This window comes from Paenisporosarcina sp. P4_D4 (genome assembly GCF_056401835.1).
In genome coordinates, this window is sequence record NZ_JBFUIO010000012.1 from 1 (window position 1) to 57,671 (window position 57,671).

55 protein-coding genes, 1 pseudogene and 1 riboswitch are annotated in these 57,671 nt (G+C 38.9%); of the genes and pseudogenes, 18 read left to right on the forward strand and 38 right to left on the reverse strand.

Going from position 1 to position 57,671, the window contains the following annotated elements; genetic code table 11:
- The 9 genes from AC1DSL_RS05280 to AC1DSL_RS05320 all read left to right on the forward strand — a co-directional run.
- Window positions 1-511, forward strand: a 511-nt coding sequence (locus tag AC1DSL_RS05280) for a M28 family peptidase (protein WP_477531425.1), incomplete at its 5' end; no start/stop codon positions are given.
- Between the two features lie 438 nt (window positions 512-949).
- Window positions 950-1,225, forward strand: a complete 276-nt coding sequence (locus tag AC1DSL_RS05285; RefSeq protein WP_016428780.1) for a hypothetical protein — start codon at window positions 950-952, stop codon at window positions 1,223-1,225.
- Between the two features lie 517 nt (window positions 1,226-1,742).
- Window positions 1,743-2,204, forward strand: coding sequence for a hypothetical protein (locus tag AC1DSL_RS05290; protein WP_477531426.1), 462 nt, complete (start codon window positions 1,743-1,745; stop codon window positions 2,202-2,204).
- A gap of 320 nt (window positions 2,205-2,524) precedes the next feature.
- Window positions 2,525-3,760, forward strand: coding sequence for an IS110 family RNA-guided transposase (locus AC1DSL_RS05295; RefSeq protein WP_477531471.1), 1,236 nt, complete (start codon window positions 2,525-2,527; stop codon window positions 3,758-3,760).
- Between the two features lie 1,073 nt (window positions 3,761-4,833).
- Entirely contained in the window at window positions 4,834-5,295 is a 462-nt protein-coding gene (locus AC1DSL_RS05300; RefSeq protein WP_477531427.1) for a hypothetical protein, read from the forward strand.
- A complete protein-coding gene (locus AC1DSL_RS05305; RefSeq protein WP_477531428.1) occupies window positions 5,273-5,455 on the forward strand; it encodes a hypothetical protein in 183 nt (60 codons plus the stop codon). Before AC1DSL_RS05300 ends, AC1DSL_RS05305 begins: the two co-directional genes overlap by 23 nt.
- A gap of 703 nt (window positions 5,456-6,158) precedes the next feature.
- Window positions 6,159-6,515 (forward strand): sigma factor-like helix-turn-helix DNA-binding protein, encoded by a 357-nt coding sequence (locus AC1DSL_RS05310; protein WP_477531429.1) that lies wholly within the window; start codon window positions 6,159-6,161, stop codon window positions 6,513-6,515.
- Window positions 6,505-6,666 carry a YvrJ family protein gene (locus tag AC1DSL_RS05315; protein ID WP_016428784.1) on the forward strand — a complete coding sequence of 54 codons (162 nt, stop codon included), beginning with the start codon at window positions 6,505-6,507 and terminating at the stop codon, window positions 6,664-6,666. The genes AC1DSL_RS05310 and AC1DSL_RS05315 overlap by 11 nt, the downstream gene beginning before the upstream one ends.
- Window positions 6,666-6,905, forward strand: coding sequence for a hypothetical protein (locus AC1DSL_RS05320; RefSeq protein ID WP_477531430.1), 240 nt, complete (start codon window positions 6,666-6,668; stop codon window positions 6,903-6,905). Before AC1DSL_RS05315 ends, AC1DSL_RS05320 begins: the two co-directional genes overlap by 1 nt.
- Window positions 6,906-7,098: 193 nt before the next feature.
- Here the strand turns inward: AC1DSL_RS05320 and AC1DSL_RS05325 are convergent, their stop codons facing one another.
- The 6 genes from AC1DSL_RS05325 to AC1DSL_RS05350 all read right to left on the reverse strand — a co-directional run bounded on the left by AC1DSL_RS05325 (window position 7,099) and on the right by AC1DSL_RS05350 (window position 16,004).
- Window positions 7,099-7,872: an HAD-IIB family hydrolase gene (locus AC1DSL_RS05325; RefSeq protein WP_477531431.1), complete on the reverse strand. Its 774-nt coding sequence runs from the start codon at window positions 7,870-7,872 to the stop codon at window positions 7,099-7,101.
- Window positions 7,873-7,957: 85 nt separating this feature from the next.
- Window positions 7,958-8,443 (reverse strand): hypothetical protein, encoded by a 486-nt coding sequence (locus AC1DSL_RS05330; RefSeq protein ID WP_477531432.1) that lies wholly within the window; start codon window positions 8,441-8,443, stop codon window positions 7,958-7,960.
- A 116-nt stretch (window positions 8,444-8,559) separates the two neighbouring features.
- On the reverse strand, window positions 8,560-8,925 hold the full coding sequence (locus AC1DSL_RS05335) for a hypothetical protein (protein ID WP_016428790.1): 366 nt from the start codon (window positions 8,923-8,925) through the stop codon (window positions 8,560-8,562).
- 998 nt (window positions 8,926-9,923) lie between these two features.
- Window positions 9,924-11,120, reverse strand: coding sequence for an FAD-dependent monooxygenase (locus AC1DSL_RS05340; RefSeq protein WP_477531433.1), 1,197 nt, complete (start codon window positions 11,118-11,120; stop codon window positions 9,924-9,926).
- Window positions 11,121-11,527: 407 nt separating this feature from the next.
- Window positions 11,528-12,613, reverse strand: a complete 1,086-nt coding sequence (locus AC1DSL_RS05345; protein WP_477531434.1) for a HupE/UreJ family protein — start codon at window positions 12,611-12,613, stop codon at window positions 11,528-11,530.
- A gap of 226 nt (window positions 12,614-12,839) precedes the next feature.
- Window positions 12,840-16,004 carry a discoidin domain-containing protein gene (locus AC1DSL_RS05350; RefSeq protein WP_477531435.1) on the reverse strand — a complete coding sequence of 1,055 codons (3,165 nt, stop codon included), beginning with the start codon at window positions 16,002-16,004 and terminating at the stop codon, window positions 12,840-12,842.
- Window positions 16,005-16,825: 821 nt separating this feature from the next.
- On the opposite strand from AC1DSL_RS05350, the gene AC1DSL_RS05355 reads away from it, so the two are divergent.
- Window positions 16,826-17,248, forward strand: coding sequence for a hypothetical protein (locus tag AC1DSL_RS05355; protein ID WP_477531436.1), 423 nt, complete (start codon window positions 16,826-16,828; stop codon window positions 17,246-17,248).
- Window positions 17,249-17,266: 18 nt separating this feature from the next.
- Here the strand turns inward: AC1DSL_RS05355 and AC1DSL_RS05360 are convergent, their stop codons facing one another.
- Window positions 17,267-17,737, reverse strand: coding sequence for a helix-turn-helix domain-containing protein (locus tag AC1DSL_RS05360; protein ID WP_477531437.1), 471 nt, complete (start codon window positions 17,735-17,737; stop codon window positions 17,267-17,269).
- A gap of 467 nt (window positions 17,738-18,204) precedes the next feature.
- Between AC1DSL_RS05360 and AC1DSL_RS05365 the strand changes: the two genes are divergently transcribed.
- On the forward strand, window positions 18,205-21,714 hold the full coding sequence (locus AC1DSL_RS05365) for a S8 family serine peptidase (protein WP_477531438.1): 3,510 nt from the start codon (window positions 18,205-18,207) through the stop codon (window positions 21,712-21,714).
- Window positions 21,715-21,803: 89 nt separating this feature from the next.
- A pseudogene (locus tag AC1DSL_RS05370) lies at window positions 21,804-22,037 on the forward strand (cupin domain-containing protein); the annotation flags it as partial.
- Between the two features lie 285 nt (window positions 22,038-22,322).
- Here the strand turns inward: AC1DSL_RS05370 and AC1DSL_RS05375 are convergent.
- The 7 genes from AC1DSL_RS05375 to adh all read right to left on the reverse strand — a co-directional run bounded on the left by AC1DSL_RS05375 (window position 22,323) and on the right by adh (window position 27,884).
- A complete protein-coding gene (locus AC1DSL_RS05375) occupies window positions 22,323-23,126 on the reverse strand; it encodes a PhzF family phenazine biosynthesis protein (RefSeq protein WP_369758005.1) in 804 nt (267 codons plus the stop codon).
- Between the two features lie 101 nt (window positions 23,127-23,227).
- Window positions 23,228-23,893 (reverse strand): hydrolase, encoded by a 666-nt coding sequence (locus AC1DSL_RS05380; RefSeq protein WP_477531439.1) that lies wholly within the window; start codon window positions 23,891-23,893, stop codon window positions 23,228-23,230.
- A gap of 432 nt (window positions 23,894-24,325) precedes the next feature.
- A complete protein-coding gene (gene fosB / locus AC1DSL_RS05385; RefSeq protein WP_477531440.1) occupies window positions 24,326-24,739 on the reverse strand; it encodes a metallothiol transferase FosB in 414 nt (137 codons plus the stop codon).
- Window positions 24,736-25,503 (reverse strand): NUDIX domain-containing protein, encoded by a 768-nt coding sequence (locus AC1DSL_RS05390; RefSeq protein WP_477531441.1) that lies wholly within the window; start codon window positions 25,501-25,503, stop codon window positions 24,736-24,738. The genes fosB and AC1DSL_RS05390 overlap by 4 nt, the downstream gene beginning before the upstream one ends.
- Before the next feature lie 24 nt (window positions 25,504-25,527).
- Window positions 25,528-25,734 carry a hypothetical protein gene (locus AC1DSL_RS05395; RefSeq protein WP_477531442.1) on the reverse strand — a complete coding sequence of 69 codons (207 nt, stop codon included), beginning with the start codon at window positions 25,732-25,734 and terminating at the stop codon, window positions 25,528-25,530.
- Between the two features lie 245 nt (window positions 25,735-25,979).
- On the reverse strand, window positions 25,980-26,345 hold the full coding sequence (locus tag AC1DSL_RS05400; protein WP_477531443.1) for a DUF779 domain-containing protein: 366 nt from the start codon (window positions 26,343-26,345) through the stop codon (window positions 25,980-25,982).
- Between the two features lie 18 nt (window positions 26,346-26,363).
- A complete protein-coding gene (adh, locus tag AC1DSL_RS05405) occupies window positions 26,364-27,884 on the reverse strand; it encodes an aldehyde dehydrogenase (RefSeq protein ID WP_477531444.1) in 1,521 nt (506 codons plus the stop codon).
- Window positions 27,885-28,303: 419 nt separating this feature from the next.
- Here adh and AC1DSL_RS05410 point away from each other — a divergent pair, with 419 nt between their 5' ends.
- Window positions 28,304-31,519: a hypothetical protein gene (locus AC1DSL_RS05410; RefSeq protein WP_477531445.1), complete on the forward strand. Its 3,216-nt coding sequence runs from the start codon at window positions 28,304-28,306 to the stop codon at window positions 31,517-31,519.
- Window positions 31,520-31,976: 457 nt separating this feature from the next.
- On the opposite strand, the gene AC1DSL_RS05415 is transcribed toward AC1DSL_RS05410, so the two are convergent.
- Genes AC1DSL_RS05415 through AC1DSL_RS05435 form a run of 5 tightly spaced genes read right to left on the reverse strand, consistent with a single transcriptional unit; the run spans window position 31,977 to window position 35,231 of the window.
- On the reverse strand, window positions 31,977-33,629 hold the full coding sequence (locus AC1DSL_RS05415; protein ID WP_477531446.1) for a b(o/a)3-type cytochrome-c oxidase subunit 1: 1,653 nt from the start codon (window positions 33,627-33,629) through the stop codon (window positions 31,977-31,979).
- A 1-nt stretch (window position 33,630) separates the two neighbouring features.
- Window positions 33,631-34,098, reverse strand: a complete 468-nt coding sequence (locus tag AC1DSL_RS05420; protein ID WP_342542520.1) for a cytochrome c oxidase subunit II — start codon at window positions 34,096-34,098, stop codon at window positions 33,631-33,633.
- Between the two features lie 16 nt (window positions 34,099-34,114).
- Window positions 34,115-34,237 carry a cytochrome C oxidase subunit II gene (locus AC1DSL_RS05425; RefSeq protein WP_231391084.1) on the reverse strand — a complete coding sequence of 41 codons (123 nt, stop codon included), beginning with the start codon at window positions 34,235-34,237 and terminating at the stop codon, window positions 34,115-34,117.
- Between the two features lie 49 nt (window positions 34,238-34,286).
- A complete protein-coding gene (locus AC1DSL_RS05430; protein ID WP_477531447.1) occupies window positions 34,287-34,496 on the reverse strand; it encodes a hypothetical protein in 210 nt (69 codons plus the stop codon).
- A gap of 51 nt (window positions 34,497-34,547) precedes the next feature.
- A complete protein-coding gene (locus tag AC1DSL_RS05435) occupies window positions 34,548-35,231 on the reverse strand; it encodes a Crp/Fnr family transcriptional regulator (protein ID WP_477531472.1) in 684 nt (227 codons plus the stop codon).
- A 168-nt stretch (window positions 35,232-35,399) separates the two neighbouring features.
- Here AC1DSL_RS05435 and rluF point away from each other — a divergent pair, with 168 nt between their 5' ends.
- Complete coding sequence (gene rluF / locus AC1DSL_RS05440; RefSeq protein ID WP_477531448.1) at window positions 35,400-36,104, forward strand: 23S rRNA pseudouridine(2604) synthase RluF; 705 nt, start codon at window positions 35,400-35,402, stop codon at window positions 36,102-36,104.
- A gap of 462 nt (window positions 36,105-36,566) precedes the next feature.
- On the opposite strand, the gene AC1DSL_RS05445 is transcribed toward rluF, so the two are convergent.
- From AC1DSL_RS05445 to AC1DSL_RS05460, 4 genes are all read right to left on the reverse strand, one after another.
- Entirely contained in the window at window positions 36,567-37,088 is a 522-nt protein-coding gene (locus tag AC1DSL_RS05445) for a cupin domain-containing protein (RefSeq protein WP_477531449.1), read from the reverse strand.
- Between the two features lie 115 nt (window positions 37,089-37,203).
- Window positions 37,204-37,473: an RNA polymerase sigma factor gene (locus tag AC1DSL_RS05450; protein ID WP_477531450.1), complete on the reverse strand. Its 270-nt coding sequence runs from the start codon at window positions 37,471-37,473 to the stop codon at window positions 37,204-37,206.
- Between the two features lie 131 nt (window positions 37,474-37,604).
- The gene (locus AC1DSL_RS05455; protein WP_477531451.1) at window positions 37,605-38,396 is read right to left on the reverse strand and encodes an MFS transporter; all 792 of its coding nucleotides are present in this window, start codon (window positions 38,394-38,396) and stop codon (window positions 37,605-37,607) included.
- A gap of 3 nt (window positions 38,397-38,399) precedes the next feature.
- Entirely contained in the window at window positions 38,400-38,780 is a 381-nt protein-coding gene (locus AC1DSL_RS05460) for a hypothetical protein (RefSeq protein ID WP_477531452.1), read from the reverse strand.
- Between the two features lie 198 nt (window positions 38,781-38,978).
- On the opposite strand from AC1DSL_RS05460, the gene AC1DSL_RS05465 reads away from it, so the two are divergent.
- A complete protein-coding gene (locus AC1DSL_RS05465) occupies window positions 38,979-39,377 on the forward strand; it encodes a hypothetical protein (RefSeq protein ID WP_477531453.1) in 399 nt (132 codons plus the stop codon).
- Between the two features lie 141 nt (window positions 39,378-39,518).
- Here AC1DSL_RS05465 and AC1DSL_RS05470 read toward each other — a convergent pair whose 3' ends face one another.
- The 4 genes from AC1DSL_RS05470 to AC1DSL_RS05485 all read right to left on the reverse strand — a co-directional run bounded on the left by AC1DSL_RS05470 (window position 39,519) and on the right by AC1DSL_RS05485 (window position 42,227).
- The gene (locus AC1DSL_RS05470) at window positions 39,519-40,241 is read right to left on the reverse strand and encodes an amino acid ABC transporter ATP-binding protein (RefSeq protein ID WP_477531454.1); all 723 of its coding nucleotides are present in this window, start codon (window positions 40,239-40,241) and stop codon (window positions 39,519-39,521) included.
- A gap of 68 nt (window positions 40,242-40,309) precedes the next feature.
- Window positions 40,310-40,489, reverse strand: a complete 180-nt coding sequence (locus AC1DSL_RS05475) for a hypothetical protein (RefSeq protein ID WP_477531455.1) — start codon at window positions 40,487-40,489, stop codon at window positions 40,310-40,312.
- Window positions 40,490-40,534: 45 nt separating this feature from the next.
- A complete protein-coding gene (locus AC1DSL_RS05480; RefSeq protein ID WP_477531456.1) occupies window positions 40,535-41,092 on the reverse strand; it encodes a 3D domain-containing protein in 558 nt (185 codons plus the stop codon).
- A gap of 199 nt (window positions 41,093-41,291) precedes the next feature.
- Complete coding sequence (locus tag AC1DSL_RS05485) at window positions 41,292-42,227, reverse strand: NAD(P)/FAD-dependent oxidoreductase (RefSeq protein ID WP_477531457.1); 936 nt, start codon at window positions 42,225-42,227, stop codon at window positions 41,292-41,294.
- A gap of 164 nt (window positions 42,228-42,391) precedes the next feature.
- Here AC1DSL_RS05485 and AC1DSL_RS05490 point away from each other — a divergent pair, with 164 nt between their 5' ends.
- Entirely contained in the window at window positions 42,392-42,898 is a 507-nt protein-coding gene (locus AC1DSL_RS05490; RefSeq protein WP_477531458.1) for a cupin domain-containing protein, read from the forward strand.
- An 83-nt stretch (window positions 42,899-42,981) separates the two neighbouring features.
- On the opposite strand, the gene AC1DSL_RS05495 is transcribed toward AC1DSL_RS05490, so the two are convergent.
- From AC1DSL_RS05495 to AC1DSL_RS05505, 3 genes are all read right to left on the reverse strand, one after another.
- Complete coding sequence (locus AC1DSL_RS05495) at window positions 42,982-44,808, reverse strand: APC family permease (protein WP_477531459.1); 1,827 nt, start codon at window positions 44,806-44,808, stop codon at window positions 42,982-42,984.
- A 138-nt stretch (window positions 44,809-44,946) separates the two neighbouring features.
- Window positions 44,947-45,095, reverse strand: a riboswitch (cyclic di-AMP (ydaO/yuaA leader).
- Window positions 45,096-45,368: 273 nt separating this feature from the next.
- The gene (locus AC1DSL_RS05500; protein WP_016428826.1) at window positions 45,369-45,995 is read right to left on the reverse strand and encodes a spore coat protein; all 627 of its coding nucleotides are present in this window, start codon (window positions 45,993-45,995) and stop codon (window positions 45,369-45,371) included.
- A gap of 177 nt (window positions 45,996-46,172) precedes the next feature.
- A complete protein-coding gene (locus AC1DSL_RS05505) occupies window positions 46,173-49,241 on the reverse strand; it encodes an efflux RND transporter permease subunit (protein WP_477531460.1) in 3,069 nt (1,022 codons plus the stop codon).
- 133 nt (window positions 49,242-49,374) lie between these two features.
- Here AC1DSL_RS05505 and AC1DSL_RS05510 point away from each other — a divergent pair, with 133 nt between their 5' ends.
- Window positions 49,375-50,238 carry a TetR/AcrR family transcriptional regulator gene (locus tag AC1DSL_RS05510; RefSeq protein WP_477531461.1) on the forward strand — a complete coding sequence of 288 codons (864 nt, stop codon included), beginning with the start codon at window positions 49,375-49,377 and terminating at the stop codon, window positions 50,236-50,238.
- Window positions 50,239-50,363: 125 nt separating this feature from the next.
- On the opposite strand, the gene AC1DSL_RS05515 is transcribed toward AC1DSL_RS05510, so the two are convergent.
- From AC1DSL_RS05515 to AC1DSL_RS05540, 6 genes are all read right to left on the reverse strand, one after another.
- A complete protein-coding gene (locus AC1DSL_RS05515; RefSeq protein WP_477531462.1) occupies window positions 50,364-51,269 on the reverse strand; it encodes an HD-GYP domain-containing protein in 906 nt (301 codons plus the stop codon).
- Window positions 51,270-51,390: 121 nt separating this feature from the next.
- Window positions 51,391-51,819, reverse strand: coding sequence for a hypothetical protein (locus AC1DSL_RS05520; protein ID WP_477531463.1), 429 nt, complete (start codon window positions 51,817-51,819; stop codon window positions 51,391-51,393).
- Window positions 51,820-52,013: 194 nt separating this feature from the next.
- Window positions 52,014-52,415, reverse strand: a complete 402-nt coding sequence (locus AC1DSL_RS05525; RefSeq protein ID WP_477531464.1) for a DUF1761 domain-containing protein — start codon at window positions 52,413-52,415, stop codon at window positions 52,014-52,016.
- A gap of 412 nt (window positions 52,416-52,827) precedes the next feature.
- Window positions 52,828-52,911 (reverse strand): DUF3492 domain-containing protein, encoded by an 84-nt coding sequence (locus tag AC1DSL_RS05530; RefSeq protein ID WP_477531473.1) that lies wholly within the window; start codon window positions 52,909-52,911, stop codon window positions 52,828-52,830.
- A 29-nt stretch (window positions 52,912-52,940) separates the two neighbouring features.
- Window positions 52,941-53,864 carry an NAD-dependent epimerase/dehydratase family protein gene (locus AC1DSL_RS05535; RefSeq protein ID WP_477531465.1) on the reverse strand — a complete coding sequence of 308 codons (924 nt, stop codon included), beginning with the start codon at window positions 53,862-53,864 and terminating at the stop codon, window positions 52,941-52,943.
- An 889-nt stretch (window positions 53,865-54,753) separates the two neighbouring features.
- Entirely contained in the window at window positions 54,754-55,707 is a 954-nt protein-coding gene (locus tag AC1DSL_RS05540) for a TRM11 family SAM-dependent methyltransferase (protein ID WP_477531466.1), read from the reverse strand.
- A 265-nt stretch (window positions 55,708-55,972) separates the two neighbouring features.
- Here AC1DSL_RS05540 and AC1DSL_RS05545 point away from each other — a divergent pair, with 265 nt between their 5' ends.
- Window positions 55,973-56,176 carry a YfhD family protein gene (locus AC1DSL_RS05545; RefSeq protein ID WP_477531467.1) on the forward strand — a complete coding sequence of 68 codons (204 nt, stop codon included), beginning with the start codon at window positions 55,973-55,975 and terminating at the stop codon, window positions 56,174-56,176.
- A gap of 86 nt (window positions 56,177-56,262) precedes the next feature.
- Here AC1DSL_RS05545 and AC1DSL_RS05550 read toward each other — a convergent pair whose 3' ends face one another.
- A complete protein-coding gene (locus AC1DSL_RS05550) occupies window positions 56,263-56,928 on the reverse strand; it encodes a DUF2642 domain-containing protein (RefSeq protein ID WP_477531468.1) in 666 nt (221 codons plus the stop codon).
- A 433-nt stretch (window positions 56,929-57,361) separates the two neighbouring features.
- Window positions 57,362-57,634: an ArsB/NhaD family transporter gene (locus AC1DSL_RS05555; protein ID WP_477531469.1), complete on the reverse strand. Its 273-nt coding sequence runs from the start codon at window positions 57,632-57,634 to the stop codon at window positions 57,362-57,364.
- Window positions 57,635-57,671 lie beyond the last annotated feature (37 nt).

The window sequence follows — 57,671 nt, forward strand, 5'->3', positions numbered from 1 at the left end:
TGACGATGCATCAGGAACTGCCATGACGCTTGAACTTGCACGTGTCTTGAAAACCATTCCAACCGACACAGAAATTCGTTTTATCACGTTCGGTGCGGAAGAGCTTGGATTACTTGGATCCAATCATTATGTCGAACAGTTACCGAAAAATGAAATCAGCCGAATCGTGGCAAATTTCAATTTGGACATGGTCGGAAGCAAAGATGCCGGGGAACTAGTCTTGCAAACGGTCGATAATAAGCCTAACCTTGTTACTGAACTCGCCCAGGATGCCAGCACACAGCTAAACGGGGCACCAACACCTTACAATCAAGGTGATAGCAGCGACCATGTACCCTTTTCAAAGGCAGGCATTCCCGCTGCCCTTTTCATCCACAATCCCGCTGAGCCTTGGTACCACAAGCCACAAGATACTATAGATAAAATCAGCAAAGAAAAACTACAAGACGTTTCGGAAATCGTCAGTATAGCTGTGTGGAATCAAATCAAAATCGATCGCCAAGTCAAATAGTGTAAACCTTAAACCCCACGTCACTGGATCGGATGATCTCGTTACGTGGGGTTTTTACGTAACGTCTACTATACTTTCACAGAGCCTCCAAAAGGATTACTACGGCCGGGTGAGGAAGGACGATGAACTATGGATAGCACTCGTGGAAGATTAATCCTACTCAGTCGTTGCACTAGCCAATCCTCCTATACTTTTTACTCTAGGGAGGATTTTTGATTATCTGACAGATTAGATTAATAATAAATCTTACAAGGCTCAGCCTTTTTTTAAAAAGTGTTTTCTGGGTCTACTTTAATTTGCTTTTTTTTGATTTTAATTTTCATGGGAGTTTAAGTACATTACTTCACAATGTTTAGTTTTTGATAGTCCAGTTAAATAATCCTTTTACTTCTTTTCAACATATAATATTTAGACCCTAAATTAAAGGAGTGAAATAACATGGGATTTTTCCAGCCCGAGGGAACAATGGCACCAACTTCCCCTCCCCCACCTCTCATACCAACAAAACCTTCTGTATCCTATATAATTGACTGTGTATATCAAAACACTTATGTATGGCTTATAAATGGGGACCAATTCTGGTTTTACCCAACTCGCGTGGAATATGGTGAAGTATCTGGATATAGATGGAACGGTTCCTTCTGGCAATTCTACGGAATTGACCCAAGATTTATAGATGCTGTTGCCTGTTATCCTACTCCTACCCTTTACTAAAATCCAAAAAGCCTTTTGGTAATTAAAAACCCAAGGCTTTTTCTTTTGTAATAGGCTTTAAAGTGAATACATATTTTCGCGACAGTATCCATTCAAAGTAGTATTATTTCACTAACCCCGTTAGTTGTACTTATTTGTTCTTCCTCGAAATAAGCCTTCATCACAAATACCATCTTTCCAATGAATAGTCCCATCTCTATTATATGCTCCGATTTTAAGCTGGTTTGGCTTGCCATTGTCGGATTGTTCTTAAATATCGAATGAGTAACCAGATTCTTTGCGTTTGATAACTCCCGACTTTACTTCTTTCCCTAAATGGTTTTGTTCTGCTGTACGCAAACATGAAACTCTCCTTTAAACATGGACTGAAAGTAATTAAAAGCAGATAAAAAAATGATTAATAACGCGGACAACCCGATCCAATATTTGTAACGATGAATGTGTAACCTAAAAAAGAAATACGACTTATTATTGAAGTATTCTGAAAACCAAGTAAAAAATAAAGGGGGATAGGGAATTGAGAAAAGCAATGGGGATAATGTTGATTGGTGGCTTGCTGCTAACAGGGTGTACAGAAAAGGTTAAGTCCAGTGAAAATGAAAAATCAGAACCAATCACAGAACAGGAGTATGTGGGTAAGTTTGAAAACAACTATGATTTAATACATGAGAATTTAAATAAAATATCTGCAGCATCAGCATCATCCTCACTAGACGATATGGAGGAATTATGTAAGGCTTTTTCACATACAACCAATATTAATTTGCAGGTAATGAGTGAGGTAACACCTCCAAAGGAATACCAAGAAGCGAATGAGATGCTAATAGTGGCTCTTGAGAACTATATTGATTGGGGCTGGGCTATGGTGGAACTTTTGGATGATCCCAGTGATGAAGTAGGAGCAAAAGTGGATCACCACTTAGGTATAGCCTCTGAGAACTTGGAAAAGGCTCATGCTGAAGTAGAAAGCCTTAAATAACCTAACCTATTCTGTGAACCTGCTCCGTTAATAGAAAAAGACATTACTCCTTCTTGAAGTAAAGCACCCGTTCGTATTATAAGGTCAGCCAGATATTTCTGGTTGACCTTTTTTTATATCGATATATGATGACGGTAGCCGGGGTAGAACGTAAGCACCCGTGGGGCAAATGATCCCGTCAACTAAACAGTTCGCCCCCTACTTGTAGAAACATGATTGAGGCTGGTTGGGACTATGATCTCGTATAACAAGCGAAGCTATGATACTACATGAAGGTTTAGGGGTTACCGGTTAATTGTATGAGAAGGAGGAGAAAGATGATGAATCCAGTCATTGGTCTGGATGTGGCAAAAGGTGAAAGTCAGGTTCAAGCATTCTTGGATAAAAAGCAACCGTACAAAAAGAGCTTTAAAGTAGCACATACACTTGAGGGGCTGACAAGCCTTTTAGAATTTATTAGGGAAATAGAAGATGTATCTGGAAAACGGCCACCCATTGTGTTGGAATCCACAGGACATTATCATATACCAGTTGTCCAATATTTCGAGGACAAAGGATTCTTATTGATAATGGTAAATCCACTCGTTTCATATCGAGCAAAGAGTTCTAGTTTACGTAAGGTAAAGACTGATCTCATTGACGCTCGGCATCTCTGCGAGATGTTCTATAAAGAAGAACTAGAGCCTTATAAACAACGAGGAATCCAACTCTTAAACCTACGAAACCTTACAAGGCAACACGAGAACATTACAGGTATGTATGTACAAACCAAACTGCAATTCCAATCCGTTCTTGACCAGGTATTTCCTGAATATTGTGGGGTTTTTGGTGACCTATATTCAATTGTTTCTTTATTAACATTACAAAAATTCCCTACTTCAGAGGAAGTTTTGGCCGTTGACGAAGAAACAATCGCGAAGAAAATAAAAGAATTATGTAAAAGCCGGTCTCAGCTATGGGCAAACAATCAGGCAAAAAAATTAAGAGCTGCAGCAAATCGCAATCCGTTTCAAAAAACCTTATACAATAGCCTTACCTTGAGTATTGATATGTATATAAATATGCTTCTTGAATACAAAAAAACTCTATCCAACCTTGTAGAAGAGATAGATGTTTTAGCAAAAAGTATTGAAGAATATGAGATTCTCCAATCCATCCCCGGTATCGGCGAGAAAATCGCTGCAACGATTATTTCTGAGATTGGGGAAATTGATCGGTTTAATCACCCTAAAAAACTAGTTGCATTTGCAGGAATTGATCCAAGTGTTTTTGAATCTGGTACATTCAAAGGTACTTTGAATCGGATTACCAAAAGAGGTTCTAGTAGACTACGACACGCCTTATATATGGCCGTTAAATGTGCCATTCGTGATTGTCGCAAGAAGAAAACGACAGAGGAACTCATTCCTCGAAATAAGAAGTTACGAGAGTTTTATGATAAGAAACGCGAAGAAGGAAAGCCCTTTAAGGTAGCTGTGATAGCATGTGCCAATAAACTTTTACATTGGATTTATGCACTATTAACAAGAAAATCTACTTTCCAAGATATAGCCTAGTTTAAAATCACAACTAAATAATCCAGTACTTTCCAAACGTTCATTTGGAAGGTTATTTGGTATGCACAAATTTAGTATAGCATGAACTATTTTTAGTTTTCATTAATAAATATTGACAAACTATTGGCTGGTTTAGTTGAAGAAGGTTATTTAAAATTATCAATATTAAAGTGGAACCAACTTTTATACTTTCAATCCACGCACTCACATGGTCCTCTCCAAATCTTCAAATTCCATTAGTTTCTTTCATGCAGTTTATTGGATGCAATCAATTCAAAATTATAATGATGTATCCTACGGTCTGAATATTCGTTGGCAATTTAATTCCCTTGATCCACCTTAGTCTTAAGTGCTCGCATCATTTCAATAGGAGTAAAAAATAGAATCCCACTTATTCCACCAACTAATAAGCTATTTGGAAGGATGAGTTTGAGAAACAAGCCTGGATGCTCCGATAATCTAAAATACAACAAAATAAATAGAAAGGTTCCAATTAATGTAGCCCAGAAATATCGTTTGCATCTAGCGTGCGTTCGCTTCGTACTCAGTACCATTCGCTGGAGCGACTTTTGTGTTCCAGATTAAAGATTTTTGTTCCTGTGTGAATGTGATTTCTTTTGTTGTCATTTTGACAACCTCCTCTAATTTTTTTGGATTGGTATTGCTATATAAAAAAAAGCTCTCTAAACGTAGGTTTAAAGGGCTTTTAGATATCGGACTTATCAAGTTTTTGGAAACAAAAAAACGCCTGTACGCAGATGTCATAAAGACATAGGTATACAGACGTTTGGATTATAAACTAATTAATATTTTTTCATTTCCGTTAATTCTGCTAGTCAAAAGACGGGAATTGTTTTGGAAAACACAGACGCACACCTAGCTTTTTTCTGCTCATCTTAACGATGGGAAAATACAAAGGTTTTCGAAATAAAATAACTACTATTAGTATAGCGAATTATTAAATAGGTTTTCCATCTTTATAGATATATTCAATTAATTTTTCATTTTTTGTTGTAATTTTTATTCTGAATCCTCCTYTTAGTAAATGTAAGACAAAAAAAGGAGATGGTAAAATGGCAATTCATAATGGAAATCACGATTTTTACTTGTCAGTTCTTCAAAGTGCAACACGACAACTTAAGATTAGTTTCAAAACACCTGCTAATGCGACCTCAGTGAGTTTGATTGTTCAACGTCCGGGGGATTCGGGAATTGTAAAAACACAAACTATTTCTTCAAGCCCTGGTCAAAATCACACTGTATATGTAGAAGTTCCATATTACGGAGAATACTACGTCAAAGTTGATGCAGTTAGAGGTGCAATTTACGATTATTTTATTAGACCAGTAAAACTGCTTGGCACACATACTCAAAAGAAAACCTTTACTCAAGCTGATGTCGATCAATTTAAGACTAGTAAACTTGTTGCTCTTTTCGTAGGAACAGCAATAGGGCTTACAGCAACTGGAGTTATAGCGAAATATGTAACACTTTTTTACTGCTGCCTTTACTATGGCAGAAATTGGTGCTTTTGACACTGAAGACGAAGATTGGCCAGACCCACGCGTTGGTTGGGGGCTACGAACAACTATGTACGATAATGGAAGTGCCATTCAAATTAAATGGGAAGCACTTGATCAGTACGGTAATGTACAAAGGACTCAAAACGGTCAAATTAACTATATAAAATGGTAATATTTAAAAAAAAATAAAAAAGGACGATAGCTACTAAGCTTCGTCCTTTTTATTTGTTTTGATTATATCAAGTATAAGAGTAATGTGAATAATAATGAATATAACTATCAATAAATAGGTATTAAATTGGTTTATGAAAAATAATCGATATTGATCCGACAAGTAATAGGTAATTAAATTAAAAAGTAGAAGAATTCCAATGTTGACTACTGTTATATAAGCATTAATCTTCTTAAATCTTTCTTTTTTCTCTTTTAAAAAGATTCGAACTAGTATTAAACCAAATAAAATCAATGAGAAATAGTGAAACTCTATTGGCATGAACCTCTCCCCCAATGCTTTGACTATCAAAATATATATGATTTTTTATGAAAATCATGTAAAATTAACCTAATAAAAAGATTTTTTAGCATAAACTGGTTGTTATATTTATACTATATATCCCTTTAATAATAAAGGACATGATTTTATTCATGTTCTATATTTTTTACTCAAAAAGCGAACATACATTCGTGTAAATGGGAGGTGGAAGTTTGAAATAAATAAAAATCGACTACTTGCAGAGTTTTTTCAAGATGATAGGAATCGAAAGCTATATCAAGAGTATCTTAGGAATCCAACAGGCATTAACCAAAAAATTTTAGATGAAAGATTTAAGGAGTTTTATTTTAGAATCCGTTCGATTGCTTATATACTAAAAAGTTTGCACTTTGAAAGTCAAAAATTAGATAGAAAAAATCGACTGTATAAGCAACGTTATCAATCAATTTTAGATAGACCAAACGAAGATAATTCTACGTTACTAGATTTAATTGAAGTACCACCTCCCAGAGAAGAAACTCATTCAAACAAGTTAGAGGATTATATAACAGATTTTAAATTGCATTCTTCGATAAAAAAATTAACCAATAAACAAAGAGAAATTTTATTTTATGTATTTGTAATGGAGTTAAAAGATGTTGAGATAGCGAAAACTTTAGCTGTCTCACAGCAGTTTGTTACTAATACGAAGAATGTAGCATTGAAGAAACTAAGGGGGGAAATGAACGATGTTAGATGAAGCGAGTATGATCCAATTAGTAGGCAACTTTGGTTTTCCGATTGTCATGACCATTTATTTATTGCATCGCTTTGAAAGAAAGATTGAATCTCTCGATAACACAATACAAAACTTAGCAAAAGTTGTTGGAAACAAAGGAGTGAATTCATAATGAATATTATTGAGGAAAAAGAAATAAGAGCAATAATAGATTTAATTCAGCCTAAAATTAAAAGGTCACTCTTTCAGACATCTCTTGAAAATAGAGAAGATTTGGAACAAGAATTAATGTTATATATACTAAAAGTAATTAACAATAAGATAAGTAGAAACGTACCAGGTTTCTTTACCACTTTTGGACAATCATTCAACATAACAGAAAACGAATCATTGTCCTTTGAACTATCTTAGTGTAACCATTGAAAAAAATTTTAATTAAAATTTAGCGAGCATAATCAATTTCTAGGTAAAAAACAAACCTCGTATTTTGAAAATACGAGGTTTCACCTGTTTATTGCTATTCATTTTTATAAAAAAGWTTGATTATTTCAGAAATCGAATCTTCAACTAAAGCMCCCGTTAGTTGAAKAAGAATAGACATTACTTAAATTTGTATTCGACTATACTCCATTGATAGTGAATGTAATTTATTCACTATTTCCTGTTCGTAATCTTCATCTAGTGGAATGGTCTCTTTTGCAAGAGGAGATAATCGTTCGTGATTGCCAATCATAACTGTATGTAATGCATTTTCAAACATTGATATATCATTTGCATCGTTTCCAAATGCAATATATGTTTTTTCTTTAATTCCTAACGCCTTCAAAGCACTCCATTTATTTATCCCACTTGGACTAATATCAAGGACATTCTCGTTACTATGCTTATTGACGTATACGTCAAGGCTTGAAAGTTTTTCTGCTAATTCTTCCATATTATTTGCAGTTAGCAACAGCACTTTGACTATTGAATCAAGAGACTCTAAACTAACCGATTTCGCTAACCTAGCTGGGTCTAAGTTTTGTAATATAGGGTGTGTATCAGGACCAGTATAAGCATAGTCCCATTCACCATCTATTAAGAAAGTGGCATTATGTTGCTCAATAAGATTTTTTACTTCGTTAATTTCATTAGGTGAGAATGCAGTAGATAGTACTACTTTTCCTTCTTTTGAGATAAGAGAGCCATTACCTCCAATCATTGTATAATGATGAAAAGCTTCATCTATCACGGGTAACATATCCCTTATAGGTCTCGCAGATGCAAAAATAACTTCGTGACCCTCTTGAGTTAAATTCGATAGTGAAAGAAGAATCTTCTTGGATATTGGCTGCCCCTTAAAACAAATTGTTCCGTCTAAGTCAAAAACGAATTTCATAATAAATCGCACTCACTTTCGTAGTTTATATATATCATTATATTGCAAAGTCCTAATCCTAATTTAACTAACCTGCCCCGTTAGTTTAATAAGACATACCAGCTTCTCTAAAGGCATTTCGATAAATCTCAGTGTTTATTCTTTGAACATCAATCTGCAATAATTCTTTTCTAATGGTACTAAATAGGTCACTTGGAATATTAGGAAATTTACCTTCAAGATCCTCTCTTTTATCTAAATGATTTAGCGTTTGAATAATAACAAAATAAATGTTTGGATATTGCTTTTTAATGTTGGAAGTATGTTTTAGAAACTCTTTGAGGTACTTATCAAAATAGTGACGGTTGTATCCTTCTATACCTATATAGAATGGAAATCCACTTCGGTCTTCCCACTCTATCAAAAGACCCAAAAAAGCAATAAGGGAACCCCCCCTATATCTCAAATTATCGTCGTTAAAGTGTTCATAATAAGGGTAAAACAATTTTACACACCAATCAAAGTCTACTATCCCATTCACTTCTTTTATCATATTATGTAATAGGTCTAATTTTTCTTTGATCGAATTCATTTGAAACCCCCTCTGGAACGTAATTAAAATTAACAATATCTCTTATACCTATTTTTATCGCTTTTCTTATCGAACTAACCTGCCCCGTTAGTTGAATAACGTTATTCTCATTATATTTACATCTTTTTGTCTCTGTCTGGTTCCTTCATAAATATATTTTCATTCTCATCAAATCCTTCAGGTAGCCAGTAATCCTCTGGTAATCCTTTTTCCTCAAATAACTTTCGAAGTTGTTCAATTGATTCGGACCACGTTAAAAAGACTTTGATAGAATATGGTGGTTGTCCTTCATCATTCCAAACTGCCCACTTTTTATTAGGGAGTTCTGTCGCATACCAACCTGCGTCTTCTCCTAGACGCCAAACATAAAACGTGTTTTCTTCAGCAACTTTCCAATCTTTGTAGCCCAAAACTTTCGCAAATTCATCGTAATTTTTATAGATGAGAGAGCGTAAAAACTTTTTCACTTGTTCCATTTTCATCCTCTCCTCCTCTTTTTCTTTACTAACAAAACTGCAACTTCTTATTGAACTAACCTGCCCCGTTAGTACAATAAGAAAGATGATTTTCAGTTAGTTGAAGAAGAAATGCGTTCAGTAACATATCTATTCTATCGCTGAACGAGTGTGCAGCATGCACAACGTGTTGACATAACATCAGGATCAGGAAGTGATCATTTTTGGTCAAAAACCATTAGTCTTCCATGTTGGGGAAGCATAAGCATTTTCTCTTAAGAATTTTACAAACATAAAAAGAAGTCGCCCAAAACAATACAGGTAATGAATTAGAAGCAAATGCATGTTCTCTTAAGAATCCTACAAACATAAAATACCTCCTATATAAAAATATGCAAGAAAATTCGAGCTTATTTCCTTAAAGAAAAAAAGTTTCCTTAATGCAACTATAGAATAACATATGCATTTTCCCTTGAGAATTCTACAAACATAAAAATACTTCCTGCAGGTAGTAAAAAAATGAACTGGCTTGTATGGTGTATGCACAACGTGTTGACATAACATCCTGATTGGGAAGTATTCGACATTAATCCATAAAGAAAGCTGCCCTTTAAAGGCAACTGGCTTAACATTTGTATATAATCCAACTGACATAATGTTAAATAAAAAAATCGTCCGTTCAATCGGACGATTTTTTCTTATTGTGCTACTTCGCTGGCAATGCTTGATTCTGCTAAGCCAACTTCTCTTTCGGGAGAAAATTAATCAACTTCTGCATTCTTATAAGTTCAAAAGAAAAAGAGCAGCCGCTACCGTTCATTGTTTAACTCAATAAAGAAAGCGATCCCTGCTAAAGAATCGCTCCGGCTTGCGGAAGACTAAAAATAATTTTAAAGGGCTTAAGGGCATGTTTGCGCTTAGCTGGCTAAACAGAAATTTGTTCGGATTTTATATGGTTACTGAAAATAGACAGCGTTTTGATCGTGTCACTTGTTGGTAGTAACCCTCCAACCAATAAATCCATATCAATAATCTTTCAGCTCGATCCCGTTAGCAGCTTTGGCTATCATTTTTGAAATCATCTTAAATTGTACGATCATAATCGGGGGTATGTGCAACATTAAATTGCGTAAAAAGATTTTGAAGTTTGATTTTTCAATCATACTCCCGGCAGCCATTAGTCCTATTTTTTGATTTTTCTCAACAAACTTTCTCATTTTTTGTTCGTAGGCTACAAATGCACGGGCGAAATCACCATCTGCAGCTTTAAGTTCACCAGCTAATACATAAGCCCCGACAAGCGCCAGGCTAGATCCTTGACCTGATAGAGGAGATGGACCATACGCCGCATCACCTACCAATGTAATCCGCCCTTTTGACCATGTCGGCATGTGAATCTGGCAAACCTCGTCAAAATAAAAGTCTGTCGCATCTTTCATGGTTTTGAGTAGATGCGAGGTTTCCCAACCTGAATCGCCTAAGAAGACATTTTCTACTAGTTTCTTTTGAGATTCTGTATCATTGCGGTCGTACTTCAATGCCTCTGATTGGAACAAGAACATACCCCTTGCTTCGGTATTGTCACGAGCGCTATACATACCTACAGTTTTGCCTGGTATCGTATATAACAGTTGGCGATGGTCGAGGTTGAGGTAATTCTCGAGAGTGAAAATCGAGATATAACAGCCAAGCGTCCGTTTAAACTGTGCTTCATCTCCAAAAGTTAAGGTGCGAACATTAGAATGAAGCCCGTCTGCACCGACGACAAGGTCAAATGTCTGTGGCTTGCCATGAATAAATTGAACTTCTACACCAGCTCCAGTCTCATTTATAGCGGTAATCGAATCGCCCCAAATGTAATCAACAGTATCCTTGGTTAAATCGTACAAAATGTTACTTAGATCGTCTCGCATGACTTCGATGTCCAGACCATGCTGGTTCCCCATACTTGCTTCGCTTATTTGACCTTGTATCTTGCAATTGCTGTTCACAAAGTAAACACCAGTCATGTTCGTGTCAGCTGCACGAACTTGATCGAGTATACCCATCCCCTTAAGCACGGAAATGGCTGCACCACGGATATCAACCCCGAATCCACCCGCGCGCAATGCTGGAGCACGTTCAATTACAGTCACGTTGAATCCATGACGATGAAGCCAGTAAGCGAGTGCCGGACCGGCAATGCTTGCACCAGAAATAAGAACGCGCATCGTTTGTTTCATTATTGCCTACTCACTCCTATCCTAATTAAAGTCTTAACATACCCACAGTATATTTATGGACGATTTCACTTATTTAGGACAATAAAATAATAGGAATTTAATTTTAAAAGCTGAGACTAATGTTCAACTATCCTGCCCCGTTAGTTGAACAAGTTCATTCTTTTTTCGCTTTTCTATATTCACTCCTTGATGTAATGAATAGGAGTGACATACTTATCATTAAATATAATGGTTCCATATCGAGAACATCTTTTATTAAAAAATTACCCACAAAAGAAGAGCATCCACTAGGCTCTTACCTCGACCGGACTATACCAGATAGTCGTGCCGACTTGGTTAGACACGCAATTAAAAAAAGAGCTAGCAAAAATACCGCTAACTCTCGTATTGATCAATAAATGGCCTAATTACAATCTTTGAATCAACCAATAAAATGCCAGCACAAAAATAAGGCAAGACGTTGAGATCATCATTTTACGATACCATGGGAACCTTCGCAGCCATAGCAAGAAGGGAAGTAATAGGCATAGGAACATGATCTGGCCCGCTTCCACACCTAAATTAAACGTCAGGAGTGAGCCAATCAGATTGCTCTTTGGAAGTCCCGTTTCGGCCAAAGCCCCGGCGAAGCCCATGCCGTGAATCAGGCCAAATAAGGCCGTCAATAGCCACCGCCATTTCGCCTTTTGAACAAACATATTTTCTACTGCCACATAACAGATCGTCAGGGCAATCAAGGCTTCGACCCAATGCGAACTGACCTGAATACGGTCGGTGGCCACCAAGATTAGTGTTATGCTGTGGCCGATTGTAAAAGCAGTAACAATTTTCAACGCATCCTTGAAGCGAGATGCGATTAATACTAAGGATAACAAAAACAGCAAATGATCGTACCCGGTCAAAATGTGTTCGATTCCAAGTACAAAGTATTTCCATAGGACGGATCCAGTTTCAGGCTGGGGTTGGTCCTGGGGTTGGTCTTGGGGATAGTCCTGGGGAAGGTTGATCAGAATATCTCTATTAGTGCTATCAATCATATCCTGCTGAAAATATTCCCCTGCATGGACCATGAGTACACTCGTATGAGCAGGCGCATCGTCAAACACCAGATCGTAATGAAGATTAAATTGTTCAATTTCTTCATCGGCGATAAACGTCAGTTGAATTTCCATGCCTCTTACGGCACCCTTTTGCGCCATGTTCATCGAAACTAATTCCATCGTTAAGGGCTTCGAATCCGCATCTATGCGAAGACCTTTCTGTAGATAGGATTCGATTTTTTGCGAGGCCAGTTCATCGTTCACCAGATTATCCAAGTCAGTACCGAATTGTGGAAACAAGTCTGTTTGTTCAATAAAAAGATCATAGAGAATCTCGTTCCCTTCAATGTTTAAATCCGAGTAATTCATATTTATGGAATGCGCAAGCGAAGTTGTGGCAGTTCCAAAAAATAATAAGATGATAAACAATGACAGGAATGAACGTCGAATCATAATGGGACCTCATTTCATAGAAAGTGGAGAGAAAAGATTTACTTTTCTCTCCTTATTATCTGGTGCTATTGCAAAATTTTATTGGCGATCCAAACTAAATCTGCAAAATTAATCTTGTCGTTATGATTGATATCTGCATCTTTAACCATGTGCCAATCCTCACTTGTAATGGTCTTTCCTTAATTCACCGTGTCCAGCGTTCAATAAATCCTCTTAAAGTTAGAAGCTAATTCTTTACAGTTTCTGTTTCAAGGACGCTAATCTCCGCGGCCGCTGCCCAGCCGTTAACACCCGCCGTTGCTTCGAGCTTGACATATGATGCATCTGTCGGATCAAAAGTTGCTACTTTCTCCGCATTGTCGTTTGCCCAAGTTCCGCTTGCAACTTTAGTAAAGGTCACTCCATCTGTACTTACATATACGTTATATCCTGTAATATTTCCGTTGCTGCCTGATGGCCTTGGTAAATACGCGACCTTATCGATTGGGTAAGTTCCTCCAAGATTTAAGGTGATCGATTGAGGGAGAACATCAGATTTATCCCACTTTGTATGCCAAAAAGTTTGTGAATTTCCGTCAATCGCCATGGATGCTGAATTATTTTCACCAATCGTTTCCTGACTTGTCGCCGTTGCCGTCATTTCAGACTGAGTGATCTTATTAACCGTTACTTTAATGCTTGTTGTCAAAGGGACGTTATTGGGATTTTTCACCCCAGTTGGCAAAGTTACAGTTCCATTGACAGCGAAGGTTTGTGCAGTCTTTACAGTGGGATCATAGTTTGAAGCATCTACATTCCATGTCACATTGGCTTCTCCCCTGCCTGCATCAGTATCCAAGGATACTGTCTTTGGCACTCCAAGGGCGTCCGCTGTCTTCGCCGTTCCGATTGTCAACCCTGTTATGTCAGCAGGCGCAGTGATGCTGTTTAAATTAACACTTTGAGCCTCAATGTCAATGTCCTGCGACGAACGGTTATACATGGAATCGTCGGCAAATACCCTGAGTATATATGGAGTAGTCGGCGACAAATCTGTAAACTTATACTGTCTGTGTTCATCGAATGGTTTGTCTAGCGGCAGTGAAAGGCTGTTAAACGATTTGTCCACTTTCCCGGTGAGCTTGTTGATAAGCTGAATATTGTATTCCAAAACGCGCACATTGTCATTTGCTTGCTTTATTGTAAAAGCAAGTTCGTTGTTTTTGTAGGAATCGACCGTAATACCCTCTTCAAACTGCGGAGCTATGAGTTCTCTTATATCGCTCCTGCTATAGGTAAAGGCCTCTTTGCCTTCGCCAACGACTTTTACAGAAGGTATGCCTACATATTCATCTGTACTTAAGTTATACTGTTTGATGATCATTTTTGAATCGTAAACCTCTACGAAATTCACGATGCGAGGTGTGGTTTTATAGTTAATATACGAGCCTTCTATATATCCGCCGTACGGACCGTTATCAATATAACTGGAATATGAACTCGCACCACTGTCGAGATACGTAGCCGCACCTTGATAGTGAGAACGTTCGTCGGTCGGGTCGTATTGCGTATGACCTGACATATATACCACCTGCGAAAAATTATTGTTGGCAATATATTTACCTACATTATTACTTGCCGCGCTGCTCCAAGCCGATCCCCACACAGTTCCGCTTATAGGGTAGTGAGAAGATACAAATATGGGTTTGGTTGGATCGTAATCCTCTTCTTTTCTAATTTGGTCGAGGAAATTGGTGGCTTTTCCCACCGTTTTTTCGTTGTTATAATTTCCGTCAAAACCTACAAAATTATATCCTTTTACCTTTACCCTATAAGAATCGTTAAAGAAATTGTTATCGTATGAATTCGTTGACTCGTTCCACGCGCCCGCCGAACCGACAGGAATAAATTGTTCGGCTCCGCCCATATCATGGTTGCCTCTTACCATATAAAACTTCGTATTTTTTAACAAACCCTCATTTGTAAGTTTAGTATGAATGTCTGTCAGATTTTTCATCCATACATATTCATTGGCATTGTTACCGCCGGTAACGTCGCCAGGAATAAAAAGTACGTCGGCCTGTGGGAATAGTCTCAGTTCTGTTCTGTAGCCTTTTTCAATTTGCGCTATTTTTGCGGGATTAGAACTGATTTCCGGGTCGCTGTCTATAATCATATTTAAACCGGCAGGAGTTAATGTTTTATTGCTTTTTTGATAGATGAATAGGGCGTTGTTTAGTTCACGTTCGTAATAATTAATGGTTTCCTGTGTATATAATTTTACTTTTTTCGTTGTTGCAACCGAAGTTGCCGTATTCAAAACCTTTTTCAAATGATCAAAATCGGTTTGGCTGAAGCCGTTGCCGAGACCGTCTGCTATTAGTGTACTTGCTTCTGATATTGTGTCGTTAAGTGCGTTCATATCTACTTTGTTTACAGCGTAACTATTATAATTAGCTTGGACTACATCACTGCTAAATGCACCTTTCCAAACATTCAGATCAGCTATATCGAATGAATTATCGCCATGTTTGCCCAATCCGTCGCTACCTATATTTAATGGGTTCGATGTATCTAAAGTTCCGATCCCCAGCGAAGTTTCAGTCATTTTGTAACCATCAATATACAACGATCCGAGCATTTTATCTCTGTCTACAACAAATGTCACGTAACGCCAATCGGAAGCATTAAACGTGTCGCGCCCAAATTTTACTGATGTGGTCGGGAATCCTAAATTCATATTGACCGAATTGGCTGATGAATAAATCGCCCATCCTTCATTAGAGCTCTTAGTAAAATCTTTGTTTGATAATATTACCTGATTATTGTTAGTGTCACCCTTATACCAGAAGGATGTTGTATAACTGTCATTACCAAAATTCAAGCTATGCGTTGTACCGACATAATTGCCGTCTCCGCTTTCTAAGTGCAGAGCTTTGGTCCCGGGTAATACACCGTCTACATAACTATAATTTCCTTTCCCTTCCAATTTCTCTTGATTTGCATCGTCCTTTAAATTATTATCGAATTTCATCGATGCAATAAGGGGATTGGCATTTAATACTGCGTTCGTGGGCAATGAAGTTTTTCTGTCACCATTTGATGGTAAACCAACTACAACGCGCAATTTTTTACCAATATCATTTAACGTTACGGTGTAGCTTTTGGATGTACCACCCGATTTCACATTAATATATTGATCGCTTATACGTGATTCCTGTACTTGCCATTGAAATGTTAGATTTTTGCTCATTGAACCATGATCCATGACTGCATCGGCGGTGATCGTTTGACCGTAAACCGGCTGCATATTGTCGATTTTGACGATATTGGCGTCCGATGCGTCTGTGGTGGTCGATAACATAACGAATATCATCGTTAATACGAGGGTAATGGATAAAATTCTTTTCATTACAGAAAACCTCCATATTTTAAGTATTTTAAGAGTCTGTTCAAAAATCTTGTAAAATTGAGTAAAAAACAAAACCGTAGCGAAACTTTGATGCGGAACTCATTGATTATATCGATCATGTCGACGACTCCATTGTGATGGAGAAAGTCGCCCCTCTTTACAAGGATGGTGGGCATCCTCAGATCGATCGGGATGAGAGGAAATTTTTCGTCACGGAAATCCCCCTTTCGTTTCCAATATTGGAACCTTGATTTTCTCCTTCTACTGTTCTCATTAAACTGAAACGATGCTTTAATCCTGGTACGCCGATATTTTGAAACCTCCCAGAATAGGGGGAATACATAGACGCCAACTCAAAACAGCATAAAATATAATACACTCACACAAATTACCTATGTATAAAAAAATAATACACAATTATTATTGATTTTCTGTAAATATCTTGTAAATTATTATTGTTTTTATGAAAAATTAGACAAAAACACATAAATAGCTGCTGGTGGATTTTATTTTCCTGGCTGCAAAAAATAAAAGATTTACTTAGCTACTTGATTGAGGAGAGAAGCTGAATTGAGATAAACTGAGTTTAAAAAACTCATAAAAAAAAGGAAAGTAGACGGCTACTTTTCCTTCAAATTAATCTTATTCACAATTACAATACCTTCTTTTTTATATTTCTTCAGTTTGACCCCTTCGTCCGAATTAGAAGAGGAAATGAAAAAAGTCCTCTCCATTAAAGGAGCCTGTTCCAATTTATCTCTGACTTAAAAGTCATTTGAAACATATCTTATTAGAAAAGCATGTTCGAAAGGTGACAAGATTTGGAGAGTCAATTAAATTCATTTATTTACGGATTGCAACCTAGAACCCCCAAACAAGCTGCGGAATTATGGATATTGGGTGTAGAAAATCGAAGTGGTGCTGTTCAATATGCTGTGCTATCACCATCTCTTCAAAAACTTACACAGAAACAGTTCGAAGAAAAAGGTTGGGTGACTGGACAATCAAGTCCGTGGGTTGCTAACGTTCATTTTGTAAAAGTAAATAAAATAAGTGATACAAAGTTACAATATACAATTTCATATGATTTACTAACTTCATATGAAAATTTCGGCAGAGGACATAAGCTTATTACTGTAGAAATGAATCCAGAGCCCTATAGAACAAACTGGTTTATTACTAAAATAATAACAACTTATTTTCAAAATGAAGGGGTTACTCCCGCCGAAACGGTAAGTAAATAAAGGTAAATTACAAGTATATTATTCGTTAAACAGATGATGAATTGCTTCTTTACTTTTATTTAAAGTAAGGTAATAGATTCCCAATGTATGTTCCAACAAATTTTTTTCATAACGATCCAACTCATTCCTATGAGCTTGACAGCTCTTTAAAATGTCTTTTCCTTTTTCCACATCCCCTTTTATTAAGAAATAGCGTGCTACTAGGATGCGATAAAAATGATGTGCTTCTGATATATGGACAAAAGTGTTGTCTTCGATTTCTTGTTTGAGAAGTTCTATATCTGCCATCTGTTGTTTGACCATTACTTCAAGCCATTCATTCAGCTTCTTTTTCAATCTATCATATTGTTCTAATTCTTTTTGTAAATCGATGTTAAGTCGCTCACAAATAAGATTGATAATTTCTTTTGAACATTGGGTTAGTCCACGTTCAATTTTACTTACATGAGTGACAGAACAAATCCCTTTTCCCAGTTGTGCTTGAGTCAAACCAGCTCGTTCACGATACAGTTTAATAATTTTAATCCTTCATCCATGTACCATCAACCTCCTTTATTCTTATTTACATGTAACATTTTTAGAAGAAATAGATATATCAGATGTCAGTTTTTCACATAAGGGCTAGAAAGCTAGGAGGAACAATACTTTAATCCGACTAACCCATTTGGAAAACTAGTATTTGGGATAATTAATATGAAGAAAATGCTCTATCAATATATTATTTGTAAGAAGAAGTAAGTTTTAGAGGCGCTTTTATCTAGTGAAAATAATTATTTTACATAATTTAATTAAAATTTCATAAGTAAATCCCTATTTATTCCTAACTAATTACCCCCATTTACTTCCTATTAGGCGAATAATACAATTATATTGAAATATTCTTAATTTTAACACTATTAAAAAATTGAGAAGTAAGTATTTTTTGTTTCATTGAAAAAAAGGGGGAAGGGTAAAAAATGAGAAGAAAATTTCCGTACAAGGTATTTGCAACGACGACTTTGGCTGCGATGTTGTTAACGACAACAGTGTTTGCGGAAGGGCCACAGAATAATTCGGTTTCCTCTCCAAATATAGAGGAGATTGCGAAGCAAGGACTGCAAATTTTCCAAGATGAACAAAACCAAGCTGCTGAAGAAGCAGCTGATAGGCTTGGATACAAGAATTTGAAAAAAGACGGCTTAGCTAAACCGTATAAGCCGGATGAAAAGGTGCGCTTGATTGTGGAGATAGAGCAGCCGATAATATTGGAAAAATCTTTCCAAAACAAAAAGACGAAGTATAAACAAAAACAAGATCAAGTAATTGCACAAATTTCTAAGGAAAATTCAGCTTCTAAAGTAAATCATCGATTCTATGAAAGCTTTAACGGCTTTAGTATGGAAACGGAGTTTAGTAATGTAAAAGAAATTCAGGCAACTCCAGGTGTTATAAACGTGCATATCGCAAGGACGTTCCAACCATCTATGGGGGCAAGCAAAGAATTGGTACAAGCACAAATGGTATGGGAACAATACGGATATGAAGGAGAAGGATTGCTTGTTGCGATTGTCGACTCCGGACTAGACTATACTCATAAAGATATGACGTTGACAAAAAAAGGAAAAGAAAAAGAGAAGTGGACGCAAGAGAACATTCAAGGGGAACTCGCAGAAACAGCAGTAAACGAAGTATGGTACAGCGACAAAGTTCCGACAGGTTATGACTGGGCTGATAAAGATACAGACGTAATTCCACGCGGTCAATATGGAAGTTCACATGGTATGCATGTTGCAGGAACTGTAGGAGCTAATGGTGATGAAGCAAACGATGGAGTACAAGGGGTTGCACCAGGTGTGCAGTTGTTGGCAGAAAAAGTTTTCTCCGATAATGGCGGTGGAGCTTATGAAGACGATATCATCGCAGGTATCGAGCACGCGGTAACATTAAGCGCCGATGTTATCAACATGAGCTTAGGTTCTGACGCGGGATTTGTTGGCGAAGAGAACGACCCAATTCAAAAAGCAATTCGTCAAGCAACTGAACAAGGCACGCTAGTTGTTGTAGCAGGTGGTAACGCTGCTTACAGCACAAAAAATAATCTCTTGCCTTCTTCCGAAAAACCATATGCTGAGAATCCGGATATTGGAACAGTTGGAGAACCAGGAGTAAGCCCCTATGCGTTATCTGTTGCTTCCTATGAAAACACAAAAATGCATAAAACCACGCTTGCAGAAGAAAACGGTTTACAGCTTCCGTACCAAGACCAAACGCAATTTAATTTTAAACTCTCCAGAGTACTAACACCTACTGAGAGCTATGAAATGGTGTATGTAGGGGAAGGAAGAAAGGCAGACTTCGCTGGAAAAGACGTCGCAGGCAAAATAGTAGTTGCGAAACCGCAAGTACCCTATGCATTTTATTCTTATATTCAAGTGGAAGCAAAGAAGAATGGTGCGAAAGCAGTTATTCTAGTACCGCCAACCACAATGGCAGATTTCCCATATCTAAATTTCAGCTATCTATCTACTCCAGCTGCTACAACAAGTAAGGTTGCAGGAGATGCGTTAATCACAAAGCTTACAAGTGGTCAAATTGTTAAGATGAATATGACAAAGGGTATTTGGCTTGATAATCCTGATAAAAATACCATTTCCGACTTTTCATCTGTCGGAACTCCGCATACGTTAGACTTTAAACCAGAGCTTTCAGCACCGGGTGGCAACATTTATTCAACTGTTGCGGGCAATGAATATGAGGTTATGAGTGGAACATCCATGGCAACTCCTCATGTTGCAGGTGGTTCGGCATTGTTAATGCAAGCATTATATGAAAAAGGATTATCTCATTCAAAGAATACAGCACTAACGGCAAAAATCGCATTGATGAATACAGCGCAGGTAGTACAAGATCCCCGCACAAATAATGAAGTACCGTACTCACCGCGTGTACAAGGATCCGGCTTAATGAAAATTCAAAATGCAATTAAAACACCTGTTATTGTGACAAGCAAGGATACTCCGTTAGAGCAAGCCGGAGCTGTAGCGTTAAAAGAGATTAATAAAAAAGGTACGAACTTCAAGTTGAACGTGGAAGCCTTAAAAAATGTAGATGTAAAAGATTTAGAATACACGGTCTTTGTAGACGTTTTGACGGATGGAAAAGAAACAAAAGAATTTGACTTAGACGAAGACGGGAAATTGGATTCTAAAGAATATTTAACTTTAACAAGCAAGCATGTAAAAGGTGCTATTTCATCTATAAATGGCGAGAAAGTGACACATACACAAGGTGCGAAATTGAAGATTAAACCGGGTCAAGAAAAGAACCTAGACGTAAAACTTGTATTACCTGAAAGCTTGGAGGAAGGGACGTTTGTTGAAGGATTTGTTCGCCTAGTGCCAACAGGCAAAAACAGCAAGGCGGCAGTTCCGTTAACCGTTCCGTATATGGGCTACTATGGAGATTGGGATCAGCCGCAGAACATTGATCCTGTTGCATGGGATAAAGATGCATTCTTAGGATATACCGTGCTTTGGAACGATGAAGGAGCACAATTCCCGTTGGGATATGACCCGTATACGGGAACCTTTAATATGGACCGAATTGTCATTTCTCCAAACTTTGTCTTGCCAGGTGTATACCCAACATTTACAGCACTTCGCAACTTAAAGAAGACAGAAATGTACGTGGAGAATGATCAAGGAAAAATGGTTCAAGACCTAGGCGATTTTAGTGAATATACTGGGAAACCGTGGAAGTTCCGTAAAAATGTTATGGCATACGGTGATTATATGAATAGTGGTTATTTATGGGACGTAAAAGACCAGGCAGGACAAGCAGTCAAGGATGGCACATACAACTTTGTTATTAAAACAACACTAGATTATCCAAATGCGAAGCCACAAGAAGTGAAGCTTCCAATCCGTGTTGATTCTGTTGCCCCAGTTGTATCTGATATTCAAGTGCAGCCAAAAGATGAGCAATATGAAATTTCTTTCAAGGCAGTGGACAACGAGGGCGGTAGCGGATATAACGCAGCAATCATCTGGTATAACGGTAAGTATGAATCCTTACAGCCGGGACAAACTTCTGTACTAGTAAAAGAAGAGCCGAAGAGTGTGGTAGTGTTAGGTGCAGACCATGCTTTTAACCACAGCTATACGGTTTGGGGAGATCCTTCTTATATTAATGAAGAAATGCTTGTAAGTTATTTCTCCGTGTATCCAAACAACAACGTAAACACAACCACCCCTGCCCAAATTAATGCGTTTGCCAGTAACCGTGTGAACTGGACAATAAACGTTAAAGATGTAAACGGCAAGGTAGTTGACACGATTGTAGCTGAAAATGAGCATGAAATTCACTTGAAATGGACTCCAGAAGCGGATATTCCAAGCGGTACGTATACAGTTTCAGCAGAAGTAGTAAACAAGCAAGGCTTTAAAGTAACGACAAGTCCGCAAACAGTAACTGTATTGCACCAATAATTAAAAATACGAAAAGAGCCGGCCTCACTATTACTATAGTGAGCCGGCTTTTTCTGTAAAGTGATTCGAAAATTTTTTTCTTAATTATGGTACCCCAAGTACCCCAACTCTGGGTTTCATATGCTGTATTCACAAATAATGAAGTTGATAACACACATCTTTTGGCGATTTTTAATGCACCCACTCCTCAAGTAATTTGGGGTTCTAACATTTTAAATTTTACACCTTCAAATATTATGTCGTATACCTATGGTATGAATGAAAATCAGTGGAAACAGGTAACCGCATCTGTTAAACCTAACACTTATATAGGACCCACCTGATAATCTTGTAATAGAGGATCAGAAAGGATGTCCCATCTAGATATATACCAACACTCAATATCCAACCCCAGAGCTTTACTAAAAACATAAATTCCTTGGGGGAAATTATAACCACAAGGAGTTTTTATTTGTGTTTTTCTCAAAAGGAATTTGACCTCCTTATACTACTCTGCAAATCCTTATTAAAATACCTTTTAAGAAATCTCTCTTCTTCAACTAAACTGCCCCGTTAGTTGTAGAAGAAAAGCTATTACCTTTTAGTTGTTTTAGCTCGATATTAGAGACTTAGATTAATAATTCACCCCATAATATCCGTACCGCTGTACCTGCAATGGCAACATCTTTTTCTTTTGGTGTTACGTATAATAACCCACCTCGTTTTGAAAGCTGTTTGCTGACAATACTTTCTATTGATAACTTTTCACACCAGTAAGGTCCTAATGCACCGTGGGTAGAACCATTTACATGGTCTTCATCAATGCCCTGTGCTGGTGAAAAAAATCTAGAGACAATATCAATTCCCTCCTCATTAGACATACTCGTGATACAAACACCACGTACAGGAAACTGTTTCATTGCAGAAAAATCAGGTTCAAAATCTGCAATGTATTCTTCATGACTTAGTTCCACAATATAATCCAAATCTGTTTTCCCTACATATTTCGGTTTCGTACCGAGCCATTCTTCAAGTTCTGAAGGACATTCAATCTCTTCTAATTGGTACTTCTTAATTGTTATTTCTACCAGTTCATTAAACCATCTTGCTTGCAAAGGACCGCTTAAAGTCTGGAATGTAATAGGGGAATCTAAGGGTAAAATCGATTGTTGCCAAACAATAAAAGCACTGGCTATTGTTCCATGTCCACAAATCGGAATTTCCATCTCTGGAGTAAACCATTTAAGAAAAAAATCATTCCCCCTTTTTTGGACAAAAGCTGTTGTTGGTACGGGTATCTCCTGAGCAATTTTTTGCATGGTCAACTCAGATATTGTTGAATCCAGTAAACATACTGCCGCGGGATTTCCCTTGTAAAGATCTGTAGTAAATGCATTTACGATAAAATACGTGACTCTGTTCAACTCTCCCACCTCATTCTTCGTTACTAATATAAATTTATTTTCATTAACCTGCCCCGTTAGCCATCCATACAACAAAAAACACTGTGCCATAGAGCCCAACCGTTAGTAACTCACATCATTTTATCATTGGTTTTTATTGAACTAAACTGCCCTTTAGTTGTATCGCAGCAACTTAGAAGAGGTTTTATATGTATGATTCCTTTTTGAATTGATGTCTCTATGTATCCAATGATTTGCTCAAAAGTAAAAACGTTTAATTGTTGTTTACTGTGTGTATTTTCATATTTCATATCTTCTAAAACATATGGAATAAAGTCACTAATGTCTTTTGAGTGTACTTCTTCAATATCTATAACTGAACCATTACTATCGAAAATCTCTTTAATTCCATCTGCGACTCCATAATAATCCAATAACAACCCATTTAGAGTTTGAAAATCCCCATGATACAGATTTAAAATATTTTTATCGTTTTCCATTCTGTTTTTTAACCACGGTAAATAAAACCCCTTTAACCACAAGTCATCTGCGATGAGATGTGAATAATACCCTAAGATAAATGAATTATTTTTAACAGAACTGTATTTTTCAATGAAATTTTCATAATCCACATTTCTTGAATAATCATCTACTTCGCCTGAAAAGAAATGTGATAACTCTTTAGGAGACACCGCGTCTGGTGCTATCCCTMCTAATAAAAATGAAGCTTTATCTGATATTGAAACTGATTCAGTAATCTTATAGGCTATAATACTATGCATAATTCTTGAACCCATAATAACCTTCCTTCACATTTTTTTAGTGATTTTCTTCTTACAAAAATTAAAACTTCTTGCCCCCTCGTCAAAGTGCTGGAGAAGGTATTTATACTATATCCTATAAAGTTGAACGAGGAAGTTTGTCTGCACATAGTGAGGCCAATTGCCTCCTTACTATAGTGGGAATTAGTTAGTTCTTAAGTAAGATTAAAAGGCTACCGTGAAGTGAAAGCACCCTCAAGCATCAGTCAAAAAACAGGCGCCTTCTTACTAAAGAAAGCGTCCTGTTTGTTCTTATTCAAGTATTCTAAAACTACTTTTGATTGCTCAAACGTTTTTTATCCTGTATAGCTAACTTTTCCAATCTCAACTAATTCCTTCAGTCCCATGAACATTAAATTCCAACCATGTTCAGCTTTCTTTTTTACTTTCTAAAACTCATTCTCAAGATTAGCCATAAAACTCAATATGTTCTTTCTCGTTCTTGTAATACTCCAGTCGATCCTGCAATGTGCCCGTGTGAAATTCAAACTTATGTCCATCCAAGTCTTCAAAGTAAATGGACTTTTTATCCCGCTCATCCCGCTCCCTGCCAAGCAAAATCGAAACGTTCAATTGGTTCAGTCTGACTAGAGTTTCTTCAAATTCATCCTCGGTAATTGTGAAAGCCATATGTGTGTAGGATTCCTTTATTTCATTACGTGGAATGTCGGTTTCCTCGTTCAGCGCTAGCCATACACCTTCTAAATCAAAATACGCTGTTTTTCTGCCTTTCATCATTAGCTTGGCTCCAAATACTTCCTCATAAAATCTAATAGAACTTTCCAAATCAGAAACGGAAAACAACAAATGGTTTATTTTCATTCCTTACTATCCACTCGTTCAAGCAAACGATAAGGTTTTGTTTCGTACGATTCGTATGCGACATTTCCAGGTTTCATGGCATCATGAATACGAGTAGCAAATTGCTCTCTTGTAACCCATTCGCTGATATTCGTTTCATTCAATTCAACAAACTGTACGTCTATCGTTTCGCCCGGTTGAGGTGTAGGTGTCCCTGCTACCGCCTTCCCTGCATATACAATACAAAAGACTCCGCTAGTGACATTTTGATAAACGCCGACCATGTCCCCAATCTCCGCATGGATTCCCGTTTCTTCGAAAACTTCTCTTGCAACGGCTTTTTTTAAACTCTCACCCGGTTCGACTCGTCCCCCTGGCATTTCATATGTATCGGATCTGTGACCATTTCGAACCAACAATACTTCCCCCGCTTCATTTTGAATGAACGCAGAGACCGCCACCACATATCGCGGGGTTGAATAATCACCTGTCCATTCCATAAAATCTTCAGAGCTTGTCTCAAATAATGGTGGTAATTTTTTTCGGAAGTTTTGTGCCGTTTCATGAAGTTCAGAAACCCGAATCGCTTGATCCACACGCTCAAAATCCTCGCGATCACGGTAACCCCACATAGCCATAATTTCTGTTTTATCCCCGTTCACCCAACGCCCTATTAAACGCGCACCATGCGTCAATTGATTCGGCAATAAATAGGTGTGGAAAAAGTGATTAAACGTCTCCAGCATTTCAGGTTTAATAGTGTACATTTTTCTTCGAAATAGCATACGATACCCGCTTTCAATTAAAGATTACTCTTCTTTTTTAGGTGTGGTTTCTTCATATTCCATCTCATGCTTTGTATCGTGAAGCGATGACGCATTATTATCATCTTTCTTTCCTTCCATTGCATCATCAAATGGCATGTAATGATTCATTGGTAAGCGACGTTTAGTTCCCAGTCTCCAAAGTGTCCAAGCAATCACACCGATTAATATTGCTAAAAATATGTAGCCCATCCGGTATCACTCCTTTTAGTTGATTGTACTTTATCCGTCTCTTATGAGTTCGGGTTAAATCTATTTCATAACTTTTCTACAAACACTAGGAAATCCCCTTTAATTCTCTTGCGCAGCATTTATTCCCTTTCAATTTGGTTTGTTCCTTTTCACGAGGGGTGTATTCCCTTCCGCCCAATTTTACCCAACAAAAAAACCGCAATGCCTCAAGTTTTCACTCGAAACATTACGGTTTTCAAAAACTATTAATTTGAGCTTGCTTGAATTTCTTTATTCTCTTCAGCCGTAAACGCGCGAGATCTGGTCAGAAACCTTTTCCCTTCCACGCCTTCCAGTGAAAACATGCCGCCTCGACCATCTACCACATCAATAATTAACTGAGTATGTTTCCAGTAGTCGTATTGGCTCTTATGCATATAGAAGGGACTGTCGCCGATTGAACCGAGTAGTACATCTTGATCTCCCACTATCAAATCACCTTCCGGGTAGCACATTGGTGCAGACCCGTCACAGCAACCTCCTGATTGGTGGAACATGACAGGACCGTGCTTGCTTTTCAATAACTCGATCAGTTCAAGCGTGGCGTCCGTTGCAGTAACGCGTTCAATCATTGGTCATTCCCCTTTCGATCAAAAGAATCCTAATTTGTTTTCGTTGTAACTAACAAGTAGGTTTTTAGTTTGTTGGTAGTGATTCAACATCATTAAGTGGTTTTCGCGACCGATACCTGACATTTTGTATCCACCGAACGCAGCATGTGCTGGGTAAGCATGGTAACAGTTTGTCCAAACACGACCCGCTTGAATCGCACGACCGAAACGGTATGCTGTGTTCATATTACGTGACCAAACACCTGCTCCAAGTCCGTATAAAGTATCGTTAGCAATTTCAAGTGCCTCTTCTTGGGTTTTGAAAGTTGTTACTGAAACAACTGGACCAAAGATTTCTTCTTGGAAGATTCGCATTTTGTTATTTCCTTTGAAGACAGTTGGTTTCACATAATATCCACCAGCGAATTCGCCTTCAATATTATTGCGCTCTCCACCGATTAAGCATTCTGCGCCTTCTTGTTTCCCGATATCCAAGTAAGACAAGATTTTTTCCAATTGTTCACTTGAAGCTTGTGCACCCATCATCGTATTCGGATCAAGTGGGTTCCCTGTCTTGATTGCTTCAACACGAGCCAATACTTTTTCCATGAACTTATCATAGATAGATTCCTGGACTAGTGCACGTGAAGGGCATGTACATACTTCCCCCTGGTTCAATGCGAATAATACAAAGCCTTCTACCGCTTTATCAAGGAAAGCATCGTCTTGGTCCATAATATCTTCGAAGAAAATGTTCGGTGACTTACCGCCAAGTTCCAATGTTACCGGAATCAAGTTTTGTGAAGCGTATTGCATGATCATACGGCCTGTAGTTGTTTCACCAGTGAAAGCAACTTTGCCAATACGTGGATTCGATGCAAGTGGCTTACCAGCTTCCAAACCGAAACCATTTACAATGTTCATAACACCTGGTGGTAATAAATCGCCCACTAGTTCAGCAAATACTAGAATACTAGCTGGTGTTTGCTCAGCTGGTTTCAACACAACACAATTTCCTGCAGCAAGTGCCGGTGCAAGCTTCCAAACTGCCATTAACAATGGGAAGTTCCAAGGAATGATTTGTCCAACCACACCGATTGGCTCATGGAAATGATACGCTACTGTATCGTTATCGATTTGGCTTAAAGATCCTTCTTGCGCACGAATGGCACCAGCGAAATAACGGAAATGATCGATCGCAAGTGGTAAGTCAGCATTCAATGTTTCACGTACTGCTTTTCCGTTATCCCAAGTCTCTGCGACAGCCAGCACCTCTAAATTTTCTTCCATGCGATCCGCAATTTTATTTAAAATATTTGCACGTTCAGCTACAGACGTATTCCCCCAAGCATCTTTTGCTTCATGTGCTGCGTCTAATGCTAGTTCAATGTCTTCAGATGTTGAGCGAGCAACTTGAGTGAAACTTTTACCCGTAACTGGTGTCACGTTATCAAAATATTCACCTTTAACAGGAGCAGTCCATTGCCCGTTAATATAGTTATCATATTTCTCTTTAAAAGTAACAATTGAACCCTCAGTGTTTGGAAATGCATATACCATTCTCAAGTTCCCCCTTTAATTTGGCCAACTCATTATTTGTATGCGATTTCATAATCTAGTATTCATACAAATTAAGAAGTCTGTACCTCAAATATAGTCAGATAACACCGAATTTTACAACATATTTGTTTATGAAATATGCCCAAGACTATTAATACTATATAAATCTTCTAAAGAAATTAAAGGTGTGACAGTGTATTTCGGACGTTTAGAGAAGTTCCCTTCCATTCCTACTCTTTTTTTTCATCAACTCTTAACAAATACCGGTGATTATATAGATAGAAACCCTCAAGTATCTTCTCGAATTTTAAATTGGAGTAGACACCCTGATAGTTTGAAATCTTTATTAATAGTCTGCCTATCTCTCATGCAAATGGCGCACATATTATAAACTATCTTGCAAGAAGGGAGGTGAACTAATGAATAATTATAGAAAAAGAAGAAATTACAATAGTATTCATCATAAAAATGAAATTGATAGAAGTTTGAGACATACACATAACCATAGTGAACATGAACATGAACATGAACATCATCATCATCAAGTACATGCTGAAAGCAACTATCATCATTCCGAAAATATTGATAAAGAATATAGCCATTCCAATGAATATAAATGGGATAGGGGGCCACAGGGACCTAGAGGACCTGCGGGACCGATGGGGCCTGCTGGGCCTGCTGGACCAGCTGCAATTGGACTTTCTGGAATTGACGGAGCTACTGGACCGATGGGACCCGCTGGAACTGACGGAGCTACTGGACCAATGGGACCTGCTGGATCTGATGGAGCTACTGGACCAATAGGACCTGCTGGGCCTGCTGGAACCGACGGAGCTACTGGACCGATGGGACCTGCTGGATCTGACGGAGCTACTGGACCGATGGGACCTGCTGGGCCTGCGGGAACTGACGGAGCTACTGGACCGATGGGACCTAGAGGACCTGCGGGAACTAGAGGACCGATTGGGCGTACTGGGGCTACTGGGCCTGCTGGGCCTGCTGGCGCTACTGCAATTGGACTTTCTGGAATTGACGGAGCTACTGGACCAATGGGACCTGCTGGATCTGACGGAGCTACTGGACCGATGGGACCTGCTGGATCTGACGGGGCTACTGGACCGATGGGACCTGCTGGATCTGACGGGGCTACTGGACCGATGGGACCTGCTGGATCTGACGGGGCTACTGGACCAATGGGACCTGCTGGATCTGACGGGGCTACTGGACCTGCGGGAACTAGAGGACCTGCGGGAACTAGAGGACCTGTGGGAACTAGAGGACCTGCCGGAACTAGAGGACCGATTGGGCGTACTGGCGCTACTGGAGCTACTGGACCGATGGGACCCACTGGATCTGACGGGGCTACTGGACCGATGGGACCTGCTGGATCTGACGGAGCTACTGGACCAATGGGACCTGCTGGGCATGCTGGAATCGATGGAGCTACTGGACCAATAGGACCTGCTGGGACTGCTGGAACTGACGGAGCTACTGGACCAATAGGACCTGCTGGAACTGACGGGGCTACTGGACCAATGGGACCTGCTGGGCCTGCTGGAATCGATGGAGCTACTGGACCAATAGGACCTGCTGGGCTTGCTGGAACTGACGGAGCTACTGGACCGATTGGACCTGCTGGGCCTGCTGGAACCGATGGAGCTACTGGACCAATAGGACCTGCTGGGCCTGCTGGAACTGACGGAGCTACTGGACCAATAGGACCTGCTGGGCCTGCTGGATCTGACGGAGCTACTGGACCGATGGGACCTACTGGAACTGACGGGGCTACTGGACCAATGGGACCTGCTGGTCCTGCTGGATCTGACGGGGCTACTGGACCAATGGGACCTGCTGGGCCTGCTGGAACTGCTGGAACTGACGGAGCTACTGGACCGATTGGACCTGCTGGATCTGACGGGGCTACTGGACCGATGGGACCCACTGGGCCTAACGGCGCTACTGGAACGATGGGACCTACTGGGGCTAACGGCGCTACTGGGCCGATGGGACCTACTGGGGCTACCGGCGCTACTGGACTGATGGGACCTGCTGGATCAACAGGGCTAACTGGACCAATGGGGCCCGCTGGCGCTACTGGACCTGCTGGTGCTGATGGTGTAGATGGGGCTACTGGGGCTACCGGACCGATTGGACCTGCTGGTGCTGACGGGGCTATCGGAGCCACCGGGGCTACTGGACCGATTGGACCTGCCGGTGCTGACGGAGCCACTGGACCGATTGGACCTGCTGGATCAACAGGGCTAACTGGACCAATGGGGCCCGCTGGCGCTACTGGACCTGCTGGTGCTGATGGTGTAGATGGAGCTACTGGGCCAATTGGGGCTACTGGGGCTACCGGACCGATTGGACCTGCTGGCGCAGACGGGGCTATTGGAGCCACTGGGGCTACCGGGCCAATTGGACCTGCTGGTGCTGACGGGGCTATTGGAGCCACCGGGGCTACTGGACCGATTGGACCTGCCGGTGCTGACGGAGCCACTGGACCGATTGGACCTGCTGGATCAACAGGGCTAACTGGACCAATGGGGCCCGCTGGCGCTACTGGACCTGCTGGACCTGCTGGTGCTGATGGTGTAGATGGAGCTACTGGGCCAATTGGGGCTACTGGGGCTACCGGACCGATTGGACCTGCCGGTGCTGACGGAGCCACTGGACCGATTGGACCTGCTGGATCAACAGGGCTAACTGGACCAATGGGGCCTGCTGGCGCTACTGGACCTGCTGGACCTGCTGGTGCTGATGGTGTAGATGGAGCTACTGGGCCAATTGGGGCTACTGGGGCTACCGGACCGATTGGACCTGCCGGTGCTGACGGAGCCACTGGACCGATTGGACTTACTGGACCTGCTGGTGCTGACGGAGCCACTGGAGCTACAGGACCGATTGGACCTGCCGGTGCTGACGGAGCCACTGGAGCTACTGGACCTGCTGGACCTGCCGGTGCTGACGGAGCTACTGGAGCTATTGGACCTACTGGACCTGCCGGCGCTGACGGTGCTAATGGGGCTACTGGAGCTACTGGACCTGCTGGACCTGCCGGCGCTGACGGCGCTACTGGAGCTACTGGACCTACTGGTGCTACCGGTGCTACTGGACCTACTGGGCCTACTGGGCCTACTGGGCCTACTGGACCGGCCGGACCTACTGGGGCTACTGGGCCTGCTGGAAAAGGAGGCATACTAGACTTTGCAGATTTTTATGCTTTGATGCCTGGTGATAATGCTACAACAGTTGGTGCAGGTGAAGATGTTGATTTCCCTCAAAATGGACCTACCTTAGCTGGATCAAGGATTACTCGTATCAGCGGTGATTCATTTAATTTGTCAGCTATTGGAACTTATCAAGTTTTATTTCAAGTGAGCATAACAGAAGCCGGGCAACTAGTTTTAACTCTTGATTCGGGATCGGGATCTACTGAATTACCTTATACTGTAGTCGGTCGTGCAACCGGCACTACTCAGATAGTAGGGATGGCACTAGTGCAAACAAATGTCACTAATTCAATCATCACCGTACGAAATCCTCAAAGTGCATCCACTGCATTGACAATTACTCCTACCGCCGGAGGGTCAGAGCCTGTATCAGCTCATCTTGTTATTACACAAATTGGATAATGAGAAAAAAATTCTAGACTTTCAAAAAAAGCTTCCATCCCGGGAGCTTTTTTATTGTTTATTAACGCAAGAAGCTACACTTTTTTAATCATAAGAAAACCTGTTTCTGTTTCTGCATAGCTACTCTAGCTTCGAAACATGATTAAAAAATCAACAGTAAAAGTAGACAGAGTCAATCGTAAAAAACATGAAACTAGTAATAGATTTCACGATTCATGTTTATAATATCCAGTTCATTTTTAACTTGCTCATTTCTAAAAATACTTTTTGTTAGACATCAATAGGACAAAGTTACATAATCATTGTCTAACAAATTAAAAAAAGGTTTGCTGCGAACTCTTTCGCTACAAACCTTTTTTCCTTATTCTTCTATTTCATTAACTTCTACTAGCATTCCGACCACTAAAGTAATTACAACAAAGAAACATATCAGCATTAAGACCATTTCATTCAACTCCTACCATGTTTTGAATCCTTCTGAACCAGGAGGTGCATGGTGAATCATGCCAGTTAGCGGTATAGCATAGGCGATAATGATTAATGCGAATGCGATGCCAATCCAAATCCACCAGTTTTCCAAAAATTTCGGTGTGTTTTCTTTGTCACTTTCCGCCATTGGAAACTCGACAAAGTCTTCTTCACGTACGGCTTTTGGTGATAAAAACATCGACATCACGACGATATAAATCAGGATCATGGCAGATAGGAATAAAATGCTGCCTCCAATTGCCATCGTTACATGATTCGTAATTATCCCATCAAACCATTCCATTGCGGAAGGATGATTATTGTAATTGGAATATGCAGTGCGTCTCGGTGCTCCCAAAAGACCTAAAATATGTTGCGAAGTGGACATTAAGAGCATACCGATAGTCCATGTAATAATTTGAATGAATCCTAGCTTTTGCATAGACTTTGAGAATTTACGTCCTGTTAAGTATGGAATTAACCAAAATGTCAGCCCCATAAAAGTCATCGCTACAGGTGTCCCAACAGTAATGTGGAAATGTCCGACGATCCATAATGTGTTGTGGACGACTTCGTTTAACTGGAAACTTGCGTTGATGATTCCTCCCGCTCCACCAGGAATAAAGAAAGCCATTGCTATAAAAATTGATGTAAAGCGAACGTCTTTCCAAGGAAGTTTCGTGAACCAGCCGAATAATCCTTTCCCTCCTTTTTTACGTCCTGAAATCTCGAATGTCGCAAACATAGAAAACGCCGTCATTAAAGATGGAATAATAACCATGAATGTCAACACGACTTGAAGGAACTTCCAGAAGTTCGAAATCCCTGGTTCCGTTAATTGGTGATGGAACCCTACTGGAATAGAGAAAAGAATGAATAACACAAATGACAAACGAGCCAATGAATCACTGAAAACTTTCGTTCCAATTAGTTTCGGAACTATTACATACCACGCCATATAAGCTGGCAACAACCAGAAATACACAAGCGGATGACCGAAATACCAGAACAAAGAGCGACTTAGTTCCACGTTAATCGTATCCACCCAGCCAAACGCCCAAGGGATGTATTGGAATAGAACTGTGGCTACCACACCTAGACAAGCGATGATCCACAGGATGATTGTCGTAATGGTCATGAAAGCAAATAGTGGACTTAATTGTCCTTTATGTTTTTTTCTCCAGACGAGATAATGTCCTACCAATGCAAAACTATTAATCCATGTACCTACTACAAACAATGCCAATCCTACATAATACCAACCACTTGCTTTCAACGGAGCATAGAACGTATATAGAACTGAAGCTTCCCCAGAAATAATCATAGCTGTTGCTAAAATAGTGCCGATTGTTGTGACTGCAAAACCAATCCAGGAAACGCGTCGAACTTTCGGACCGAAGCTTCCAAGGCTTTTACTCATACCAGTAATAAAGAAACCGAAAATGAAATAAGTAGTATATATAAGTGCAAGCAATACGCCATGTGCCGTTAATATTTGATAATAATCCAACCAACTAGGTAATTGGAGAGCATCGTTTCGTATGAAAACTTGTAATAATCCGCATAATGTTCCAATTAGAAATGCGATGTATGCAACTCCGATATTCCATAAAGCCAACTTACGATCTTGTGCAGCAATCATCTTAATACACCTCTATTTCTGTGGACATCATGTGGTGACCAGCACCGCAGTATTCATTACAAAGAATTAAATATTTACCTGGTTTATCGAATGTATAAGATTTTGTAGTAATCCGACCTGGAACCACCATCATATTTACTTTCGTATTATCAATCGTAAAACTATGAACGACGTCTGTACTAGTTAATTTAAAAATGATTTCTTTTCCTGCAGGTACTTTAAGTTCAGGTGCATTGTATCCGAACGCCAATGCCACAATTGCTACCTGGTACGTATCGTCATCTATCTGAGTAACGCCAGGGTGATCAAATGGCGCAGTTTCATTTACTTTTTTAGGATCAATTGTATCCATTCCTCCCGATGGTGTGTGGCCGTGAGAGAATGCGCTTACTCCGACTATACTTAAAAACACGATTAATGAGACTAGGCCAAATACAAGCCAAATCTTTTCATATTTATGAAAATGCATTTAAATCTACTCCTTTTCATCTTGCTACATACATGAAATAAACGACAAACCACATGACGATAATAATGATGCCAACTGAAAAAACACTGATCAGCGTTCCTTTTAAATTCAACTCTGGCGATTGATTTTTTTTACTCAATCTCATTCACCTCTTCACGTTTTTATAACTTATATTCAGCGTAGGCCATTCATGGTTTAGGGACTGTGATATAAGTCACACTCGAAGGTTTATTTACAGTGAGTGTCGATAATTTGTCAAAATTGGAATAGGGCTGTGGAGTAAATCGAGGGTGATTGAATTTAATCGGAATGGAACTCAGTTTAATCGGCATCACTGGTAATTTCATCGGCATGAACTGGATTTTAATCGGCATCAAACCTGTTTTAATCGGTTTCACCTAATTTTCCCCACAAAAAAAAGCAATTTACCTTTGAGGTAAATCACTTCTTTAATCAATTTTACAAAAAGCAATTGGGCAGTTTTCGCAATTGATTTCGTCTTTTAAATAATCAAGGTCGTGTATCAGCATCTTTCCATCCACCGTGGAAAGTATGTTTTGTTTTTTTAAGTCACTCAGCAGCCTATTCACTACTTCACGTGTCATGCCGCAAAAATTAGCAAGTTCTTGATTGGTAAGCGTCATGTCGATCATGATGCCCTTTTTGTTAGGTACTCCATAGCTATTCGTCATGCGAATCAACGTTGAGTAAAGCGCTCCTTTTTTACCATGCAACAGGAGGTCACGGAATTTGGTCTGTGTTTTTTGGTGATTGATACCCATCCACTTCATAAAGGAAACGGCAAGCTTGGCATTATGGGTCAGCTCTTCTTCCAGATCGTCGACACTTATCTTGATGCATTCCACATCTTCCATGACCTTGGCATCCAACATATATTTGGCTGATTCGGCAAAGAGCGTGAATTCCCCAACGAACTGATTGCGTCCACAAATCCTTAACGTCAATTCTCGACCTTCAGGTGTAACTTTCCCAATTTGAACTTTTCCGGTTCGGATGAAGTATATCCCTTTGATGGGGTCGCCCTCTTGGAACAAATAAGAGTCTTTATTATACGTTTTCACAATGTGTCGTATGGAGAGCAACTCTTTCAGTTCAACGGACGTATCAACCATCCCTTTTTTCAATCAAAACACTCCTTTCTTCGTTTTCTCTTGGGTAAAGAGTACCATAGAACCTTTTCTATTGGATAGTACCATCTGCACGATTGAGATTCCCCTTCCATCTCATATAGGAGTTCATTATGGGGTATAATTAACATACTAAATGAAGCAGGTGATGATATGCGCATAAATAAATTTTTAAGTGAAGCTGGTATTGTCTCAAGACGCGGTGCTGATAAATGGATAGAAGACGGACGCATTACGATCAATGGGAAAAAAGCTGAACTTGGAAGCAAAGTAGAGCCTGGAGACGATGTGCGTGCCGATGGCAAACCGGTAAAACATGAAGAGCCGTATGTCTACATCGCTCTTAATAAACCCGTAGGCATTACCAGTACAACAGAACGACATATTAAAGGAAATATCGTTGATTTCGTCAATCATCCTTTACGTATTTTTCATATCGGCCGACTCGATAAAGATTCGCATGGATTGATTTTATTGACAAACGATGGAGATATTGTAAACGAAATATTGCGGGCTGAAAATGAGCATGAAAAAGAATACATCGTTAAAGTGGACAAACCCGTTACACAGGATTTTGTTAAACAAATGTCTGAAGGCGTAGAGATTTTAGACACCAAAACATTACCTTGTAAAGTAGAAAAACTCTCTTCTCAAATGTTTAAAATTACGCTAACACAAGGATTGAACCGTCAAATCCGCCGCATGTGTACATCACTGGGTTACGAAGTCAAAGGTTTGCAACGTATTCGAATCATGAATATTCATGTGGACGGTCTTACTGTCGGTGAATGGCGTGATTTAACGAAAGTGGAGTTGGAAGAACTATTCAGTACGCTTAACTATTCACCAAAAAGGTAATAGAGTAGTAGGAGGCGATGCAATGCTATCGATAACTCATACACTTAATATAAACGGTGCACTAATACGCGGAGACTTTTGGGACTGACGAGGTCAGTCAGGCACCTTCTGGCTAATTTTACCCAAAATAATGAAAAAAAGCGGTCCTATTCTTTAGGATCGCTTTTCTTCATCATCATGACATCTTCAGTTTACTCCTTAAAACCTAATTTCTTTAGTCGTGAATTACTTGATAGTCGTGCGAAAGAATTAAAAAGATATACCTGGTAAAACCCAAGGATACCCTACACAAAGTTCACCATTATAGGCAAAACATCGTGTTTGCGAATTGTTGTTGTTTCATGAATTGATTCGGGGACAATGTCGGCTTCCATGCAAAAGGAAGTAGTTTCGTACAAGCATTCCAAAATTCAATTTGCCGATGTAAATCTTGAGGCCCTTCATAAAAACGATATGTGATTGTCACGTGTAATTGCCATCCACTATTTTTTTATATGCCATTCTGTTAATGACCTCTTCTTGTTGAGGATATAATTCTAGTAATTCTTTTTGCGTAAAGAGCTCGAAATCATCGAAATCAAAACCAGGCGACACCATACAACCGACCAAAGAAAATGTGGATTCAAGATCAACTGAGGAACCGAATATTGCTCCTTTAGGTACGAGTACCTGTGGCTTTTCCCCGTTATTAAAGTCCAACCCTAATTTCTGAGCTGTATATTCACCATTCGGGTGTATCACGTGCACAGTGAGTGGACTTCCGTCATGGAAAAACCATAATTCGTCCGATTGAAGTCGGTGTAAGTGGGATACTTCGCCACTCTTTAAGCAAAAGTAAATTGTCGTGTAGAGATTTCTTGTTTTGCTATCCGACGTTTCCATTTTTTCTTCCGAGTAGAAACTCCGTGTATAGTGTCCCCCTTCTGGGTGCGCTTCCATGTTTAAATGTTCTATGTAATAGGATGCATTTCGTTTTGTCATCATTTCTCTCCCTCCCCCTAATACATTCATCATCCGCTATAAAAGAAATGGATTCAATGCCTTTCGACAAAATGTGCCACGTGGAACATTTTTTAAAGTGTTTTTATCGACATTTTAGTCAGGAAATCTTCTGGATGATGAGTGTATCGATTTGTGATAGACAACATTCAATCATTAAAGTTGATAATTTTTTTCCGTTATTAAATTTCTCTGGATTTTCCCATGCATCCCGAAAGACTCCGCGTACAATTTGCTCACTGATAGCTTCATCAGCAACAACTCTGTACGATATTTTCCATAACAACCGAGAGTAGCGATTATATAGTTCAATCAAAGACTGTTGTTCCTGGTTAGAAAATCCGATGATCAAACACTCTTCAGTAGTCATCTAGTCACACCCCTTTAAATCCTCAATACCCCACACGCGTTTTGTACAACATTTCAATGTGCTGAATTTAGAGTAATTTACTTCAAAATAAAAAGCACATGAAGTGATAGACACTACATGTGCTTAAATGATTAGGCGTAATAGAATGTTTTTCTCTGCTTAATTGTAAACAATCCTGAAACTACCATTACAACTGCGGAAAGATAAAATGCGTGATTTATTCCAAACCATTCGGCTATCAAACCGAAAATAAAAGTCGCGATTCCAAATGCACCAGTCACCAAAACAGATTGAACTGAAAATACATGACCAAGTTGATCTGTATCTGTATGCGTTTGCAATGCAGTCAATTGGGCAATCAGCTGTAATTGACCAAAGACGCCAAGGAACAGTGAAATGACCAGCGCCATCCAAGCATAAAATGGAAACAGAAACCACACTGTTAATAGGCTTGCAAGGAAACAACCCGCTCCTATCATCAGATGTGCAGGAATCTTCATTAATTTGGCAAACAAATACCCACCAATCAAAAAGCCACCTGAATAAAATGCATTTATATACCCCCACCAGGCAGTGCTTTTCTCAATTACTTCGTCAACATAAACATACAGAATGGCGGAAATCCAGACCGCTCCTGCAAATGCTGTCAATGTATCTAGCAGCAGTATATTACGAATAGGCTTTGTGGAAAAGCAATACTTCCATCCTCCAGAAAGTTGTTGAAATACAGATTGTACATCCTTCTTGATATGGGGTATCGCTTTAATTCCGTATGTGAGCATCCATGCGAATATATATAACCCGATGGAAACAAGTAAAAGAGTTCCCCCACTATAAAGAGCGACAAAAAATGCGCCAATCGGCCAACTTACCAGATTGATTGTGTTATCGGAAATGGCTACTAAACTATTAGCCTTAGGCAATTCCTATTTCCCTACCAATTCAGGCAGCATGGCTTGTCGGATCGGCGTTGCCCACCCATCCAGGAAGGCGATGACACTGACCAAAATAAGAATCCATAGGATACTTTCTTCTTTGCATAAAAAAACGCCACTTAAGACAATGATTTTCCCGACCATCGAAAAAAGTAATATTTGACGTAAAGGAAACCGATGCAAAAGAAGTGGTGTCAGAAAACTCCCAACCAGCCGTGAAAAAGTAATGGTTAATGGAATAAGTGTCAGTGTTAATACAGAACCACTCGAGACATAAACCAGTTGTATCAGTCCCACAATATAAAGGACATCCCCACAATTGGACATCATCTGACTTACCCATAGAAAATAAAAAGAACGACGGTCGTTCACATGAATCTCTCCTTCACTCTATTCAGTTTATTAGATTGAAAGAAGGAGTCTTACACTCGTCGCACCCTTTCCCGATTCATACTATTTCCAATAATTTTACAGAAATAAAAATCTCTCTGCAAGAAATGTTTTGAACGCCGTTTCCAAAAGGAACAAAATTGCATCTATTAAAAGAGATAGAATGGAGGTGAATTCATTATGAATCGCAATATGCCAGGATCAAACTATGGACCAGGATCAAACTATGGGCCACGAGGTGTTCAAGGTGTTCAACAAGGCGCACAACCAGGTTATCAACCAGGTGTTCAACCAATTGTATGTCCGCCTTTATGCCGCTATACGGACTCTTACGTAAAACGTGAAGTTCCTTATATTCAACCATTAATTAATATCAACAGACAGCACATCGTTGACGTTCCTAGAACTTACTACCGGGAGATTAATCAGAACGTTGTTGTTTCTCCAAGCCAATCGCCTTACGGAGGAAACCCTAATGGTGGAATGAACCCATACGGTGGAAACCCTTATGGTGGAATGAACCCATACGGTGGACGCCGATGTGGTTGCGGTGGAAACCCATGTGGTTGTCGCCGATAATTCAAAAGTTTTATTCGTTCTGATGTAAAGTCCAATAGTGGGGTCGACAGTCAGACGAATTACTGTACAGAATACTCCTCTTTTTTTCCCCACACAAAAACCCCGATGGTCAGTTTATGCTGACCATCGGGGTTTTCCCTTTTAATCGACTAGTTGAATAAATTGTTTCGTACGTTCATGACTTGGATTTTCAAAGAAAGTAACTGGATCCGCAGACTCAATAATTCGGCCTTCATCCAGCATGATGACACGGTCTGCAACTTCACGTGCAAACTTCATTTCATGTGTCACCACAACCATCGTCATGCCTTCTTGTGCGAGTTGCTGCATAACACTCAGTACTTCTCCAACAAGCTCCGGATCAAGCGCAGATGTTGGTTCATCAAACAGAAGAACTTTCGGTTCCATTGCAAGTGAACGTGCTATTGCGACACGTTGCTTTTGTCCACCGGATAATTTGCTCGGATAGACATCTGCCTTGTCAGCCAAGCCTACTTTTTCAAGTAAGCCCTTTGCCAAGGTAACCGCGTTTTCTTTTTTCATCTTCTTCACGATCATTGGTGCTTCAATGATATTTTCAAGCACCGTCATATGCGGGAAGAGGTTGAAATGTTGGAATACCATGCCTACTTCTGCACGGATATTTGATAATTTATGTTTCTTGGGATCCACCACTTGTCCATCCACCTCGATGGTCCCTTTATTAATTCGTTCCAAAAAATTGAAGCAACGTAAAAGCGTACTTTTACCGGATCCACTGACCCCGACCAGGACGACCACTTCCGAAGGAGCGACTTCCAGATCAATGCCTTTCAACACTTCCAAATCGCCGAACGATTTATGGATATTTGTTCCGTTTAACATTTAATCCCCTCCTTCTTATTTGTCGACATTCAGTTTATTTTCATACAGTTTTAGTAAATAAGTGAAGATCATAACCAACCTAGGTAGTATACCCCAACCACTAAAAAGGTTTCCAGAGATTGATAGGACTGCGCCGCTTCTCGGTTAGCCATGGCGAACAGTTCTGGCACACTGACAATATAGACCAATGAAGAGTCTTTCAAGGTGATGATGAACTGATTTCCAAGAGGTGGAATGGAGCGTTTCAAAAAAGCTCACCCGCCGTAATTGGCAAGTGAGCTTTAATGCTAAGGTTATTTTAGAATTTTGATTTTGACTGTTTTACGTCCCCATTTTAATGCACTTGTCTGGTTAGGCATAAACAAATCAATCTTATTTCCTTTTATTGCACTTCCTGTATCACCTGCGACAGCGTATCCGTAGCCTTCTACGTATACTTTTGTTCCAAGTTTGATGACGTGTGGATCAACAGAAATTACTTTTAAGTTTGGATTCTTTTTCAAATTAATTCCCGTCGCTGTTATGCCAGAACATCCTCGACAATTTGCTGTGTAAGCAGTTGTCGATACCATAAATTCTTTTACCACATTGGCATTCGATCGAGATGGTGTAGATTTTTTAGCAGCAGTTTTAGTGCCGGTTAATTTAAGTTTTTGATTCGGCTTAATCATGTCGGACTTTAAACCATTTAAGGATTTGATGGTAGAAACTTTAACATTATAATGTTTGGAAATTTTATATAATGTGTCACCTTTTTTAACCGTGTGCGAAGAAGCAGCTGCTTCTGAATCATTGGCAAATGCGAAGAGGAACATTAATACAAAACTTAACACGAAACTAAATTTTTTCAAGTTGTTTCTCCTTTATTTCTCGTTTGTAGAAATAAAAATAACATTTAAACATTACAGATTCATGACAAAACATAGGATGTTTCTTTACAATTTGAGGGTGTTTATATTACTAATGCGAAACAAAAGAATTTTCAAAATAAAAAATAAGTAGGTATATTTGTCTATTCTCATCGAAAAATGACGTAAAAAAAAACTCCCGTCATAAGTCTTCAGGAGTGATAAAATCTTCTTTTTTACTTCCCAATATTCCTTCATGAATTAATTCCACATTGACCGCCATCGCAGTCTCGGCACCACTTGCAGCGGCTATGATCAGTTGTGCAGGATAGACATTTGAAGCTTCTCCTGCCACAAATAAACCATGCACTTTAGTTTTTCCTACCTCGTCCGAATAATGGCCTCCTGTATTGTTTAATTTAACACCTAGACGAGTTCCTAATTCACATGCTTGTACAAGCTCCGGTGTCACAAATCCACCCATTCGTGCTATGACTCGTCCATTTTCAAGCTCGATTTTTTGGAGCTTTCCTTCTATTCCAATAAGAAGTCGTATAGGACTTGTTTCTACTTGGAGCTCAGTCTTTTTAATTTCATTCAATTGACTCTTCGTCATCTCTTGACCATTCGTAAATATCACAAGATCTTGAGACCAATTGCGTAATATTTCAGCTGTGTGAAGGGTGTAGTCAATTATGCCAAATAATGCGAGTGGTTGATCTCGCAATTCCCAACCATCACAATATGGGCAGTTAAAGATACTTTTACCATAAAAGTTCCGGAGGTTTGGGATGTTCGGAAACTTCTCTTTTACACCAGTAGCCAGAATGACTTTTCGTGTTTTCCACTGTTTCTTCATTTCAGTTTTAACTAAAAACCCATCCTTCTCTTTCGCAATTTCTACAACTTTGTCTCTCAATGTCTGGATTGTCGGGTAGCGACTGAACTCCTGATGGGCAAGTGCTCTGAATTCTGCCGGTTTTACGCCGTCTCTTGTTATAAAGCCATGCGAGGCGTCCGTTACTTTATTGCGTGCCTCATCACTGTCAACCAACACTACATTTCTTCTAGCCCTTCCTAACACCAAAGTGGCATTTAAACCTGCTGGACCTCCCCCAACTACTGTGCAATCTATCATTCTATTTCTTTCCTCCTAACAAATCTTGTTTAAAGGTCCATTTATTTGTAAACTTCCATTAATAACATTAATCTTTCCTTCTTTTGGTTTAATCAAACCGAAAGATTACTTTTTATCTAAACGGGTACTTATCCTATTAACAGCAAACTAAGGGAGGGGTATGTGTGATTAATTCTACTTATCAATTATTTACGTTTGAAGATGATGGCACGATTCCAAATAATCCACAATTACCGGTTATTTTATATCCCGGTGTATTCAAGCATCATCCAAATGAAATCGAACCTACATTTAGATTGAATAATTGGAGAAACAGCTGGATTGATGGTGTCTTTGACTATCATCATTATCATAGCAATGCTCATGAAGTATTAGGGGTTCGCGCTGGTTCGGCAACATTAAGAATAGGAGGCAAATATGGGAAAACGGTTGAAGTCAGAACCGGTGATGTCCTCGTTTTGCCCGCGGGTACAGGACATAAAAAGTTAAAGGGTAGTAAAGATTTTGAAGTTGTCGGTGCTTACGCAGATGGCAATGGATACAACCTTAAAACCGGTGAACACAATGAAAGACCTCGAGTCTTAGATGAAATTAAGCAAGTTAAAGCCCCTTCCATGGATCCCGTGTACGGGGGTCGTGGGCCAGTACTTGATCGATGGATACAAGAATAGCTAAGAACTTGGAGCAACCTAAAAAAGCATTCATCACGCGAAATTCATGTGATGAATGCTTTTATTCGTAGTAGTTATCTATATTACTTTTTAAAACGATAAGGAACGGTCGTAACAACTACATCTCTTCGGTAAAGCAGGATGGATCTGATTAATAAACTTGACTGATTGTGAAGGGTATTATGCCACCCTTTTTTCGGAATAAATTGTGGAATCAATACGGTTACACGATGGTTCGATTCATTTGCTTTATATTCCACCGTACTAATAAATTTCGCCAATGGTTGAGTTATGCTTCTATATTGTGAATGCAAAGTCACTAGCCGAACATCAGGCTGGAATTTTTTCCACTTCTCTTGGAAAATGTGTTCATCTTTTCTCTCAAAAGATACATATACGGCAATGATTTGTGTTGGATTAAGTGATTTGGCATAGTTTAATGAGTTTTCAACTACATGCGTGATTCCTGCAACCGGCACAATAATGACATTTCCTTCTATTGGCATTGCAGGTTCACAAGTAGAAATACTTAACTGTTCACCAACAGATAGATAATGTTGTTTTATCTTATGGAAGACAAAAACGAGCAGAGGCAAAAAGATTAGAACCGCCCAAACCTGTCCGAATTTGGTGATGAAGAAAATCATCATGACCGCAAAGCTGATAAATGCTCCGACAAAGTTAGTGATTAGTTTGACCATCCAACCCTTTGGCTTTTCCCTCATCCATTTAACGAGCATCCCTGTCTGGGATAACGTAAATGGTATAAATACTCCGACTGCATAAAGCGGGATAAGTTGTTCCGTTTGTCCTTGGAAAACAATGATGAGAAGGATTGAAGTGATTCCAAGTGTGATAATCCCATTGGAATAGCCCAATCGATCGCCTCTCATTTTGAACATACTTGGAATGTATTTATCATTCGACAGGCTGAATGCCAAAAGCGGAAAAGCTGAATATCCTGTATTAGCTGCCAGTACAAGAATCAAGGCCGTCGTTCCCTGAACGAAATAATACATATAGTTTCGCCCAAAAATCTCGGAAGCCATTTGTGAAATCACAGTTTCCTCCACCTTGGGTGAAATTCCATAGAAATAAGCCAGAAAGACGATTCCGGTGAATAACAAAGCGAGCAATGAACCCATCATCACTAGGGTTTTTGCTGCGTTTTTTGCAGCAGGGTTTTTAAAGTTTGGAATTGAGTTCGAAATGGCTTCAACCCCGGTTAATGCAGAACTTCCGGATGCGAATGCTCTGAGCAATAGGAATAAAGTGAGACCCGCAACAGGTGTACCGAGCGGTGTATGCAAATCAGGTGACACATTCCCTGTGATAATGTTGAAAAGACCTACTCCAATCAGAACAAACAAAGCAATAACAAACAAATAGACTGGATACGCGAGAATGGACGCCGATTCGGTAATACCTCTTAAATTCAAGATGGTAACAAATATAACGAGTACACTGGCAATGGCCACATTATGATCGTGAAGGCTTGGGATTGCGGAAGTAATGGCATCGGTGCCTGCCGAAACACTAACTGCTACCGTCAGGATATAATCCACCAACAGCGAGCCGCCCGCAATTAACCCTGCATTTTCACCAAGATTCTCTTTCGCCACAACATATGCGCCACCACCACGTGGATAAGCAAAAATAATCTGTCTATATGATAAAATAAGTGCCATTAACAGAACAAGGACACCTACTGCAATTGGAATCGAATACCAAAACGCGATTGCCCCTACCGAAGCCAATACAATCAAAATCTGTTCCGGTCCATATGCTACAGAAGATAATGCGTCTGAAGAAAGGATGGCTAAAGCTTTTGTTTTGTTAAGCTTTTGTTCACCTAACTCCGATGATTTTAATGGACGACCGATTAAAAATCTTTTTACTGCCGACAACATGTTTTCCACTTCTTTCTTTGATGAGCCGCCGTTTGGACAGCCTTAGATGCACTGCAAATTCCTGTAAAAGAACAACAAAAAAGCCCGCTAGGCATAGGGAAAGGGCCTAGTGGGCTTAATAACATTCTCACTAGTTCGTATTTCTCTCTCATAACGCTTACGGAGTTAGCTGTCGGGTTTGGGCTAAAAGAGTAGCCCTACCTACAATAGTAGGATTCACCCCAAGCGGCAAAGAGAAGCCACAATAATGGGTTCCCCGTTCCAAATGGATTAAGCGATTTAGAAATATGAAACTGAAGATTATAGTACTCCCATATAAACAACTTGTAAATATAAATTTTATAGCTTTATAAAATGTCTTAATTTTGTTAGTTTATGCGTTTAAAAAATATACTCATGCAACAATCGTCCATTATTACTTTAAATAACAAAATTTTATTGGCCTATACGGAATATAGGACAAGCACAAGCGTATGACAAACAACGTTATGCATTATGTTTTAAAAGACCCAATAAAAAAAGGACCAGATACTTTGATCTGGTCCATCTTTTTAATCTTATTAATGAGTTCCCGCGTGTTGGATAGACGATGGTGCATACGAATTCACAATGGCCATCGTGTCTTGTTGTGCAAGTTGTGGCACTTGGTAATAATGGTGTTTGTTTTGATAAATGGAAGCTTCATATGCCATTTCAATACAGTTCGGCACCGAGTCTGCAAGTACTCGACGAACTACGGGGTTAGTGGTTTCTAAGGCAGACATTGCTTTTAGAGAGGCACCTGATTTGTGCACACCCAGCATGAAGCCTGAGATAATTTCATCTGTTAACTCTGCACCAGATTGAATCGGTTTCTTCGGTTGCGAAGGTTTTAAACCAAAAATGAAATCATTATCTTGTTTCATCATGTATTTTTGAGTTGTTTTAGACGGGTCCATACCTGTTTTAAAACATTCTGCTGTAATGTTGTATTCCTCTTGCATGAAGCTGAATTGTCTATCCAACATCGTTAATAATTCCTGATCTTGAATATGAGGGCGTAATAAAGTGAATTGGTTTAATCCCGCAACAGAAGCAGATAATACTTCATGAACATCAAACAGTTCGTGACCACCATGATTCATTTGTGGTGGCACTGGACCTGTATGCATATTTTCGTGCATTTGACCTTGTGGATTTTGAGTCATTTATCAATTTCCTCCTTGTTTCATTTAATGTGCATCAGAATTAGTGTGCATCGAAAAGGAGTTTTTATTCAAAATGAGTGGACTATGACACATAAAAACTGAATTTTTTCGAATACTGTAATAAAAAACGTGCAGAAGGATTAATTAATCCACTGCACGTTTTCGATCTATATTTTTTTATTCTTCTTCGGTTAGTTTTCTTTTACGGAACTTCCCTAAGAATTCATAAACTACAGGTACAATAATTAAAGTCAATAAAGTTGAACTGGTAAGACCGCCAATAACCGTTACACCCAATCCTTTGGAAATCAACCCGCTACCTTCAGCTCCAATCGCCAATGGAATCAATGCGCCGATAGTTGCAATTGCCGTCATCAGAATTGGTCGTAATCTCGTTACGCCGGCTTCCAAGATAGCATCGCGTGTACTTAAGCCTTCTTTTTCTTTATGAATAACCCGATCAATCAATACAATTGCATTCGTTACAACGATACCAATGAGCATAAGAGCTCCAAGCATCGTGGAAATACTGATTGTTTCGCCTGCGATTAGCAAGGCAATTAAAGCTCCACTGATTGTGAATGGTAACGAGAACAAGATAGCAAACGGTGCAACCGCTCCTCCAAATGTGATAACCAGAATAAGGTACACGATGGCAATTGCCGCTAACATAGCCAAACCAAGCTGTGTAAACGACTCTTGCATATCAGCTGTTACTCCTGCTGTTTCAATACTCACATTCGCTGGAAGTTCTAGTTGATCGACTTTCTCTTGAACCTCTTTTGATTCTTTTGAGACATCATCGGTCGTTATTTTACCCTTCACACTTGCATAAATCTGTCCATCTCTTCTTGTAACAGTATCAGATGTTTTACCATCATTCACTGTCACAACATCTTTAACAGGTACTTGCATGCCAAGTGGAGAAGGAATTGTTCTATTTAATAACTCTTCCAATGACTCCGGTTTTTCTTTTGTAGAATCAATGAACACTTCAAACTTCTCGCCATCTTGTTCAATCGTTGCCAGCACTTCACGCTGTACATTTGGATTGAGCGCCATCCCTACTTGAGCGGTCGTTAATCCGAATTGAGCAAGTTTCGCTTGGTCTGCCACTAAAGTATGTTCTTCATAAGACTCTGCAAGCGTTGACCCTACGTTATTTATATTTTTACTTTCATTTAAAATTTCTTCTATGTCACGAATAACAGGTTCAATCATTTTCAAATCTTTACCGTATACATAGTAGCTAATTTCATTACTACTGCCACTTGTTGCAAAGTCTTGAGATTTCCATTCCCCTGCAAAGTTAAAATTTTGAACTTCTTTCATTGCTTCTTCTTTTTCTAACGAAAACTCTGGTGTGTCATTATCATAAATAACATACATTAATGCCCCATTATTTTGTCCAGGCATCATTGGATTTTCCCCACCGATTGAAACTTGAACACTTTCTACATCTTTACGATCAATGAAGAACGACTCGATTTCTGTAACTGTTTCATCTACATCTTCTCTCGTTTCACCTGGTTTAGGTGTATACGTAATATACATCATTTTTTCATCTTCTTCAGGCATGAAACTTGTTCCGACTAATGGAACTAAAGCTAAGCTGCCGACGAAAAGTACAATTGCCAGTACTGTGGTAATCAGTTTATGATTTAGTGTCCAATTAAGAATTGAACGGTAAACACCAGCTATTTTTCCTGGTTTCTCAGGATCATGTATATGTTTGTCGCCTAATCCTTTTTTAAATAGCGAATGGGATAACATCGGTACGAGCGTAATGGCAACTAATAGTGAAGCCAGTAGCGCAAATACAATTGTTAATGCGAATGGTAAGAATAATTCGCCCACCATTCCTCCTACCAAACCAATTGGTAAAAATACGGCAATTGTTACAAGTGTTGACGATAGGATTGGCACAAACATTTCTTTTGTTGCTTCTCGAATTAAAGTCTTCCCTTTTAACTGCTCTGTCGGGGATGCCATTCTTCGATAAATGTTTTCGACGACAACGATTGAATCATCAATTACTCGCCCAATAGCGACGGTTAGAGCTCCTAAAGTCATCATGTTTAATGTGATATCCATTTGTTTAATCAGTAATACTGCGATTAACAATGATAATGGAATGGATAAAATTGCGATTAGGGTTGAACGGATATTTCTTAGGAATAGTAAAATGATCAATACAGCAAAACCAGCACCAAATAATGCCTTGCTCAGCATCGTTTCTACTGATTTCTCGATTGGTTCCCCTTGGTCAAATGTAAAAATGATTTCGGAGTCAGCATTTTCCTTTTCAAACGCCTTTACTTCTTCTTTCATTAAATTGACAACATCAACCGTATTTGCCCCTTGAGACTTTACAACTTGAACAGCAATCGAATCTTGACCATTGGTACGAGAAATTGATTCCGCTTTTCCAACGAGTTCAATCTCCGCCACTTCGCTTAATGCCACCATTGAAGGTTTAGAAGAGGCTGTATCTGGACTGGTTGGGACAACCGGAATTTGAATTTTTTTCAGGTCATCAATCGTTGTAATATCTCCGTCAACAACGACAGATTGTTCTTTCCCTTCAAATGGGAATAACCCTAACGGGAATGTAATGTCAGAGCCTTTTACGATCCCTTTTACCATCTCTTCAGTCAGTCCATATTGAGCTAACTTATCTTGATTGAATCTAAAGCTGACTTCATTTAGGTGCTGACCAGTGACAGCGACGGAAGACACACCTTCAATTCCTTCGAGTGTAGGCACGAGATTCGTTTCTACATTCTCCGTAAGTTCAGCAAGTGTATCTTGTTCACTTGAAACACTAATCGCAGCGATAGGAAATGCATTGATGCTTATACGCGCGACTTTAGGCTCTTGTGCACCTGTTGGAAGTGGAATATTTTTAAGAGCCGCAGCTACTTCTGCTTCTGCTTCTTTCATATCTGTTCCAAATTCAAACTCAATTTGGAGTGAGGATGCATTCTGATAAGAAGAAGACATGACCATCTTAACGCCTTCTAAATTTCGCACTGCTTTTTCATACGGTTCTGACAGTTCATTGACTACCTGGTCAGGAGTCGCACCTGGATAAATAGTCGTTGCCGTAACTACAGGAACCGTGATATCCGGGATTGTTTCAAGTTTCATTTGTAACCCTGCTGTTAAGCCGGCTACTATTATAACAATGGTCATTAACCATACTGCAAATTTGTTCTTCAACACAAAATTAATGATGTGGTTCATTGTGTCAGTTCACTTCCACCCTGCTTTATTTGACCAACCGGTCATAATCAATCATAATACTACTGACTGGTCATTCAAAGGTCAACTATTAACCTATAATTTTACATCGTTTTTTCGGAAAAGGAGCTTAGATATGACAAATAAGAAACAATTAATCATTGAAAAGGCTCATCACTTATTCGCCTCAAAAGGATTTGAATCAACATCCATTCAAGAAATTACCGATGCTTGTGGTATCTCCAAAGGTTCTTTTTACTTATCTTTTAAATCCAAAGATGAATTGCTTGTTTCGATTTTTGAATATTTTTTCAGTAAAATATCGAAAAGATTTACAGAGCTTGACACCATACAACGAGTTTCTCCCAAAGAAAAATTCCATCAGTTATTAGTCATACAATTTGAAGAAATTGAACGCCATGCAGACTTTATCTTGATGCAAATTCGAGAACAGACAAATCCTTTGAACAAAGATATGAAAGAGCTGTTAGCTTCCATGCAGGAACAACATCATACGATTTTGCACAAAATTTTTGTGGAGGCTTATGGTAAAGATGTTCAACCGTATGTTGCAGATCTAATCGTCATGGTAAAAGGGCTCATTCATGGCTATATCGAAATCATCCTGACTCATCGTCAACAATTGGATACCAATGAATTATCTGTTTTTATCCAAGAACGAATAGATGATCTAGTGTCGTCCCTTATATCCAAACAACCACAACCTTTTTTAAGTCTTCCTATGTTAGATAAGAATTTATTGCAAAATGTATCTCAAAATCCGCCCAAACAAGTCCTCCTTCAGGAAATCCTTGAGTGTAGGAACAGCACAATCGATAATGATATACTCGTCACGCTGGATGTAATTGCTGAAGAACTAAAAAAAGACAAGCCCCGAACCCCTGTCATTAAAGGAATGTTAGCTAATTTGGCAGAGGATAAGGATATGCTTACATTGCAGCAAAAGTTGATGACTTACGTAACGAATCAAACTGATTGAAAATTCAACACCCTACCACTCTATTCTTCAAATACATGCGAAGAACAAAAAAGACTTGTCGTTTATGACAAGTCTGATTTGTTACCTCTATAGATTGATGGCTAGCTATACATACACATCATTTTTTATACAATGCCATCTTCTTTTAACACCAGTTCAAATTTATCTACTACTTCTTTATCATAGTGAGTGACCGATAGTTTTTTCAATTCTTCCAGAGCGTATTGAGCACTGAACGCTTTACGATACGCACGGTCTTCCGTCATTGCATCGAATGTATCACTGACAGCAATAATGCGAGCTTCGAGGAGTATTTCATCATCTTTCAATCCCTTTGGATAGCCGCTTCCGTTTAAACGTTCATGGTGTTGCTCAATAATAGGCGCAATATCTTCGTAAACGCTGCCTTTTATCATCTCTGCCCCATCGGATGGATGTTTTTTTATCACTTCATATTCTTCAGAAGTCAGTTTATCGGGTTTATTCAATATATCTTTTGGAATATGAATTTTTCCAATGTCATGTAAAAAAGAGGCCGTTGCAAGATTCTCCAATTGTTCTTCATTTAATTTAAATTTTCTAGCTATTTTTAATGCATAAGTAGCAACTCGATCACTATGCATATATGTATGTCGATCCATTAATTCAACCTGTTTGACAATCTCCATTAAAGAAGATATTTCTTTACTTAAATGCACAAAAGTTGGCTCCGTTATTACCCATAAGAAGGTAACGTCAGATAAGGCTGTAAAATGAATAGGCTCAGTTATTCCTTTAACTGTGAAGGAATCATGAGGGCCGAGTACAACTCTTTCGCCATCCTGTTCACAGATAACTTCTCCAGATAATATTAAATAAAATTCCATAACTTCTGGATTTTCAGCCGGGTAAATGTAGAACAATCTGTCCTTCTCAATAGATTGAAGCAATACTTCAACCCCGTCTCCATCTGCTATTAAGCTTATTTCATTTTTGTCATATTCAACTTTATCTAGGAACGTGCCTCTTTTCCCAATACTAAAACCTTTCATACCAAAATCTCCTCTATGCAAACTTATCAAAAAAATGAGCTCTATAAAAGAACTCATTTTTCTAATTATACCAATATTTAAATAAATGAATAGAGGTTTATTAAATAATAATTGCGGTGTTTTAGTGCCCACCAATTCCAATTACGCGAATCGGATCAATCCAAACCAAACGGTGTGCAAAGCGTACCAGAACCCAAGAACATTCTGCTTCTATTCCAGCTTCAGCAGATAGTGCAATAGTATCTGCTGACATTTTAAGTGTTTCATTATATACATCGTCAATAATCACATCAAGGTTAGCATTATATGCTTTTGTTAATTGAAGGAATTCAGATGCACTTTTACTTTTACGAATGTCCTTCAAGTATTGAGTTTGTAGATCATCTGCTGCTTTAACACCTTCTTCAATCTTTACATCGATTGCGTTGTTTGTGGATTCGATAAGCTCAAGTGCTTTCAAAACAGAATTATCATATTCTGCTGCAGAAGCATTTGTTCCTAAGCTAAAGAATAATGATACCGCAAATAAAATTGCTAATAGTTTTCTCATGTCTTATTCTCTCCCCAAAACTATGTTTTTTGTGGTATATACATAATACAATTGGTAAAATGTTACCTATGTAATAATGTCAAACTAATTTGAATCTTTCTGTTAGTATAACTCTATTAAACTTATCTGACTACAGTTTTTGTAATTTTTTGTAATATCCGCCCGCTTTTTGCAGTAAAACAACAGCATGATGCTCACATTCCGAACATAAATCCGTGCAATGCACCCAATAAGGTGAAAATCACTAAATGATCTCCAATAGCTACCATCAAAGATTGATTCGTCATAAGTCCAAACAATCTATTTTTTATGTATACCAGTGTGATGATAAGCCCTACCATAAACCCTACGAGTATCCCTGGTCCAAATCCTTCAGCACCTGTTGCTTGTACAAAGATAGCGATGATGAATGAGCTAATGAAAGCTACAATCCCCGAAAAGATATACTTCATTGGCCCTTCAATTTCATTGTGTTTCTTCTCAGAATGTTTATCTCCACCCAATCTAATGGAGTAGTAAACGCCTCCATACACCATATACAATAAACCACCAATAATAATTGCGAGTACATTCAATTCGTTCCAATCAATCAACATAAAGAGCCCCCTTTAACAACTAAATTCAATTTTTTCTAGTATAATTCCTGCATGCTCTCATCTTTTGCATCCATTATTTTCATCTTATCTCATGGGATAATGGGTATCCATATATTTAGTAGGCATCATTCACATCTTCCACATAATCTTTAGGGATATTATATAGAAGAAACCCTCTTTTTTCCGCAATATCTTCGGCTAAAGAATAAGCTTGTCTTTCTCCTGCGCTTGTTCCAACAAAAAAAAACCTTCAAATGAAATATTTCTGAAGGAAGGTTAAGTGTTGAATCATATGAACTGTCTAAGCGTCGCTTTCAGCCCATGAAAAAGGTGGATTTCCCCAACAAATTCCATCGATATGGGGCCGTCTCTAAATAAACCGACTCCAACCCATTAATTTGAACTTTCTTTATTAAAGTGCACACCACTTACTCACTCCGCCTTCATGAAAAGGATACGTACCTGCTGTTGTGACCAATACGGTTAGATTTTTCATTCATTTCACCAGTTTCTTTACACAAAATTTTATTTGGGAACTTGATCTTGATAATAGGCTACTGTTTCTTTCAAGCCTATTTCAAAACTAGGTCGAGGTTCCCATTGCAGGAACTCCCTTGCCTTGTCGAAGGATAAAGAACTGTCCTTAATATCCCCGGCTCTAGGATCTGTGTAAGTGATGTCTAATGGCTGATGAATCGATTCTTGCAAAATGGAAAGCAGTTTATTTAACGAAATGGGCTGGTTCGTACTGATATTAAACGCTCCACTACCACCAAATGCTACTGCCTGTATGTTTGCTTTTGCCACATCCTTCACAAAAATGAAATCCCTTGTCTGGCTACCGTCACCATAAACGGTGACCCCTGTATTACGAATGGCTTGATTGATGAAAATACTCACAACACCTGCCTCGCCAAGCATATTCTGTCTCATACCATAGACATTGCTATAGCGAAGGATCATGTAAGGCAATCCGTACAGTTGATGGAATAAGTGAATGTACTGCTCGGCGGAATATTTGGACTGTCCATAAAAAGAAATGGGCAAAATACGATGTTCTTCTTTCAACGGCATCTCTTTTGCCGAGCCATATACCGCTGCTGATGAAGCATATACTAGTTTGGAAACCTTGTACTTTGCGCAAAGCTTCAATATATTTAACGTTCCTAACGTATTAATCTCGCAATCGGTCAAAGGTTGTTGTGTTGAAAACTCCACAGACACTTGTGCTGCTTGATGTATGACGACTTCTGGATTGTGCATGCGAAAAACCTGTTCCAAGGTATCGGAACGAATATCGATATTGTAAAAAGGCACACTTTTCGGCACAAAGCTCAAATTGCCTGTGCTCAAGTCATCGACTACAATGGGCTCCCATCCGATATTCATTACTTCTTCTACAATAAAAGAACCTATAAAGCCCGCACCACCGGTTACCAATACTTTCATAACATCACCATTTCTTTTTGTGTTTGGTTTTATCCTATGCCACTTATAGTAGTCACATTCCAGTTACGATAAGAAAGCTAGTAGTTTTATATGTTTTAACAAAACAATCAAAATTACAGAAAAAGACTGCTTCTTGAATAGACACCAGAACGGCTCCTTATATGGTAAAACTATCCAACTACACATAACGATGTTATGATAAAACGAATAAAAATTAATATATTGGTAAGGGATTAGGAAATCCAGTCATTAGATAACAAATCATGGGTTTCGATAAAAAGTTCCTGTTCGTTCAACTATAATAGTGAAATATTCTTAAAGTGGGTGCGAATCAATGTTACGTAATGGTCATACTTTCATTATGAGTAAAATTTATTGGGTGTTATTAATCCCTGTTTTTTTATGGGTAAGCTATTATAATATTTTTTTTGGTTGGCAATTACATGACTTCAGCGTAAATGAAGCCGAAGATTTTGGTCGATATATATTTGTCTTAACTATAAGTGTTTGCCAAAGCTTTTTTTACATTTTATTAATTATGTTGGCTGTGTCTTTTTTTTTATTTAGAAATAAATATTCTTCATCATAATAGCGATTTTTTTATTGTAGGTTTTCTTACATGTTTGTTCTCATTCATAAATGGAGAGGTCCTTAATGAAGCGCAAAGGTATCAAAACAAGTAACTGAATTGGAACGATTTAAGCTTGTTACGTCCTTTTGAGGGTCAAGATTATGTTCCTGAAGGTTTTTTTATTAGAAGATATGTGGTTTTCGGGAGATGTAAGCTCAAATGCACGATAAAGAATTGTATAAGTTACCTATAAACTCTTCTTAAAAAAAGCCTGTCTCCCATTAAATTGGAGGACAGGCTTTATTATATTAATTCAAGTTACTGGCACACTAAAATTTCTCTGGAAAATATGCCTTTTTTGGCTACGCATCTGTCGATGATGTGAAAACCCGCTTCTTCAATCATGTGATCGATTGTGTCAATCGTAACGACCACGAGCTTCTTAGAAAAAGGCCGTGCATTCTTGAGGATGGATAGTTGATCCTCAGGTGTGGCATGTGTGTAGAGATTGTATGGCATATCAATAATGGTGGCATCATAGTTAGACGTCACTTCCGCGATTGGGCCAAGGTCAACATCCCCTGTTAATCCGAAATGCGCAATGTTTTCACGTGATCCTAGAACGACCAACGGATTAATATCGCGGCCGACTATATCGATTCCCATTGAAAGTGCTTCTACCAGGACAGTACCGATTCCACAGCACGGATCGATTGCTTTCACCCCATCTGGTTTTGGAACGGCAATATTTGCCACCGCACGGGCCACTCGTGTGCTAAGTGCTGTTGAATACTCACGCGGTTTTTTTAAATGGTGCAACCAAACAGCTTCACTTTTTAGGTACTCCCCAAAATACCAACGTCCATCGAATGGCACTAATCCAAATGTCATATCGGGGTGATGAACATCTGCTTCCCCTTCAATGATCATTCCAATTTCACGTTCGATTTCTCGCTTTTGTTGGTAGTCCACTTTTTCCGTTAGAGCCAAGTCATTGATTTTGACAAAAATGACTTTAAAAGTGGATTCCATCATATTTACGACTTCCACTTGCTTCAAAATATCCGAGAGCTCATCACCTTCAAAAATTACTTCTATTCGTTCTTTCATAAATGGACTTCTGCTCGGATTTATTTCATTCGAGCTTTTGATTATTTTAGTATGTGTATCCATATCAAAAAATGAACGCATTTCCAAATGACATAAAGATTCTTCGTCATTGGTGTATGCGTATGTATAAATAAATTCACCTGTTCGTTCTAGTTGATTCAAGTTATTCCCATCCTTTTTCATGCCCTTTACTTCGTGAAGAGCAGTACCTTGTTAGTATAACAACTGGTGAATATTTATGCCGGAAATGTGAAGAATAATTATAAATCGGTTTTTAATCCCTCTTTATTTTTATCGATAACTTAATAAAAAATAAATAATTTTTATCGATAAAATTATTTTAGAAAAATTTTATGAACATACATGAAGAATTGCATTTCAAGCCATACTTACTATGTACGGCCAACTTGAAAGGAGACATGATCAAATGCCAAATAACAATCAGAATTCTTCAGGTAACTCTTCAGGTAACAACAACCGAAACAAAACGAAAACACCACCAAAAACTGGGCAAACAAATGGTGCTCTAACAGGTCGAGAAGAATTCTCTCGTGAATTGACTGAAATCATTAATAAAGCCACACAATCAGGGCAAAGCCAAACTGCTCAAAAACGAAAAAATAACAAATAGTTTTTTCTCAACTCACATGAAAAGAAGCAGGATTCCTAAGGGGATGCCTGCTTCTTTTTCTATATAAAAGGCACAAATGCCTGTTTTTATTTTCCTTCATGCATTGACTTGAGATGGGTCATATTCAAATAAATAGTTTTCCCATTCCCTGTAACCAACTCCACCAAAACAGGATCGACTTGGTTCAAAATCCCGATTTTTCCGGAATCTTTTCCTAAATCAAATAGCACTATTTTCCCGATATACATTTTCATTTGCTCTTTAAACGTGTCAGCGAATGATTCGTCAGAAGAATTAAGTTGTTGACCTATCTTAATTTGATAAGGGGTTTGGTTGATATAGGGGATTAGCCATTTAAGATGGACGATTGGAATGTAAATCGTTTTAAATGCTGGCGAATCGAACACAATATAGTCTTCTTTGACATATCGGATATAACCATGTACTGTATGACTTCCGGTTAAAAAAAGTTCTACAAATTTACCAGACGCGTTCGTTAATATCTGTTTCATGGATAGCTGCTTTTCCTCTTTTTCAAACGGTGACATATCATTATTAATGTATTCTTCAGTATACGTTGTTTCCACTTTTTTTACGGAGATAAGATGCACGACTGGCAAATACACATACTGTTGACCGTTAAAAAGGACGATAATATCCGAACCTACTTCCAGAAGCTTTCCTATGATCGATTTTTTGGAGGATACTTCAACATCTATTATTTGACCTATATAAGAATCGAGACTATTCATTTATTCAACTCCTTTACTTATAAAATGAAGAGAAGCCACAAACTAACGTGACGAAAAGAGTCGCTGGAATAACCAATAATGCTGGTCTTCGGTATTTCTTTCTTAAAAAGAAGATCGATAAGTAAGTTAAGCGTCGCAATTCCAATCATGGAAGGAACGAAAGCGAAATCTCTATAGGAAATCAATCTAAACCAACCATTTTTAAACCAATTAGATTTGCTATATTACTCTCTCACCGATTGGCAAACTGGCAGACGTCGCAATAAATACTCCCGCGAATAAATTAGGCAATTTTTGATGTGTTTCAACCGAGACATGTTTACGATATGTAGGATGATTGGAGTGGTAATCAGAATACTTCCGACATTATTGAAGAAGATGGTCATTAAAAACACAATCATATACAGGAATAGTTTTAGTCCTGACCCTTTGCTTAATTAGCCAGATTAACCGCAATCCCCCAGAAAACTCCTTTACTTTCCAAAACAATACAAATGACAATTGTCGAAATGATCGTGATGGATGGTCCGCTTACCAGCCTAAATATTTCAAGAACATCACTAAATTGCACCACACCTGCAACAATAAGTAGAAGTGCTCCACAAAGTGCAGGGATGGATTCATTTATTCCCTGGGGTCTCCAAAGGATGAACAAAGTTGTGAGTGCAAAAATTGTAAATGTATTAACAAGTTCATATTTATGCATTTGGATTAATCCCATTAAAACGGAATTTCATTTATTT

Excerpts from the sequence above, each read along its gene's own strand:
- AC1DSL_RS05285 (WP_016428780.1), top strand. The coding sequence starts at position 950 with ATGGGATTTTTCCAGCCCGAGGGAACAATGGCACCAACTTCCCCTCCC.
- AC1DSL_RS05295 (WP_477531471.1), top strand. The coding sequence starts at position 2,525 with ATGAATCCAGTCATTGGTCTGGATGTGGCAAAAGGTGAAAGTCAGGTT.
- AC1DSL_RS05300 (WP_477531427.1), top strand. The coding sequence starts at position 4,834 with ATGGCAATTCATAATGGAAATCACGATTTTTACTTGTCAGTTCTTCAA.
- AC1DSL_RS05305 (WP_477531428.1), top strand. The coding sequence starts at position 5,273 with ATGGCAGAAATTGGTGCTTTTGACACTGAAGACGAAGATTGGCCAGAC.
- AC1DSL_RS05315 (WP_016428784.1), top strand. The coding sequence starts at position 6,505 with ATGTTAGATGAAGCGAGTATGATCCAATTAGTAGGCAACTTTGGTTTT.
- AC1DSL_RS05320 (WP_477531430.1), top strand. The coding sequence starts at position 6,666 with ATGAATATTATTGAGGAAAAAGAAATAAGAGCAATAATAGATTTAATT.
- AC1DSL_RS05325 (WP_477531431.1), bottom strand. The coding sequence starts at position 7,872 with ATGAAATTCGTTTTTGACTTAGACGGAACAATTTGTTTTAAGGGGCAG.
- AC1DSL_RS05330 (WP_477531432.1), bottom strand. The coding sequence starts at position 8,443 with ATGAATTCGATCAAAGAAAAATTAGACCTATTACATAATATGATAAAA.
- AC1DSL_RS05335 (WP_016428790.1), bottom strand. The coding sequence starts at position 8,925 with ATGAAAATGGAACAAGTGAAAAAGTTTTTACGCTCTCTCATCTATAAA.
- AC1DSL_RS05340 (WP_477531433.1), bottom strand. The coding sequence starts at position 11,120 with ATGAAACAAACGATGCGCGTTCTTATTTCTGGTGCAAGCATTGCCGGT.
- AC1DSL_RS05345 (WP_477531434.1), bottom strand. The coding sequence starts at position 12,613 with ATGATTCGACGTTCATTCCTGTCATTGTTTATCATCTTATTATTTTTT.
- AC1DSL_RS05350 (WP_477531435.1), bottom strand. The coding sequence starts at position 16,004 with ATGAAAAGAATTTTATCCATTACCCTCGTATTAACGATGATATTCGTT.
- AC1DSL_RS05365 (WP_477531438.1), top strand. The coding sequence starts at position 18,205 with ATGAGAAGAAAATTTCCGTACAAGGTATTTGCAACGACGACTTTGGCT.
- fosB (WP_477531440.1), bottom strand. The coding sequence starts at position 24,739 with ATGAAAATAAACCATTTGTTGTTTTCCGTTTCTGATTTGGAAAGTTCT.
- AC1DSL_RS05390 (WP_477531441.1), bottom strand. The coding sequence starts at position 25,503 with ATGCTATTTCGAAGAAAAATGTACACTATTAAACCTGAAATGCTGGAG.
- AC1DSL_RS05395 (WP_477531442.1), bottom strand. The coding sequence starts at position 25,734 with ATGGGCTACATATTTTTAGCAATATTAATCGGTGTGATTGCTTGGACA.
- AC1DSL_RS05400 (WP_477531443.1), bottom strand. The coding sequence starts at position 26,345 with ATGATTGAACGCGTTACTGCAACGGACGCCACGCTTGAACTGATCGAG.
- adh (WP_477531444.1), bottom strand. The coding sequence starts at position 27,884 with ATGGTATATGCATTTCCAAACACTGAGGGTTCAATTGTTACTTTTAAA.
- AC1DSL_RS05410 (WP_477531445.1), top strand. The coding sequence starts at position 28,304 with ATGAATAATTATAGAAAAAGAAGAAATTACAATAGTATTCATCATAAA.
- AC1DSL_RS05415 (WP_477531446.1), bottom strand. The coding sequence starts at position 33,629 with ATGATTGCTGCACAAGATCGTAAGTTGGCTTTATGGAATATCGGAGTT.
- AC1DSL_RS05420 (WP_342542520.1), bottom strand. The coding sequence starts at position 34,098 with ATGCATTTTCATAAATATGAAAAGATTTGGCTTGTATTTGGCCTAGTC.
- AC1DSL_RS05435 (WP_477531472.1), bottom strand. The coding sequence starts at position 35,231 with ATGGTTGATACGTCCGTTGAACTGAAAGAGTTGCTCTCCATACGACAC.
- rluF (WP_477531448.1), top strand. The coding sequence starts at position 35,400 with ATGCGCATAAATAAATTTTTAAGTGAAGCTGGTATTGTCTCAAGACGC.
- AC1DSL_RS05445 (WP_477531449.1), bottom strand. The coding sequence starts at position 37,088 with ATGATGACAAAACGAAATGCATCCTATTACATAGAACATTTAAACATG.
- AC1DSL_RS05450 (WP_477531450.1), bottom strand. The coding sequence starts at position 37,473 with ATGACTACTGAAGAGTGTTTGATCATCGGATTTTCTAACCAGGAACAA.
- AC1DSL_RS05465 (WP_477531453.1), top strand. The coding sequence starts at position 38,979 with ATGAATCGCAATATGCCAGGATCAAACTATGGACCAGGATCAAACTAT.
- AC1DSL_RS05470 (WP_477531454.1), bottom strand. The coding sequence starts at position 40,241 with ATGTTAAACGGAACAAATATCCATAAATCGTTCGGCGATTTGGAAGTG.
- AC1DSL_RS05485 (WP_477531457.1), bottom strand. The coding sequence starts at position 42,227 with ATGATAGATTGCACAGTAGTTGGGGGAGGTCCAGCAGGTTTAAATGCC.
- AC1DSL_RS05495 (WP_477531459.1), bottom strand. The coding sequence starts at position 44,808 with ATGTTGTCGGCAGTAAAAAGATTTTTAATCGGTCGTCCATTAAAATCA.
- AC1DSL_RS05500 (WP_016428826.1), bottom strand. The coding sequence starts at position 45,995 with ATGACTCAAAATCCACAAGGTCAAATGCACGAAAATATGCATACAGGT.
- AC1DSL_RS05505 (WP_477531460.1), bottom strand. The coding sequence starts at position 49,241 with ATGAACCACATCATTAATTTTGTGTTGAAGAACAAATTTGCAGTATGG.
- AC1DSL_RS05510 (WP_477531461.1), top strand. The coding sequence starts at position 49,375 with ATGACAAATAAGAAACAATTAATCATTGAAAAGGCTCATCACTTATTC.
- AC1DSL_RS05515 (WP_477531462.1), bottom strand. The coding sequence starts at position 51,269 with ATGAAAGGTTTTAGTATTGGGAAAAGAGGCACGTTCCTAGATAAAGTT.
- AC1DSL_RS05520 (WP_477531463.1), bottom strand. The coding sequence starts at position 51,819 with ATGAGAAAACTATTAGCAATTTTATTTGCGGTATCATTATTCTTTAGC.
- AC1DSL_RS05525 (WP_477531464.1), bottom strand. The coding sequence starts at position 52,415 with ATGTTGATTGATTGGAACGAATTGAATGTACTCGCAATTATTATTGGT.
- AC1DSL_RS05530 (WP_477531473.1), bottom strand. The coding sequence starts at position 52,911 with ATGAAAAATCTAACCGTATTGGTCACAACAGCAGGTACGTATCCTTTT.
- AC1DSL_RS05535 (WP_477531465.1), bottom strand. The coding sequence starts at position 53,864 with ATGAAAGTATTGGTAACCGGTGGTGCGGGCTTTATAGGTTCTTTTATT.
- AC1DSL_RS05545 (WP_477531467.1), top strand. The coding sequence starts at position 55,973 with ATGCCAAATAACAATCAGAATTCTTCAGGTAACTCTTCAGGTAACAAC.
- AC1DSL_RS05550 (WP_477531468.1), bottom strand. The coding sequence starts at position 56,928 with ATGAATAGTCTCGATTCTTATATAGGTCAAATAATAGATGTTGAAGTA.
- AC1DSL_RS05555 (WP_477531469.1), bottom strand. The coding sequence starts at position 57,634 with ATGCATAAATATGAACTTGTTAATACATTTACAATTTTTGCACTCACA.